This window comes from Bacillus sp. GZB, assembly GCF_001975995.1.
Classification (GTDB): Bacteria; Bacillota; Bacilli; order Bacillales; family Bacillaceae; genus Bacillus; species Bacillus velezensis.
Genome location: NZ_MTQG01000018.1, coordinates 343,363 through 398,091, shown reverse-complemented (window position 1 = coordinate 398,091; position 54,729 = coordinate 343,363). Strand labels below are relative to the sequence as shown.

The following is a 54,729-nucleotide window of genomic DNA, read 5'->3' as shown; positions in this document are numbered from 1 at the left end:
ACTCTCAATGGTTTGGTGGCGATAGCGAAGAGGTCACACCCGTTCCCATGCCGAACACGGAAGTTAAGCTCTTCAGCGCCGATGGTAGTCGGGGGTTTCCCCCTGTGAGAGTAGGACGCCGCCAAGCTATCTTAACCCAGTTCATCATGAACTGGGTTTTTTATATGAAAGATCACATAGATATATAAAGCTAATGCCTTTCAAAGGCATTAGCTTTTTTGTTTACATTGATTTTGCTTTGCTGTTGTGATGTTGAAGATTGTTTGATTTTATTGTCTCGAGCATTCTTAAACTGAACACAATCAGCAGCATAAGGAGCATCAGTGCAGTAAACAGCCAGAACGCAGTTTGTGCGGGATATTCATCTAAGCTCCAGCCGACGGCGATCGGAAGGAGTGAACCTCCTAATCCGTTTGAAGCGAGCAGAATACTGGTAGTCGTTTCTGTCTTTCCGGGATAAAAATGATTCGTGATGATTAGGGCTATTGCAAACATGCCTGCCATGAACAGTCCTAAAAAGAAGCAAAGGGCAAAACCGAACCATACGTTTTTGCTTAATGCTAATATGGTAAGTGCAGCCAGACCGCCAATGCTTATGAGACGGAGGTAACGGTGATATGTCAGCTTTTCTGATACTGGGCCTGTTAATAACCTACCGATGATCATCCCCGTCCAATACACTGTAACTGTTATCGTTGCCAAAGAGTTGGGGATATCCCATTTCTCAGCGAAGATGGAGGGGATAAAATGTACAATGGAAACTTCACTGCCGCCGTAAAAGAAGAAGTAAGCACCCGCCAAGGAAATAAACAGCAATCCGTGTGACCGATAACCGGTGCTTTCTTTTTTAGTGTCATCGGAAGAGACCTCTTTGCGGATGAGAAGCTGATCAATACTGCCGAAACTCATCTGCTTCCATGCAATTAATAGTGCAAAACTGGATAACCCTAATACTAAAAAAGCAATTGTCCACATGTGGTTGTTGATAAGAAAGCCTGAGAGCAGAGGCATGAAAAGCGCACCTAATCCGTAAGCCACCTCCATCTTGCTCATGGCCACAGCCTGTCTTTCTTTAATAGCGGTGAGGATGATCGTGCCTACACAGGATTCCACCAATCCGGCGCCAAGCCCCGCGGTGCTGACGAGAAGAAATAGCAGCGGCCAGGGCGGCAGGAAGGTGATGAACATTTCACAGCTGATGAGTGCCAGGCCAAAGATAACGACGTTTTTGCGCCCAAGCTTTTTCACCATGTAAGGCATTCCGATGACACCGATGAGAAAGCCCATGAACTGAGAGAATACCAATACACCGCCATTACTGTAGCTTTGTGAATAATGTGTGAGTAACTCAGGCAGTACGGCTCCCAGAATAACAAGTGTAAAAGCAATCGATCCATAAGAAAAACAGCTTATCCACAGCAGACGAGTTTTCATCATTTTATCTCCTTATTGGTAAAATCATATTTCTCTCTACTCGTATGACATGATGTTTTTACAAAAAATCCAATTATTGTTACTATATCACATAACTTTTGCTCGTACATCCCTTATGGTAACGTTAACAAATTGTTAACATTTTTTACAAGAAAGATCGTTGACATTATTTTCAATAATTTATACGATAAAAAGCGAAATTCTAATAATTTCATAGGGGTGGTATTTGTGGGAACGAAGGAAATCACGAATCCAGACAGCTTGTATTACAGTGTTGACGATGTAGTAATGGAGCGCGGAGAAGGGATTTACCTGTACGATCAAGAGGGAAATGAGTACATTGATTGCGCCTCTGCCACGTTTAACTTGAATTTAGGATACGGTAACAAAGAGGTCATTGATACGGTTAAAGAACAAGCCGATAAACTGATCCATGTAACATCATCTTTTCAAACAGACGCCGTAAATAAACTGGCAGAAAAACTAGCAGAAATCGCCCCCGATAATCTCACAAAAGTACACCCTAAAGTCAGCAGCGGTTCCGGTGCAAATGAAGGAGCTATTAAAATGGCTCAGTATTACTCCGGAAAAACCGATGTCATCTCCTTATTTCGAAGCCACCTCGGACAAACGTATATGACTTCCGCTTTGTCCGGCAACTCATTCAGAAAAGAACCTTTCCCGCCACAAATTTCTTTTGGCCTGCAAGTCCCCGATCCCTATTGCAGCCGCTGTTTTTATAATCAGAAACCTGATTCATGCGGTATGCTGTGCGTAGAAAGAATTAATGATTTTATTGAGTATGCGAGCAATGGAAAAATTGCCGCAATGATTATTGAACCGATATCCGGAAACGGTGGAAACGTCGTTCCGCCTAAAGAGTATTTTAAACAGCTGAGAAAGCTTTGTGATGAACATGATATCGCTCTGATTTTTGATGAAATTCAGACCGGATTCGGACGTACTGGCAAAATGTTTGCCGCGGACCACTTCGATGTGAAACCTAATATGATGACGGTAGCAAAAGGGCTCGGGGGCACAGGCTTCCAAGTCGCCGCCACTCTGACGGAGGACAAGTATACCGGGCTTCCGGGGTATACGCACTCCTTCACGTACGGCTCAAATGTGATGGCCGCCGCTGCCGCGTGTAAAACCATAGATATTATGCAGCGCCCGGGATTTTTGGAAAATGTAACGACGGTCGGTCATTATATTATGGATCGCTTAGAAACGATGAAAGAGGATTTCGCTTTTATTTCTGAGGTAAGAGGCGTCGGTCTTATGATCGGTGTGGAGATTGTTAAAGAGAACAATGAACCGGATGTGGAGCTGACCAATTATATTGCTAAACGGGCAATGGATTACGGGCTGATTCTCCGGACATCCCGTTACGGATTCGGAAATGTATTTAAGATCCGTCCGCCTTTAACCATAACACTTAGTGAAGCCGAAGTGCTCTGCTACAGACTTCGTAAGCTATTGGAGGAAATCAAGTGAGAGACTATATCATTGGGCTTGGACAATTTGTTTATCAAAAGGTGAAAAATCAAAAAGGCACACTGAAAAACCGGCTCGTAAACGGCTATTCCCCGGGAGGCGACGCCCAATTTAACATAGACGCCGCTGCTGAGGAGGCGGTGCTGGATTATATTCAAGAAAAGGGCCATCCGGTTGCTTTTTACACGGAGGATGGCGGCCTGAAGCTGATTGGAGAAGATCCGCAATATATTTTAATTGTAGATCCGATAGACGGAACGCGCCCGGCCGCCGCGGGACTTGAAATGTCGTGTATTTCGATTGCGCTTGCTTCGTATAAGCCAAACGCAAAGATTAAGGATATCGAATTTGCTTTTTTACTTGAATTGAAATCAGGCGCTTTTATGTACGGTGATATATACAGCGATGCCATTCATTTTGAAGGGTATCATGGAGAATTGCCGAATTTGAGCGGAGTGCGGGATATTAAAAATATGTTTTGGAGCCTTGAATTTAACGGGCATCCGGCGCAGCTGATGACGGACGCATACGGCCATCTGATTGACCAGTCGGCCAATAATGGCGGGGTTTTTGTGTTCAACAGCGCTTCTTATTCGATTTCACGAATTATTACGGGGCAGATGGATGCTTATGTGGATATCGGCAATCGTCTGCTGAAAGATGATCCGAAGCTGCTTTCAGATTTTCAGCAGGTCGGGAACGGGCAGGTGCTGCATTTGTTTCCTTATGATATTGCCGCAAGCGTCTTTTTGGCGAAGAAGGCGGGAGTGGTCATTACGGATGCATACGGCCGGTCTTTGGACGAAACACTTCTGACAGATTTAAGTTATCAGAATCAGCAATCATGTATTGCGGCATCAACGAAAGAGCTTCATCAAACATTATTAGACCAAATCCGTTGGGGCAGAAAGGAAGAGAAATATGAAGGCGTTGGTCTGGACTCCTAATGATAAGCTTGAATATCAAGAGGTGGACGAGCCTCAAATTCGGAAATCCAATGATGTGAAAGTGAAAATTTTCGGCACCGGTATCTGCGGAACGGACTTAAATGTGCTGAAAGGAAAAATGAATGCAACCCATCATATGATTATGGGGCATGAATCGGTGGGAGCGGTCGTGGAAATCGGACCGGACGTGACAAATGTAAAAGTCGGAGACCGCGTCGTGATAGATCCTACGCAGTTTTGCGGGAAATGTCATTATTGCCGGAGAGGGCTGACGTGTTATTGCGAAACCTTCGAGGATTGGCAGCTCGGAATCGGAGCGCACGGAACGTTTGCGGAATATTACGTGGGGGAAGACAGGTTCATGTACAGAATTCCGGATTCAATGGAATGGGAGCGGGCCACATTGGTTGAGCCTCTCTCCTGTGTACTGAATGTTGTGGACAAGGCTTCGATTCAGCCGGAGGACTCGGTCTTGGTTTTGGGGTCCGGACCGATCGGACTGCTTGTGCAAATGATGGTGAAAAAACTGGCGCGATTGACGGTTGCGACTGAAATAGGCAGTTTCCGAAGCGAGGCGGCGAGCCGGATATCGGATTATGTCTACCACCCTGAAGCATTAACCGTGGATGAAGTGAAACGGATTAATCAAGGAAGAAAATTTGATGTGATTTTTGACGCGATCGGCAACCAGCTTGATTGGGCTTATCCTTTCATTGAAAAGGGAGGCAGAATCGTGCCGATGGGCTTTGATGATACGTATGAGATGACGGTCAGGCCGTACCAGCTGCTGTCAAACGGCGTAACGATTGTGGGCACAGGTGAAGCCCGCCAGATCATGGAGGCTGCGTTAGCATGCGCGTCCGACCTTCCACAGCTCTATGATCTTATTACGGAAAAGACGGAACTGAAGAATTATGAAGAAGCCATTGATCATCTCATGGGCATCGACCCGGTGACAAAAGAAAGAAAGGATATCAGCGCAATAAAAACGATTCTTGTGTCTGATCCGGAACTTTTATAAAAGCGGAAACGGCTCCAGTGAGAGTCGTTTTCTTTTCTTATTTATACGGTCTTGCACATTTCTTTAAAGTTTAATATGATACTCTTTGTTAACAATTCCTTTCCTCAACGACATTATACTCTGAGCGTGTCCTCTTTTTCCCCGTAAGCTTGCCTCATATTCCACAGATGAAAATCAATGTTTCCAACTGATAGGGTGCGGATTTTTATAGTGAAAAGGAGTCGTTATCATTTGAAAGATTATACGTTACAGCAGCAATGGTTCGGGAATGTCCGTAAAGACATTCTGGCCGGTATTCTGGTTGCTCTCGCTCTGATCCCTGAGGCGATCGGATTTTCAATTATTGCAGGTGTCGATCCGATGGTCGGCCTTTATGCATCATTTTGTATCGCGATTATTATTTCTATCTTCGGCGGCAGACCGGGAATGATTTCAGCCGCTACGGGTTCAATGGCGGTTGTCATGGTGACATTGGTGGCTGATTACGGGCTGCAGTATTTGTTTGCGGCAACCATTCTGACAGGTATTATTCAATTTATTCTTGGTGTCAGTAAAATAGCGAAATTGATGAAATTTATTCCGCGTTCGGTCATGATCGGATTTGTGAATGCTTTGGCGATCTTGATTTTTTCTGCGCAGCTGCCGCAGTTCAAAGGAGCTTCATGGGTCATGTACGCCATGCTTGCCGGATCACTGGTTATCATATATCTATTGCCGAAGGTTACGACGGCTGTGCCGTCTCCGCTGGTGGCGATTATTGTCATGACGATCATTGCGGTGGTCTGCCATGCGGATGTCCGCACGGTCGGTGATATGGGCGGGATTACAAGTTCACTTCCGCATTTCTTGATACCGGATGTTCCGTGGACGTTTGAGACATTGCGGATTATTTTCCCATATTCTCTGGCCCTTGCATTCGTCGGATTGCTTGAGTCGCTGCTGACGGCCCAGATCATTGATGAAATGACGGATACGGATAGTGATAAGAACAAAGAAAGCCGCGGACAAGGCATCGCCAATATTGTGAACGGATTTTTCGGAGGCATGGCCGGATGCGCAATGATCGGCCAGTCTGTCATTAATACGAAAGCCGGCGGACGCGGCCGGTTATCGGCTTTTACGGCCGGCGCGTTTTTAATGTTTTTAATTGCCGTATTAAGCGGTATCGTCGTGAAAATTCCGATGGCTGCGCTGGTGGCCGTGATGGTTATGGTGTCCATCGGCACGTTCGACTGGTCATCGATTAAAGGTTTGCGGAAAGCGCCCCTTACTGATTCGGTCGTTATGGTTATTACCGTCGTGACGGTCGTCCTGACAAATGATTTATCAAAGGGTGTCTTCGCGGGTGTGCTGCTAAGCGCGATCTTTTTTACGGCGAAAATTTCTAAGCTGAAGATTGTGTCACATTCCGAACAGAAAGATGTCAGAACTTATAAGGTAACGGGACAGATCTTTTTTGCTTCCGTGTCTGAGCTCATGAATGCCATCGTTTATGATGAAGACGTGGAGCGGATTGTCATTGATTTGACCGATGCCCATGTGTGGGATGATTCGGGAGCGGCGGCTCTTGAGAAAATTGTCGCCAAATGTAAAGAATACGGAATTGAGGCTGAATTAAAGGGATTAAATCAGAAAAGCCGAGATTTAATGAAACAAATGGCATAGAATTTGTGAAGTCCGGATGAATATATCCGGGCTTTTTTTCGGTTAAATTTGCCGGGGTGCATTGTTATAATGAATGAGACTTGAAAACCGTATATAGGAGACTTGCATATGATGTGGCTTCAGAAGTTGAACCAAGTGTTGGGGAGAATCATGCCGCTTTTGACTCCGTCAAGTGTGGCGGCGGGTGTGCTGTTATCTCAGCATATCAGCTGGATGGCCGGCGCTGTGCCGTGGATATTTGCATTTATTACATTTACGGGCAGTCTGAGTGCCAATTTTCAATCGCTGAAGCGCAGTATCGAGAAGCCGCTCCCGATGATCATGGCATTGTTTGTTCTGCATATTTTCATGCCTGTTTTTGCATGGGGAAGCGGCCATCTGATTTTCAGCGGTGACCCTTTAACTGTGACGGGGCTGATTATGGGTGTGGTGATTCCGACCGGAATTACGAGTTTGATTTGGGCTGCGATGTATAAGGGGAATGTCGGATTGACGCTGTCTATTATCCTGGTTGATACCGTACTTTCTCCTTTTATCGTACCGTTAAGCCTGTCTGTCCTGGCCGGGGCGAATGTTCAGATGGATTTGTGGGGGATGATGAAAGGGCTGGCGGAGATGGTGGTGATTCCATCCATCGCAGGGATGATAGTCAACCAGTTTTCCCCGCCGGTAAGGACTCAGGCGATAAGCCGGTCGCTGTCTCCTTTTTCAAAAATCTGTCTGATGATTGTCATTGCCATTAACAGTTCGGAAATCGCGCCGTATGTCACGCACGTGGATATCAAATTTGCGGGCATCGCAGGCATGGTATTTTTTATTGCCATGACGGGTTATGCCGTGGCTTGGCTGATCGGAAGACTGATGAAGCGGAGCCAGGATGAAATCGTGTCTCTGATTTATACGGGGGGCATGCGCAATATCAGCGCCGGAGCCGTTCTCGCCGTGTCTTTCTTTCCGTCTCAAGTGGCGGTTCCGGTCGTCATCGGGATGCTTTTTCAGCAAATCCTTGCCGCTTTGTTCGGCTATTTGCTGAGACGCTTTGAACTTAAGCCGGTCGTGATGAAGTATGAAAAAAACCGCTCAGCTACGTGAGCGGTTTTTTCCGTACAGCCAGCTTAGTGCTGCATTGAATTGTCGTTTGAATGCTTCTTGATGGTGCACGGTGCCTTCTTCAACAGTGAAAGAGAGCTGAGATTGAGAAAAGCCTTTTTGCCTCAGGCTTTCATGCACGTCTTTATTTTGTCGGATCATGGTGTTTTGGATGTTGTTTTTATGCTCAGCTTCGCGGCTGCCGACAGACATATAGATACGCCGCCGTGCAGGACGCAAAGATGCGGAGCGGACATACTCTGCTGATTTTTCATACCAGAAGGAACCGGAAATACAGCCGATTCTGCCGAATATTTCAGGCTTCTGTAACATCGCGTACACCGAAAACAGTCCGCCTAATGACGCGCCGATCAGGCCTCTCGTTTCCGGATGTGCAGAAATGTGATGCATATCTTCAACAGTGGGAATGATGACATTTGTCAGCTCCTCGAGAAAGAGCCTCCCTTTGCCGCCGAAATCATGAAACGCAGGGCTCAGGGAAGGCGCGGGCCACGGCGTGTACTCATCGAGCCTGTCAGCCGGTTTGATGCCGATGAAAATCAATTCGGGAAGTGTTCCGTTCGCAAATTGGGATTCAAGCTTATCCATCTGTTCTAAAAACAAAGAACCCCCGTCCAGTACGTACACACAGGGTAAAGCCCCTGTTTGAACCGAATAGGAGGGAGGAAGATACACAGTGCATTCCTTTCCGTTTATCCGGTGTTCTGTAAGGGTGCCTCTCATGCATCCAGCCCCTTCTTCTGCTTAAACAGAAGAAAAAAGAAATAAGGAACGCCGAGAATCGCAAGAATAATTCCCGCCGGCACTTCTGAAGGCTGAAAGAACAATTTGCCCGCAAAGTCGGCGGATATGACGAGGAGCATACCGACCAATCCGCTGACCGGTAATGAGTATCTGTGCTCAATCCCGGCGAGCCTGCGGGAAATATGGGGCGCGATCAGTCCGACAAATGCCATGCTGCCCGCTGCGGTTACACATGCGCTGATCAAAGCGATGCAGGCAATGAGTAAAATCGTTTTTTCTTTATTGGTTGAAACACCGAGGCTTTTCACCGTGTCCTCATCGAAACGAATGGTATCCAGCAATGACGTTTTCGCCATAAGAAGAGGAATGAACAAGATCAGCCACGGAAGGATCGCCGTAATGGTCATCCAGTTTGCCGACCAGATGCTGCCGTTTTTCCAAACCATCGCCATCTCATAATCCTGCGGGTCCATTTTTAATGAAAGAAATAAAGACAGCGCGCTGAATCCGGAATTCATGGCGATCCCGACGAGAATAATTCTGCCCGATTCCAGATGCCCCCGGTGCCAGGCGAAAATATAGATCAGCACGGCCGCCATCAATCCTCCGATGAGGCCGAAGACAGGCATACCCATCGCAGAGGCAAGTGCCGTCGCTTCAGATTGTCCCTGAAACAGAAGCATAAACGTGACGATTCCGGCTCCGGCTCCTGCATTAATGCCCAAAATACCGGGATCGGCAAGACCGTTTTTGGTAATGGCCTGAATAACGGCTCCGGCTATCCCCAACCCGAGTCCGATGGCAGCAGCCATGACAATGCGCGGCAGCCTCAGCTGAAACAGCAAAATGTCATATTGCGGATTCGGATGGATGCGGAAAAGCGTACTGAGCAGTTCACCCGGCTTTGCGGAAAAAGAACCGCTTGTCATGCTGAAATAGCTTACGAGCAATATGAGAGCAATCAGAATGATATAAATTCCGGCCATTTTACGCACCACGCTGATCCCCTCCTTTTCTTTTAATCAAATAAAGAAAGAAAGGAACACCGATGATAGAAGTGACAACTTCAATAGGCGTCTCAAACGGATAATTGATGAATCGGCTGGCAAGGTCGCAAAGGGTCAGGAAGACGCCGCCGATGATGCACGCGCATGGGATCAGCCTGCTGTAGTCCGATCCGACGAGAAAACGTGTGATGTGCGGAACGACCAAACCGACAAAGGCAATTTTTCCGGCGAGTGCCACCGAGCTTCCGGTCAATATGACAACGGCTGCCATCGCCATGAGTTTGATGGTTCTTTTCTGCTGTCCCAGACTTTTTGAAATGTCGTCTCCTAATGATACGGCAGTGACCTTTTTGCTGAGAATCATGGCCGTGATGATTCCGATCGCAAAAAACGGGACGGCCAGTTTCAAAAAATCAGGGTTCATTTGATGCAGTCTCGCACTGTACCAAAAACTGAGATCCTGCGAAATTTGAAAATAAATCGAAAGCGCAGCCGACAGACTGCTGAGAAGCATACTGGTCACCGTTCCGATAATGGCAAGCTGCACCGGGGTAAAACCGCCGGGAAGAATGGAGGCCAGCCCGAAAACAAGAGCGGCGCCGAATGCGGAACCGAAAAACGAGTATATGATCATTTCAATGGATGTCGATTGAGGGAGCAATACCATGCAAAGGGTGATGATAAAAGCGGAGCCGTCCGACACACCCATGATCGAAGGCGAGGCCAGATAGTTCCGTGTGATTCCCTGCATGAGCGCTCCGGAAACAGCAAGGGCGGCGCCGATGAACATAGCGCCGGCAGCCCTCGGGATTCTTGAATGCCATATGATCTGATGGTCGGTATTCTCCGGATTAAAGTGCAGCAATGCGGAGAACACGGTATGGAAGTCAAGCTGCTTTGCGCCGTATAAAACGGAAAGCAGCAGTGACAGAACAATGGCAATCGGTGAAGCAATGATAATAATGTGTGTCCGCCGTTTTGCATACATGTGAAAAACCTACTCTTTATTAGTCTTGAGTCAATTTGTCAGCCGCAACCTGTAAGAAGCGGATTTTACTCCAAGCGGTTCCGCCTTGGGCTAATGGATCGATCGTATTGACGTATACATGGTCTTTTTTGACTGCCGTCAGGCTCTTCCAAATCGGATTTTTCTCTAAGTCTTTCAAAGCGTCCGGCTTATCTGCGTTTTCGTCATCAGAGAATTGTACAAAGATGTGGTCAGGGTTCATTTCGCTTAATTTTTCAAGAGAAATCAGTTCCTGCGCTTTCGCCGCTTTAACTTCGTCCGGCGCCTTCAGGCCTAAATCACCGTAAAGCGTGGAGTTGAAATATACTTGTTCAGGATAAATATAAATATTGCCTTGTCTGATTCTGATGACCAGCGCGTTTGACTGTTTCGCTTTGCTGTTTATCTTTGTTTTTGTCTTTTTCAGGTCCTGTTCGTAATCTGCGATGATTTTTTTCGCTTTTTTCTCTTTATCTGTAAGCTGGGCGAGCAGCATCATGTTTTCTTTCCAGTTTGATGAGATATGAGAGACAGGGATCGTTTCAGCGGTGCCGCTCAATTTTTTCAACGTTTTTTCCGGGAATTTGGTTGATGCCAGAATGACGTCCGGCTGCAGCTCAAGAATTTTTTCCATATTCGGCTGCATTTTTTCCCCCGTTGATACGGATTTATCTGTAATATCTTTAAACAGTTCCGGGAATTTGCCGGAGAAAGAAATTGCTCCTGCCGGATGAACGTCAAGCAATTTGGCGTCTTCCATTGATTCTACGCTGCCTGTAATGGCGATTTTGTCAGTCGGCGCTTTGACTTCATATGTTTTTCCGAGATATTCGATTTTCTTTTTATCTGAAGAAGCGTCCTTTCCTTTACTTGCTGTATCAGATGTTTCTGAGCTTCCGCAAGCCGCGGCCGTGAAAGCCAAAAGCAAAATCATGAAAGCGAATGCCAATTTCTTCATCTATTGTTCCTCCTGTTCAATTGATAACTATTATCAATTGGAATTATAGAGAAGGAACAGGGATAAGACCATGGATAATTTCCGGTATTACCATGGACGATCTTCGGATAAAATCGAAATGCTTTGCTCGATCATCCGCTGATGTCCGCTTGGAGAATATTCAATCCACGGGTCAGATGATATGGGAAACACGCGTTTATTGCTGACGGCTCTAAGGTTCTGCCATATTCCGGTCTGCTGAATCCGCTGAAAATAACGAAGTGTTTCCGGTTCTTTACAAGTGAAAAGCATGATGCAGTCAGCCTGGCAATCCGCCAGCATTTCCAAGGAAATCTTTTCGTCAGGAGCAAAAGATTCCGGTTTTGCGGAGGCAAAGCCTAAATCACCGAAGAAGACATCCTCAATACTGTTGTTATGGGCGATGTACATATTTTCTTTATATACACGGATAAATAAGAACCGCTGATGCCGCACGTGTTTAAGAGCATCTTTCGCTGAATGGGCGAGACTTTGATAAGCTTTAAGCCAGTGCCGCGCTTCCTGCTCTTCATTCAAATATGCGGCTGTGCGAAGAAACTGGTCTCTCCAATTCTCTTGAGCGGGAAGGTAAAAAACTTCAGTGATGTCATTCAGGCGCTGTTTTTCTTCTTCACTGACAGAATCAAGACTGAAAATGATGTCCGGGGCAGCTTGGGACAGCGTGTGCAAGTTCTCTTCCCAATTTGCATTATAACGGTAAGCACTCAGGTGAACCGGAATATCGGAAGAGAATTGTTTGTAATAATAGGCCGTCCATTTCGGGTGCAGCGCCGCGGCGTAAGGCACGTGATGCAGAGGAATCAGATGCCCCATCGTTTCTTTTCCGTAAGCGGCCATTTTTGTGCGCCTTTTTTTCATATAGCTTGTAGGTGAGCTGCCGGTATGTTTTTTAAAGATGCGGCTGAAATAAAATTCGTCCTGGTAGCCGATTTGATGAGCGATTTCCCGCAGTTTGCAGTTTGCCTTGGCCATCAGTTTTTTCGCATTGGTTATGCGGATGTCTGTGATATATTCGGTTACGCTCTGCCCGTATAGTTTTTTAAAGGTTTCACTGTAATGCTTGGGACTGATTCCCGCCATATGAGCGAGCTGGGTGAGCGTGATTTTTGTGTCGGACTGAGCATGTATGAATTGTTTTGTCTGTTCGATCGCCGCTTTCGTATTATTTTGATGGCATACTTTTGCGGCATAAAGGTCGTACATCAGCTGCTGAAAGTCGGCTGTGTATTTCATTTTCTGCAATGCATCCGCCGATCGCACGTTTTCAGAAAGTGACTGAAGCCGGCTTGTCAAATGATCCACCGTTTGTAAATTCATTTGCTGAAGTCCGTGGAAGATGTCTTCCCCATTATCCGGAAGCATCGCTTCATCATCTGATGAATAGGAGAAAACACGGAGTCTGACGATATACAAATGGATGCCGCCTGACGATATAGGGGCAATATTGAATGTCTCATCACAAGGACAGATGTAGAGCGTTTCCTTCTGCAGCGGAAAGCTGTCTGTTCCGATATCAATTTGTCCCTCGCCTTTCACATGAAAGATCAATACGGGAGAATCAGTGAGCTGATGCTCTGACAGAAGGTCGGCTGTTTTTTTTACGGAGATGATATCAATTGGCTGAAAGAATAATGTGTTTTTCATGAGAAACCACCTTTTAGGAAACATTCATTTAAATGATAACTGTTATCATTTAAATTGTACCAAATAAATGAATGTTTTCCTATAAAAAGCGGAAATGTGAAATGCGTCAAAATGTTACACGTGTAACACGAATGTTGTCAGTATATGAGGTATTGTTTTCTTAGAGTTTTGAATTGGTCCAGCCGGCGTTGATATGTGCCGGTGATGTCTTCAATGGAAGCGCCTTTTTCTATTTTTTTGCGTACCCAGCCGTTACCGATCAGCTTGTCAAAAGAGCCTGTCGGCAAGAAGGAAAAGTCATTTGGATATAAGTCATGCATGGTTTTCAGAATGGAAAGCCCTGTTTTTGCCGCTTCAAATGTGTTTCTGTTTGTTACGTAGACTTGAACGCCGTGGCACAGCTTGCCCTGGTGCTTGGAGAAGCTGGGGATAAATGATGCGGCTCTGAAGGCGACGCCCGGAAGCTTGAGACTGTTCAGGCGTTCTTCGAGCTCGGTGCTTTTCATATAAGGCGCGCCGATAAGTTCAAACGGCTTTGTCGTGCCCCTTCCTTCGGATACGTTTGTGCCTTCGATTAGTCCTGTCGCCGAATATGCGAATATGCTGTCCGGGGTCGGGATATTAGGCGAAGGGAGGACGAACGGCAGACCGGTATCTTCAATTGTCATCGTCCGCTTCCAGCGCTTCATTTTTACGACGGTGAGGTCGGCGCCAATATGAAACTCTTTATTGAATAAAAGAGCAAGCTCACCGATCGTCATGCCGTGCTTCAGCGGGATCGGATATAGTCCGACAAATGAAGCGTAATCCGGTTCAAGAACCGGGCCGTCCGGATTTCGTCCGCCTTGCGGATTCGGCCGGTCCAAGACATAAAAAGGAATGCCTTTTTCTTTGGCCGCTTTCATGGCATAGGCCATTGTATAAATGTAGGTGTAGTATCGTGTTCCGACATCCTGAATATCGAAAATCAGCACATCTGTATCTTTCAGCATGTCAGGCGTCGGTTTCCTCGTTTCCCCGTACAGGCTGTAGACGGGAAGCCCTGTTTTTTCGTCTATATAGGATGTGACTTTGTCTCCGGCCTGGGCATCGCCGCGGACACCGTGCTCCGGTCCGAATAATGCCGTTAAATGGATGTCTGGTGCCTCATACAGCACGTCAACGCTGCTTTTCAATGAATTGTTCACACCGGTCGGGTTGGTGATCAGCCCGACCCTTTTTCCCTTCAGTTCCTGTTTATAATCTTTCAGCAGGCGGTCGATGCCTGTTTGGATGCTTGGTTTCTTGGTGGTATGAAGGTTTCTGTCAGAAGCCGCCGAGACTGCCGTCATAGCACTGATGACGACTAATCCGGCAAGAAGCGCAGCCGTTTGTGTTTTCATGATCTGTCCTCCTGTTTAAAGCGGTTTTCCGGTCTTCAGATTGATACCGAAACCATAAGGATAGAGTGTCGTTCCCGGATGAGTGACGGAAGGAATGTCAGCGGGCAGCCTGCCTTGCGGTTTTGTCTGTCCGAATATCGCTTCAACGCCTGCCGGAATGTTTGGCTGGAGAAATTGTCCGTCTGTATATCCTTTAAAGCCGTAGACTGCGATAAGGGCTTTAGCTTCTACAAAGTTCGCAGCGTCATATGGATTACGCAGGCTCATCAGCACAAAGGGTTTTTGGTTCGATTGTGCGGCTTTCATGACGGCCCGCGGAAATGCAGTCGTCCACTTGCCGGGATCTGTGACGGAATCGTCAATGACGCCGTCGTTTACGACAGGATCATTTTTTACGACATATGAGCCTGTAATCACGTAATCAGCGTCAGATATCTGCTTTTTGTGTTCATCATGAAATGTGCGCTCGGCAAAGTTCATTTTACTGATGGTTACCGGCCGGATTTTTTTCTTCTTGATGAGCTGCCGAATGGTTTGTTCCATTGACGCTGTTTGATCTTCATAAGGAGCGGCAATGAGAACGCGGCTGTTCTTTTCCGGTTTGAATGGGAGCGTGCGGTTTTTGTTTTGTAAGACGGTGACGGATCTTTCCGCGATTTGTTTTTCAGCTTTCAGGTGATTTTTGCTGCCGACGGTTTTCTTTGCTTTTGCAATCTTCTTTTTCAGATTTGTCTCTTTCGGGGCGGGATATATCCCTCGTTTTATTTTCAGGGAAATGATGCGTTCCGCCGATTTGTTAATTTGCTGCAGCGGAATTTCCCCTTTTTGTACCGCCTTTTTTAAAGCGGAATGAACCCGGGCAAAGCGGTTTTCCGTTTGCAGCGATGTCACTTGGGCCGGCATCAGGGCAATATCGACTCCTGCTTTTACTGCCATGACGACCGCCTCTTCCTGGCCGAAATGATCGGCAATGGCTTTCATATTTAATGCATCCGTAACGATGACACCGTTAAATCCCATTTCCTCACGGAGAAGATGAGTCATCACTTTTTTCGAGAGTGTGGCGGGTACGAGGATGTCTGAACCGTCCAGCTTGCTTTTATAGGTTGTATCGTCAAAAGCGGGAAATTGCACATGGGCTGTCATGATCATATCAGCTCCGGCCTGAATGGCCTTCCGGAACGGATAAAGTTCAATCTGACGCAGTCTTTCTTGATTGTGGGTGACAAGCGGAAGGCCGTAGTGGCTGTCGACATCCGTGTCGCCGTGTCCCGGGAAATGTTTGACGGCGGCAGCGACATCCTGCTTTTGCTGAGCCTTCATTGAGGCAAGGCCGAGTGAAGCTGTCAGATCACGGTCTGAACTGAACGACCTGACGCCGATGACAGGGTTTCCGGGATTATTATTGATATCGAGAACGGGAGCGAAATTCGTATTAATGCCCAGTGCTTTCAGTTCTTTGCCGATAATGGCGCCGGTCTGGGACGCGTAGGCTGTTTTTCTCGCGGCTCCGAGCGCCATATTGCCTGGGAAATGAGTACCTTCACCAAGTCTGGTTACGATGCCGCCCTCCTGATCAATACCTAATAATAGCGGAATGTCAGGGCTCGCCTTTTGAAAGGCATTTGTCAGGCGTACCGTTTGCTCAGTGTTTTTTACATTTTCTGCAAATAAGATAACGCCGCCGAACCGGTACTTTTGAATAAGCCCTGCGACTTCGTCATTCATTTGGGTAAGAGCCTCAGGTGATGACTGCCCCTTTTTTTGCCAATTGCGAAAATCAGGCATGAGCATCTGTCCTAATTTTTCATCTAATGTCATACGGGATACCGCTTGTTCCGCCTGTGACGGAATGTCCGGTTTTGTCGATGCATGATGCGTGCCGAAAACAATGAACAACAGTAATACAGCTGAGATGACAAGTTTCATGATGGTGCCCTCCTGCCGTCATAGTTTGGACCAAAGACATGGGTTGTCATTCAATGGCTTCATAAATCGTTTTTATGACGCTGCCGTAGCTTCCGGTCGGGAAAAGATCCCCTTCAAAAACATTAGGGTTTTCACCGGGACTGACGACGGGGGAATGCTTTTTATTGGTCAAAAGTGCGATCCCCAGCTTATAAGCGGGATCAATAATCGTGACGGTGCCGGTCCATCCCGTATGGCCGTATGCCTGCCTGCTTGCATATGGGCCGAACATCCACTCCATATCCGGGCTGCCGTTTTTCCGCCAGCCGAGAGCGAAAGTCGGATCAGAGGATGCCGCCGTTGTGAACAAATCGGCCGTTCTTTTATTGAAGAGAGAAGCGTGTTTATAACTGCCTCCGTTCAGCATGACTTGAAGAAGGACGGCCATATCATCAGCTCTGGAAAACAGCCCGGCGTGACCGGACACCCCTCCCATGGAGTAAAATGCTTTTTCATCGTGAACTTCCCCCTGCAGCGTATACGTCCTGATGTGAGGGAAATGGATGACTCCGTCACGTGTGTTGCCTAAACGTTCAGTAGCTGCGAATGCTTTTTCTTTAAAGCCTTTTTGCAGCGGGTTGAACAGTGTGTGCGTCAGTTTCAGCGGTTTGTACAGTTCTTGTTCCGCATAGGCATCAAGGGTTTTTCCGGTTATGTTTTCAATGATGCAGCCGAGAAGCATGTAACCGATATCGCTGTATACGTGTTTTGTTCCCGGTTTGTATTCAAGCGGGATTTGGGTGAGAAAACGGATCGTTTTCTCCCGTTCTTGTGAATATAAAGGGCCTGCGGTGTCCGGCTGATAGAAATAAAAGCTTGCCGGCAGACCGGATTGATGCTGGAGCACATCGATTACGCGAATGCGGTCTTTTTCTTGAATCGTATCGCTTTTTCTGTCTTTGAAATCAGGAAGGTAAGCCGAGACTTTTTGATACACATCAAGCTTTCCCTGACTGACGAGTCGCTGCAATGCAAAATTCGCCGCGTACATTTTTGTATTTGAAGCTAAATCAAACATGGTAGAAGTTTTCATTTTTTTCGGACGGGATAAAAGGGCGTTCCCGTCATATTTTTTGCTGTAGCCGTATGCTTTCTTTTTGATCACCCGTCCGTCCTTTACGACGACGAGGACGGCTCCGGGGAATCCTGCTGCGATGTCTTTTTCAATCATTTGATCAACCTTTCTGAGCTTTGCTGCGCCGTATAATTTGGATTGGGCTTCGGCTTTGTGCTGCGGCAGGAAAGAGAGGCTGATGACCATTGTGAGTATGGCGGCTGTCAGTGTTTTCATATTCTGATCCCTCCCGGTTTATTCAAATTCAGCAGCCATATCATCCTTAAATCCGAACGCATAAGTGAAGACAAAGCCCGCCGCGTAAGAGATGAAGAGACCGATGATATACAAAACGATTTGAGCCGGCTGTACGAGAAACGAGAGCGGAAGGCCGGAGACACCGATTGAAAAAGTAGCCACCTGAAAATGGGCTTGAAAGGCGCCGCCGATTCCCGCCCCTAAACACGCCGTCAAAAACGGCCGGCCGAGCGGGAGCGTGACGCCGAAGATGAGCGGCTCTCCGATTCCGAGCAGACCGGATGGAAGTCCGCCGCCGATCGCTCTTTTCAACGAGGCTCTTTTTGTTTTCATAAAGATGGCGAAGGCCGCCCCTACTTGACCCGCGCCTCCCATCGCGAGAATCGGAAGAAGCGGGTCATCTCCGATTGACCGGATTAATTCCAAATGTACGGGAGTCAAGCCCTGATGCAGGCCGGTGACGACAAGCGGCAGGAAGGCGGCTCCCAGCACAAACCCTGAGAGCACTCCCCCGACATTCAGCAGCGACAATAAACCAGATGTAATCAGATCAGAAATAAAACCGCCTGCAGGGATAAAAACGACATATGTCACCAGCCCGGTAATAAGTAAAGACAATGTAGGCGTGACGATAATGTCGATGGATTGATGGACGTACTTTCTGATAAACCGTTCGGTATAAGCGATAAAAACCGCAGCGAAAAGAACGCCGATTAATCCTCCCCTGCCAGGGAGCAGATTCTCTCCGAACAAACTGATATTGGCGATTTCAGGGTTAAGGATCAATATGCCCGCAAGGCCGCCCATCGCAGGTGTCCCGCCGAATTCCTTCGCCGCATTGATGCCGACAAGGACGCCGAGGTATGCGAATAAGCCTGAACCGATAACCGTTAAAATAAGTGCGATTTGGGATTCTTTCGGGAGCCAGCCGGCCTGAATGACGGCTTTCGTAATACCGGTGATTAAACCTGATGCAATGAGTGCGGGTATAAGGGGAATGAAGATGCTTGATATTTTTCTCAGAAAGAGTGTGATGGGTGTGGTGTTTTTTCTGTTGAGATCGGCTTTTTTCCGTGAGGCGGCTTCTTTTAAATCAATGTTTTTTCCGGATGGCATAAGTTTTGCGAAAGCGTCGGCGACATGATTGACGACACCCGTGCCAAGGATGATCTGCAGTGTTTCGGCTTCGACGACGCCTATTACCCCGTCGAGCCGTTTCAGCGTTTCAATATCCGTTTTGCCCTGATCTAAAGGTGTAATCCTCAGGCGTGTCATACAGTGGGTAAAGCCTGAGATATTCGATGAACCGCCGCAATTGTCCAGAATATCTTTGGCCAGTGACTGATAAAATGCCTCTTTGCTCATGGAGATCCTCCTTTTTCCGTACGATTTTTCCCGGGGAGCTGTGCCTGAAACGCGTCCTGAAAGCGCCTGCGCCGATCATGAAAACGGCGCGGGCTCGTAAAAGCACATTATTTTTCACCAAAGAACGATCAGCGTTCTTTTTCTTTTGAAAGGTGCTGTTCAATGGCTTTATCAATGAAGCCGTCTGATTCTTTGAGCAGTGCCTTCGCGTGTGTTTCGTCCGAATTCGTCTTCAGCATGACGATTGCCGTTTTGACATGGCTGCCTGCGGCCTCAAGCGTTTCTTTTGCCTTGTCGTACGGAACGCCCGTGATGCTTTGGATAATGCCGATTGCGCGTTCTTTCAATTTTTCGTTGCTGACATGAACGTCCACCATTAAATTTTCGTACACTTTGCCGCTTTTGATCATCACGGCCGTGGAAATCATGTTCAGAATCATTTTATGTGCCGTCGCCGCTTTCATTCGTGTTGACCCTGTAATCACTTCGGGTCCGACGACGACTTCAATGCTGTGATCGGCATAAGTGCTGATCAATGAGTGTTTATTGCATGTGAGCGCGACGGTTTTGGCGCCGATTGTTTTTGCGTATTTCAGCGCACCGGCCGCATACGGCGTGCGCCCGCTTGCCGCGATGGCGATCACAGTGTCTTCTGCGGTAAGCCCGATCGTTTTGAGATCGAGAGCGCCGGTTTCCTCGCTGTCTTCTATACCTTCAGCCGCTTGCAAAAAGGCGTCTGCTCCTCCGGCCATCAGACCGATGACGGTGTCGGGACTTACGCTGTATGTAGGCGGGCATTCAACCGCATCCAGTACACCGAGCCTGCCGCTTGTGCCCGCTCCCGCATAAATCAGCCTGCCGTTTCGCTGTAAGGACTGATGGGCGAATTGAACGGCAATCTGAATATCGGGCAGCACCTGCTGAACGGCTTCAGCCACTTTGAAATCCTCTTGGTTAATGATGCGGAGAATTTCCATCGTGTCTGCTTGATGGATTGAAGCGGTCTGCGGATTTCTGGTTTCTGTGGTCAATCTGTGAATGTTAAGCCGGTCTGTCATGATTGTACCCTCCCAAGTCGTTAATACTTGAAGTATATGGGCTTCTGAATAGATGTTTCAAGAAAAATCGGCAGGGATGAGATGAATAATCAAGCGCTTTCACAAAAAATGATGCAGAATGTGCTGTTCGCCGATGGGGCCGATCGTGCGACGACCTTTATCAATAAAACCGGAAGACCGGTACAGGTTCTTTGCACGATGATTTCGATGGTTTACAGCAAGCACGATTTCATCACACCAAGGAAAGTAATTTGCGACAAAAGCGGGGAGCTGCAGCATCGCTTGTTTGGCATAACCTTTTCCCTGATGCGGCGCATGTAAGGACAGCGCACTCAGCAAAATGGCAGACACATTGTTCGAATACGGGGCAATGGTTTCTTTTGAGGTATGTAAAATGAAAAAACCGACGGGGCGGTCTTCTTTTAAAATGATTGTCGGGTAGCGATCCCGGATGACGAGAGCCTGCGGCAGGACATCTATCGGCAGAGCTGTGAACTTTTTATCTTCTTCACTCAGCACAAACCCGTTCAGCCCGTCTGCATGCTCCGGTTTATAAAAGGACAGGGCTACATCCATGATATCTACTCTCCTTTTTTATAATTGATCCAATTCATCTTCTGATAGAACACGGCAGCCTGCCCGTTTTAAAAGAGCGGAAGTGATGCCGTCTCCAAGTATTTTTTTTCCTGAGAAAGTGCCGTCATAGATAAAGCTGCTGCCGCAGGACGGACTGTTTTCTTTAAGGATGACCGTTGCGGCGCCTATTTCTTTTGCGTATGCTAACGTTTTTTCCGCGCCGTCCATATATAAAGCCGTAACGTCTTCGCCTGGTGCCGTTACGATTCTTGCTGTTCCGTTCAGCACGTCTTCGCCCGTACCGCCGATGATTTCCGCCGGTTCGCGGGGAGTGGTGAAGCCGCCCAAAAGTTCGGGGCAGACCATAACAGCTTTCTTTTCTTCTACGAGTCTGCGGATTTTTTCCGAAGCGGCGTGAGAGCCGTTATACCTGCATTCGATACCGCCGAGACAAGAGCTGACTAAGATCATCTGTGTCCATTCCCTTCAATATTTTGATACTTTCATCATAAATGAAATAAGAGAGGAGGGATGAGTTTTTCAGTTAAAAAACGGGTAAAAAAGTTTGAAAATAAAAAAAATAATTTTTCTCTTTACAAATGGGGTACAACCTGTATATAATAACTTTTGTCAGCTCGACGCGGACACAACGGCCCGTTGGTCAAGCGGTTAAGACACCGCCCTTTCACGGCGGTAACACGGGTTCGAATCCCGTACGGGTCATATGGAGGATTAGCTCAGCTGGGAGAGCATCTGCCTTACAAGCAGAGGGTCGGCGGTTCGAGCCCGTCATCCTCCACCATATTTGCCGGCCTAGCTCAATTGGTAGAGCAACTGACTTGTAATCAGTAGGTTGGGGGTTCAAGTCCTCTGGCCGGCACTGTTTTCCAAAAAAATACGGAGGGGTAGCGAAGTGGCTAAACGCGGCGGACTGTAAATCCGCTCCCTCAGGGTTCGGCAGTTCGAATCTGCCCCCCTCCACCATTTTTGGGCTATAGCCAAGCGGTAAGGCAACGGACTTTGACTCCGTCATGCGTTGGTTCGAATCCAGCTAGCCCAGTCTCAGACACCTTTTGCATAAAGGTGTCTTTTTTTATCAGCATTTTGTTTCGATTTCTGATTGTTCATCAGATATACTATTTTTAAGCTGCTGTTAAGGCAGTATATTCTGTATTTTCCATCTACACCCTGCCTGAAATTTGGTAAAATAAATGTAATAAAAAAATGAAACCTTTTAAAACAATCAACGTATAGATACAGACCGGTGAAGGGCAGAGGTAAGATAAAACATGGAAAACCTGATTAAAAAAAGAATCAAGCAAGTCAAAAAAGGCGATCAAAATGCGTTTGCAGAAATCGTTGACCTTTATAAAGATAAGATTTACCAGCTTTGCTACCGCATGCTCGGCAATGTTCACGAAGCGGAAGATATTGCGCAGGAAGCTTTTATCAGAGCGTACGTCAATATCGACAGTTTCGATATCAACAGAAAGTTTTCAACGTGGCTTTACAGAATTGCGACCAACCTGACCATTGACCGCATCCGCAAGAAAAAGCCTGATTACTATCTGGACGCAGAAGTAGCGGGAGCAGAAGGGCTGACGATGTATTCGCAGATCGCCGCGGACGGGGTTCTCCCTGAAGACGCCGTATTGTCATTGGAGCTGTCGGACACAATTCAGAAAAAGATTTTAAAGCTGCCTGACAAGTACAGAACGGTTATTGTATTAAAGTATATTGACGAACTCTCTTTAATTGAAATCGGGGAGATTCTGAATATCCCTGTCGGCACCGTCAAGACAAGGATACACAGAGGCAGAGAGGCTCTTAGAAAACAATTGAGGGATCTTTAAGTGGGGTGATGAAATGAGCTGTCCTGAACAGATTGTGCAGCTTATGCATAAGCATCTTGATGGAGATATCCTTCCTGAAGATGAAAACGTATTAAAACAACATTTGCAGTCATGCGGGAATTGCAAACGGCATTTTCATGAAATGGAGAAATCCGTAGCACTCGTCCGAAGCACATCGCATGTCACGGCCCCTGCTGATTTTACTGCCAAAGTTATGGCGAATCTTCCAAAAGAGAAAAAACGCGCTTCTGTAAAACGATGGATCAAAACTCATCCGATGATTGCAGCCGCAGCGGTTTTTGTGATTTTAATGGGCGGCGGTTTTTTCAACAGCTGGCATAATGACCACAATTTCAGTGTGTCCAAACAGCCGAACCTTGTCGTGCAGAATCACACGGTCACCGTCCCTGAAGGCGAGACCGTAAAGGGCGATGTCACAGTAAAAAACGGCAAGCTGTTCATTGAAGGAAAAGTCGACGGCAATGTGACTGTCGTCAACGGAGAAAAATACATGGCCTCAGCCGGACAAGTCACCGGGCAGATTGAAGAGATTAACCAATTGTTTGACTGGGTCTGGTACGAACTGAAATCGGCGGGCCAGGGCGTCGTGAGCGCTTTGGACCCGAATGAAGATGAGTAAAGCGTATAATCGCTTTACTCTTTTTTTTGTGCATCGCCGCTCTGGCTCATTTCACTTGAGAAATCAAAATGTGGTATAATGAGCACGCTATATGATGTACATATTGCTCATGCAGCACAATTCATAACGGAAAAAACGAAATGACTGAATTCTTGGAGGACGAGGAAATGGCTTTTGAGGACATCCCATTTTTGCAATACCTCGGCAATGCCGTTGATATTCTCCTTGTTTGGTATGTGATATATAAATTAATCATGGTCATACGCGGGACGAAGGCGGTTCAGCTTTTAAAAGGAATCGTCGTCATCGTATTGGTCCGGATGGCCAGTTCATATTTGGGACTCAGCACGCTTCAGTGGCTGATGGACCAAGCGATAACATGGGGATTTTTAGCGATCATCATTATATTCCAGCCTGAGCTGAGACGGGCGCTTGAACAGCTCGGACGGGGCCGGTTCTTTTCCAGGAGCGGAACCCCCGTGGAAGAAGCGCAGCATAAGACAATTGAAGCGATTACAAAATCGATCAGCTACATGGCGAAACGCCGCATCGGCGCACTCATCGCCATTGAGCGCGATACGGGAATGGGCGATTATATTGAGACGGGCATCCCGCTTAATGCGCAGGTCAGCTCGGAGCTTTTGATTAATATCTTCATCCCGAATACACCGCTGCATGATGGAGCGGTCATTATGAAAAATAACGAGATTGCGGCGGCAGCCTGTTATCTGCCGCTTTCTGAAAGCCCGTTTATTTCAAAGGAGCTGGGGACGCGTCACAGAGCGGCTGTCGGCATCAGTGAAGTGACGGACAGCTTAACCATTATTGTATCTGAAGAGACGGGCGCCATCAGTGTGGCCAAAAACGGAGACCTTCACAGAGAATTGACGGAAGAAGCACTGAAAGAAATGCTTGAAGCCGAGTTTAAGAAGAACGCCAGAGATACTTCTTCTAACCGCTGGTACTGGAGGGGCAAGAAAAATGGATAAATTCTTAAACAACCGCTGGGCTGTAAAGATCATTGCATTGCTCTTTGCGCTGCTGCTTTACGTTGCGGTTAATAACAACCAGGCGCCGACTCCGAAAAAGCCGGGGGAATCCTTTTTTCCGACATCAACGACTGACGAGGCTACGCTTACTGATATTCCTGTAAAAGCATACTATGATGAAGCGAACTATGTCGTCACCGGCGTGCCCCAGACCGTAAATGTCACGATTAAAGGCTCGACAAGCGCGGTGAAAAAGGCGAGACAGACGAAGAATTTTGAGATATACGCCGATATGAATAAGCTGAAGACCGGGACTCATAAGGTCGAATTGAAGGCGAAAAACGTATCGGACGGACTGACGGTCTCCATTAACCCGTCAGTCACGACGGTTACGATTCAGGAAAAAACGGCTGAGAGTTTTCCCGTGGAAGTTGAATACTACAATAAAAGCAAAATGAAAAAGGGATATACCCCTCAGCAGCCGATTATCAGCCCGAAAAACGTGCAGATTACAGGTTCGAAAAATGTGATTGATAACATTTCACTTGTCAAAGCATCCGTGAACCTTGAAAATGCAAATGAGACCATTGAAAAGGAAGTGAAAGTGACCGTCTATGACAAAGACGGCAACGCACTTCCTGTTGATGTTGAACCGTCAGTCATTAAAGTGACGGTTCCCGTAGCCAGTCCGAGCAAAAAGCTTCCTTTCAAAATCGAAAGGAAGGGAAGTCTTCCGGACGGGGTGAGCGTTGCGAGCATTGACTCGAATCCGAGTGAGGTGACGGTTTACGGCCCGCAGGATGTGCTGGATTCACTTGAATTTATTGACGGCGTATCTCTTGATTTAGGCAAAATTGATAAAGATACCGATATCAATGCCGATATCCCGCTTCCTAAGGGTGTCACTAAGGTATCACCGGAAAAAATCACGCTTCATGTTAAAGTGGACAGTGAAGACAAAAAGGATTTTGACAATGTCGGAATCAAGACGGTCGGACTGGGAGGCTCACAGCAGATTGAGTTTCTCGATCCTGAATCGCAGGCGATAAATATTACGGCCAAAGGCTCTCCCGCCAACATTAAGGCGCTGAAAAAGTCGGACATTGAACTGTATGCCAATGTCTCGGACCTGGATGACGGAGAGCACTCTGTAAAGCTTGAAGTAAACGGCCCGCAAAACGTCACATGGTCCCTGTCAAAAGACACGGTTAAGATCAAGCTGACTTCTAAGAAAAACACAAGTTCAAATAAAAATAACGGCGGTTCCGCTGATTCCGGCAATAAGAACGGCACAAGCGGAGACGCAGACAAAGACAAGAACAAGAACCGGGAAGACGACACTGACAGCGATCAGAATAAAAGTCAAAACCAGGATCAAAATCAAGATCAGGATGAAGACGGATCAAGCGCTGATTCTTCTTCAACAGAATGAAAAAGGAGCGATACAAAATGGGCAAGTATTTTGGAACAGATGGTGTAAGAGGTGTTGCCAACAGCGAGCTTACGCCAGAGCTGGCCTTTAAAGTTGGGCGTTTTGGCGGTTATGTCCTGACCAAAGATAAGCAGCGCCCGAAAGTGCTGATCGGCCGTGATACACGTATCTCCGGACATATGCTGGAGGGAGCCCTTGTCGCCGGACTTTTATCGATCGGAGCTGAGGTGATGCGCCTCGGCGTTATTTCTACGCCGGGGGTATCCTATTTAACGAAAGCCATGGATGCTGAGGCGGGCGTCATGATCTCCGCTTCTCACAACCCCGTACAGGATAACGGAATTAAATTTTTCGGAGGGGACGGCTTTAAGCTTTCTGATGAGCAGGAGGCCGAGATTGAACGTCTCATGGATGAACCGGAAGATAAGCTGCCGAGACCGACAGGCGCGGACCTCGGGCTTGTAAACGATTATTTTGAAGGCGTTCAAAAGTATCTGCAATTTTTAAAGCAGACGGCGGACGAAGATTTCACAGGCATTCATGTAGCGCTTGACTGCGCCCATGGTGCGACATCTTCCATTGCGACGCACCTTTTTGCCGATCTCGATGCTGACGTGTCTACAATGGGGACGTCTCCGAACGGATTAAACATTAATGATGGCGTCGGTTCTACACACCCGGAAGCGCTGAGTGCTTTCGTCAAAGAAAAAAACGCCGATATCGGCCTTGCGTTTGACGGAGACGGCGACCGCCTCATTGCCGTTGATGAAAAAGGAAACATCGTCGACGGCGACCAGATCATGTACATATGCGCGAAGTATTTGAAATCAGAAGGCCGTCTGAAGGATGATACTGTCGTATCGACCGTGATGAGCAACCTCGGTTTCTACAAAGCGCTTGAAAAAGAAGAAATCAAAAGCGTTCAAACGGCAGTCGGCGACCGCTATGTCGTAGAAGCGATGAAAAAAGACGGCTATAATGTCGGCGGCGAGCAGTCAGGGCACCTTATTTTCCTTGATTACAACACTACCGGCGACGGTCTTTTGTCCGCGATCATGCTTGTGAATACGCTGAAGGCGTCCGGCAAAACCCTTTCAGAACTTGCGGATGAAATGAAAAAATTCCCGCAGCTCTTAGTGAATGTGAAAGTGACGGATAAATATAAGGTAGAAGAAAACGCTAAGGTGAAGGCCGTTATTTCTGAAGTGGAAAAAGAAATGAACGGAGACGGCCGGATTTTAGTGCGCCCGTCAGGCACCGAACCGCTCGTCCGCGTGATGGCCGAAGCGAGAACAAAAGAGCTTTGTGACGAATATGTCACAAAAATCGTGGATGTCGTGCGGACAGAAATGGGAGCGGAGTAGCGAAGTTTATAAGCAGAGAGCGAACAAGACAAGTGCGATCAGCATAATATGATAGTAAACATGATGCCGGGGCGGCAAAAAATAATTGACCGTCCTTGGCACATGCTGTAAAATCAAGCTTGTTCAGCCTTTGTTTTTCACTTGCAGGAAAGGCGGGATTGTTTGCATCTTTTATAATTACAGCGCCCGAACTAAGCGCCCGAAAAACGGCTTAGTTGACGAGGATGGAGGTTATCGAATTTTCGGCGGATGCCTCCCGGCTGATTCATTTAGATCACAGCCGTAAGGATTTCTTCAAACCGGAGGGGCGACTCTCCGAACAAAGAGAAATCACATGATCTTCCAAAAAAACATGTGGGAGGGGACGATTGAAAGTCCCCTTGTAATTTGACTTTCTTCGTCTCCTTTTGCACCTTTAGGAGGAAGAAAATATGTGTGGAATTGTAGGTTATATCGGTCAGCTTGATGCGAAAGAGATTTTGTTAAAAGGATTAGAGAAGCTTGAGTACCGCGGTTATGACTCTGCAGGTATCGCTGTGGCGAATGAGCAGGGCGTGCATGTGTACAAAGAAAAAGGCCGCATCGCCGACCTTCGTGAAGTGGTGGATCACACGGTTGAATCTCAAGCGGGAATCGGCCATACACGCTGGGCGACTCACGGCGAACCAAGCTTCCTGAATGCTCACCCGCATCAAAGCACACTCGGCCGCTTTACACTTGTTCACAACGGTGTGATCGAGAACTATGTTCAGCTGAAGCGCGAATATCTTGAAAACGTTGAACTGAAAAGCGACACGGACACTGAAGTAGTCGTTCAAATGATCGAGCAATTTGTGGCGGGAGGACTTAGCACAGAAGAAGCGTTCCGCAAAACACTGACTCTGTTAAAAGGTTCTTACGCAATTGCATTATTTGACGGTGAAAACACAGACACCATTTACGTTGCAAAAAACAAAAGCCCTCTGTTAATCGGCCTTGGAGATACGTTTAACGTCGTGGCGTCTGACGCGATGGCTATGCTTCAAGTAACGAATGAATACGTTGAGCTTTTGGACAAAGAAATGGTGATCGTGACAAAAGACGAAGCCGTGATTAAAAACCTAGACGGTGAAGTCATGACACGTGCGTCTTATATCGCTGAGCTTGACGCCAGTGATATCGAAAAAGGCACATACCCTCACTACATGTTAAAAGAAACGGATGAGCAGCCGCTTGTTATGCGCAAAATCATCCAAACGTATCAGGACGAAAACGGCAGACTGGCCGTGGCCGGCGATGTCGCTGACGCCGTGGCGGAAGCGGACCGCATTTATATCGTGGCTTGCGGAACGAGCTACCATGCCGGTCTTGTCGGGAAACAATATATTGAAATGTGGGCAAACGTACCGGTTGAAGTGCATGTAGCGAGTGAATTCTCTTACAACATGCCGCTTCTGTCTAAGAAGCCGCTCTTTATCTTCCTTTCTCAAAGCGGAGAAACAGCGGACAGCCGCGCTGTGCTTGTTCAAGTCAAAGCGCTGGGTCACAAAGCGCTGACGATTACAAACGTTCCGGGATCAACGCTTTCCCGTGAAGCGGATTACACATTGCTTCTGCACGCAGGTCCTGAGATCGCGGTTGCATCAACAAAAGCGTATACGGCTCAGATTGCCGTGCTTGCGATCGTTGCGTCCGTTGCAGCAGAACGCAACGGCGTTGATATCGGTTTTGATTTGGTCAAAGAATTAGGTATTGCGGCAAACGCCATGGAAGCCCTCTGCGACCAGAAGGACGAAATGGAAATGATCGCACGTGAGTACCTGACTGTTTCAAGAAACGCTTTCTTCATCGGCCGCGGCCTTGACTACTTCGTGTGTGTCGAAGGCGCCCTGAAGCTGAAAGAGATTTCTTACATCCAGGCGGAAGGCTTCGCCGGCGGCGAGCTGAAGCATGGAACAATCGCTCTGATTGAAGAAGGAACACCGGTCTTTGCGCTTGCGACACAAGAACACGTCAACCTGAGCATCCGCGGAAACGTGAAGGAAGTCGCGGCCCGCGGCGCCAACACTTGCATCATCTCGCTGAAAGGCTTAGAAGACGCAGACGACAGATTCATCCTGCCGGAAGTCAACCCTGCGCTTGCTCCGCTGGTTTCTGTTGTGCCATTGCAGCTGATCGCTTACTACGCTGCACTGCACCGCGGCTGTGACGTTGATAAACCGCGCAACCTTGCGAAGAGTGTGACTGTGGAATAATATATTTAACCCCTTTGGTTATCAGCCAGAGGGGTTTTTTAATGCGGAAATTTAGAAATACATACTCTTTGCGATTGTAAAGAAATCCCCTTTTATATATTGAAAAGGATTAACACCTGCTTTATAATACGAGATGCATTCCGGTTAAAATCCATAAATGTAATCATTAGTAAATCGTTTTGTGCATGCCTCATCGGAAAGTAATCACCTCCAGTATTTTCATCATGAATATCCATTATATAAATGTAATCAATCGATTACACATCCACATTATGCTTAAGACTTTAAAATCCCTGTTGTATTTACCGGCTCCTGATCCATTATGAATTCCTCAACTAGATATAAAAATAACAACATTTTTGCAATAATCCGGTTCAATTCTCAAAAAAAGTCCTGACAGCAATGATAGGAGTGGAATGATGTCAAACCTTTTAGAAATCAGAAACATCAGCAAATCTTTTGGTCATAAAGCTGTTTTAAAGGATGTTACATTCAATGTGCCTGCCGGATCAATTGTCGGTTTTATCGGTGATAACGGCGCAGGCAAGTCAACAACATTTAAAACGATATTAGGATTAATCTCTCAGGATAGAGGTAAAGTGAAAATCTTTGGTAAAGAGAATCTGGAAAAACATATAAAGTTCAAAGAAGATATTGGGGTCGTATTTGATGCGATGAATCTTCCTGCGCACCTTACGATAAAGCAGCTGAATCATGTATTTAAGAAACTATTCGGTGCTTGGGACCAAGATCATTTTTACCGGTTGGTTCATTCTTTCTCTTTACCTATGGACAAAAAAGTGAATACATTCTCGCGCGGCATGTCAATGAAGTTATCCGTAGCTGTTGCTTTGTCGCATAATGCAAAATTATTACTCCTGGATGAAGCAACGGGAGGGCTTGATCCCTCTTCAAGAGATGATCTGTTAAATGAATTAAAAAGCTTTGTGAGTAAAAGCAACGGCGGTATTTTACTTTCATCGCACATTATGACTGATGTCGAGAAGATAGCCAGCCATATCATTATTATGAAAGATGGCGAAATTTTATTAAATGAAGAGAAAGATAAGGTTCTTGAAAGCTATACTGTTATAGACGTTGATGAAGGCCGATTGGCTGAGCTTGACGAAGATATCGTTCTAGCAAAAAGGAATCATGGATCTTATTGGAGTGTGCTTGTATCGGATCAACAGAAATTGCCGAATGGCGTAACGGCCAACACCCTTTCCATAGAAGAAATCAGCGTCTTTTTAACGAGGAGTGAAAACATTGAGAGGTCTGTTACTGACTAACTATTACTTGGTTTATCGAAGTTTCTTTGCATACACGGGGTTGGCCATATTGGTATCAGCAGTCATTTTTTATTTTGGGGATGCTTCAATGCATCGTTTTGTTGCAATGCTGATTATTTTGTTTGTCGTTATGCCCGCACTTGAGGTTATAAAGTATGAGAGCAAGTCTGGCTATGACAGGTATGTCCTGACTTTACCGGTCAGCAGAGCAAATATTGTTCAAAGTCACTATGTCTTTTATCTTTTGATTGTTGTGATCGGAGCTGTAATATCTTATGGTATTTTCCTTGTATACAGCCTGGGTTCTGATGAACCAATTGACGGCATATTGAATATTGTCTCTTTTGGAACGTTCATCGTTCTCTTTGCCGGTGCAATCGTTTATCCTCTTCTCTACATGATAGGCCCGGAAAAGTCTGATGCTATCGTGATTGGAGGAGCAATGGGGGGACTTTTTGCTACCTTTGGATTGCAAAGTGTCGTTGGGTATGCAGCAGAACAAGTACCGCTGTCATTTTTGCACATAAATCCTTCTTTATATGTCCCGATTATATATCTCATGATCGGCGTTATCTTATATATCATTTCATTTTTCATTGCCGCAGCTATATATCATAAAAAAGAATTTTAGCAACGTGTTTAATGATTTTATGCTGTGACAACAGGATAAGGCATGGCACGGGCTCATAAATTCACTTTAACTTCAAGCAGAGCCGCCCGCCCAATAGGCGGCTGTTCTTCTAATTAAAACTGCGTTGTCACATCGTACTCATAATCAATCTTTAATTTCACATTTTTCATAGTCGATTTTGCTGTTGCGAGTGCTCGGTGCCACACTTTATTCTCTTCTGACATTATGCAGTGTCTTGTGTTTCCTTGGCTTGGTGTTTGAGTCGCGGCGGTATTGATTCTTTTCACTTTGGCGTCTTTTGGAATGCTTGTTTGTTTGGTTAAGTCGAGCCTGAGAACGGTTGAATCTGATCCATTCGGACTGAGGCTTGTATTTCCTTTATTTTCAGCCGTGCCGGCGCCGATAAATTACAGCTACTGAACAAGAAGCAAGATAGAAATCTTTTTGCCTTTCCACCAGTCGGCGGGATTGGAATAGTGTACAGTGATTTGGCAAAGTTAATCCAAACTCATTCCTTTTATGCACTTGATTTTATTGAAGAAAATAAGAGAATTGAACAATATGTAGAGTTAATTTTAAACACACAGGCTGAAGGGCCATATCTATTATTAGGATACTCTAGAAAAAAGATAATGATTAATTCCTTTTATATAATTGGGAAGACTTTACTGAGAGAGCAGTGCATTATTATAATGGATTCGGGGAACATGGTGAAATGCTTTCAAAGGATTATTTATCAGGAAATACGGCATTAATTACTGATATATTAAAAAAACAGAAGAACATTCATTACCTTATAAAGGAATGTAACATTTAACACAGGAGGGAATTGATTTTTTCTTCCTTCCTGTTTTATTTTTAAATAATCCTTGAGAGCATGGTGAGCTATTTTTATAAGAAGGTGAGAAATTGGATAATATATATAAATTGCTGATTATAGAAGACGATAAGGATATGGCTAAGGCGTTACAGAATTTACTTGTTAAATGGAATTTTGAAACTGTTATATGCGGAGATTTTGATAATATTTTGTCAATATATGAAAAAGAAGAGCCTCACATCATATTATTGGACATCAATATTCCTTCATTTGATGGTTTTTATTGGTGTAAGAAAATAAGAGAAGTTTCAAGTGTCCCAATTATTTTTTGCTCGTCTAGAAACAGTAATATGGATATTGTCATGGCTATTAACAATGGCGGGGATGATTATATTCAAAAACCATTTGACAGCCATGTATTGGTGGCGAAATTACAAGCAATTATAAGGAGAACTTATGAGTACATAACAGCAGAATCTCATCTAATCGAATCTAATAATGTGATATTAAACCTTAACGATGCAAAAATATACTTCCAAGATCAGAGTTTAGAGCTTACAAAGAATGAATTTAAAATTCTAAAAACGTTAATGGAAAACAAAGGGAAAGTTGTTTCGCGGGATAATTTAATGAGACAGCTTTGGAATGATGATATTTACGTAAACGAAAATACGTTAACAGTAAATATAAATAGATTAAGGAATAGATTAGAGGGAATTAATGTTAATGACTTCATTTTAACAAAAAAAGGAATGGGATATATAATTCAATGAAATTAATTGATTATGTGAAAAATCATATATTATGGATTTTATGCAGTGCACTTATTCTGGTTGTAATCAATGGGATTTTGTTTGCGAGTACCTCTATTCATCAAAGTTATATAGACATTTTTTATATGGATTTGTTGATTGTCTTTATTCTACTGATCAACATTTTCTATGGATACATCAAGGCAAAAAAGAAATACGAAGTTGTGTTTAATAGTTCTATCGAAACTTTAGAAAAAAACAAAGTTAGAAATGATTATTTTATAGATATGCTTATAAAAGTCTCCAAAAAGCAACAAAATAAATTTTTGAAAGCAGAAGAAGATTATAAAAACGGTATTAACGAAATTCAAGACTATACTACTCAATGGGTTCATGACATAAAAGTTAATATAGCTGTGTGTGAACTGCTACTGGATGAGATTAACTTAGAAAGCAGCAGAGAGCTGCGTAATCAAATTGAACAAATTAAATTTAGGATTAATCACATTTTACATGTGACAAGAGCTAATCACTACGATCAAGACATTTTAGCGGGAGTAGTAGATGTATGTCATATTTTAAGAAGTGCAATAAAAGAAAATGCTCTTTTTTTTATTAATAAAAACATTGAGATTGAGACTAATTTAAAACCATTTAGTGTTATCAGTGATGAACGTTGGATCTATTATATTTTTGGTCAAATTCTTAATAATAGCAGTAAATATACACCCGAGGGGGGAACGCTGACTATTACAACTAAAGAAGAGAAACAAGCCTATTATATAATGATTAAAGATAATGGAATTGGTATTTCAAAAGAGGGTTTATCTAGGATATTCGATAAAGGCTTTACAGGTAAAAATGGTAAGGTAGGAACGAAATCTACAGGGATGGGTTTATATTATGCTAAAAAAATGGCTGATAAACTAAGTATAGGAATTGAGGTAGACAGCGTAGAGGGTGAATATACTGAATTTCACATTATATTTTATAAACTATCCGATTATTATAAAGTAGCAAATGAAGCAATAAGTAATTAGTTAAAAACAGGGGGTAATCTAATGAGAAGAAAGGCTAAAATATTTTATATTCCATTTGCAGTGGGTCATCGATAGTTTATTCTAAGTGGAAAAAATTCATGGATCCACTTGTTGAGGTAAATGAAGTAGAGTTGGCTGGCAGAGGAAGAAGATTGAAAGACCCTCAATAGACAATATGGAAGAAATGGTTGAGGATATATATAATTCTATTAAGAATAATATAACTGAACCTTTTGCCTATTTTCGAACATAGTATGGGTGAACTGCTTACATATGAGCTTTGTCACAAATTTCGAAATGAAGGAAATCCTACCCTCGTGCCTATTTGTCTCCGTAGAAAAGCTCCTCAGAAGATATTTTCTTGCCGATTTTGAGAACTGAGTTTAAGTCAATAGAAACCCATGAATTTAAACCGAAAAACAATTTACCGAATTCTTTTTTATGGAGTGGACGATAAGACTGTTGATTTTGAAGAATTATCTTTTTGGAGAAAAGTAACTCGAAAGAGATGTTAAATTTTCGCCTTAATAAGATGATATTTCTTATAAATGAATATACCGAACAAGTAGTAAAAAATCAATGAGACGTTAAATACATTAAAAATAATGCATCAGAAAGTAACAGTGTTTAGTTATTACGAGTTGATTAAAAAAGGTTTATGACCTATGGGTTCCTCTAATTTATTTAACCTTGGAAACATAGTTCATGTTTACTTTGGAAATGATTAAAGTCCTCAATTCGTTGGGTATAATTCTGTCTGCGTTTTTATCAGTATATTTTGAAAATGAGAACAAACAGACTAATCACTTAGTAAGTAAATCCAATTGGTAATACAAGGTGAAAATCAATCCGCCTTGTTATATAAGGAGCGGTGCCGCTCCTTATATCTGCTGAAAAACCTCACATGCTGATTATCCTTGGTTTTGTACAAAAGTCCTCTAACCCATCACCCCAACCTAACATGAATGTCACATTCATTTTTAGAAATGTAACCTAAATCGATAGTAGCGTTTTGTGCCCTAAATTATAATACAACTATAAGAATCAATGTCCTACACATGATCAGATTTTATGGGGGTTTATAGATGAATAAGATCGTAGAGGTATCAAATGTAATAAAGGAGTATGGTGAAATTGGCAGTACCTTTCGAGCGCTTAAAGAGGTAAGCTTAAATATCAACAAAGGTGAATTTGTTGGGATAATGGGCCCTTCAGGCTCAGGTAAGACAACATTGTTAAATATTATGTCCACTATTGACAAAGCTACTTTAGGAGAAGTTTTAATCGATGGTAAAAGAATAGATTATTACAAGGATGAGGACCTTGCAAAATTCAGGAGAGACACAATCGGATTTGTCTTCCAAGCTTTTAATTTATTAGACAATATGACAATTAGAGATAACATTGCTCTGCCTCTTGCACTAAACAATGTAAAACACAAAATCATCCTAAAAAAAATTGATGAACTAACTGAGCTCTTAGGAATTTCAAATCAGTTAGATAAGTATCCATATGAATTGTCAGGCGGTCAAAAGCAAAGAGTAGCTATTTGTCGTGCGTTAATTACCTCTCCAAAGGTTATTTTTGCAGACGAACCAACAGGGGCCCTTGACTCTAAGTCATCCTCAGAGGTTCTAGAATGTTTTAAAAATATTAACAAAACCATAGGAACAACCATCATCATGGTAACCCATGATGCAAACGCAGCAAGTTATTGTAATAGGGTTATGTTCTTAAAGGACGGTAAATTACACGGAAGACTAGACAGCAGCGGAGATAAAAAGGAATTATTTAAGAAAGTGTTAAACATGCTTGCCGTAATGGGAGGATCGGAAAATGAACTCCTTTAAAATTGCGTTTAAGCTTTTGAAGAACAATTTAAAAATATATGGATTATATTTTGTGGTTTTAGTTGTAACTGTGGCAACTTACTACAATTTTACTGCTATACAGTACAATGAAGTGTTTGTCCAATTAACTGAAAGATTTCAATCAGCTGTAGTGGCAAGTGCAACATCTGGCTTTGTTCTAATTTGCACAGTGGTCTTTTTTATGTGGCATGCCAATGGATTCTTTTTAAAGCAACGTCAAAAAGAAACCGGGTTATACATGCTAATGGGAATAAGTACGTCTAAAATTGGAAGAGTATTCGCAATTGAAAGTATTCTAATAGGCAGTTTGTCTCTATTAATGGGTTTATTGATCGGGATATTATTCTCGAAATTGTTCTTAATGTTATTAAGTAAGTCCATGACACTGGGTGGTGAAATTCCTTTTAGTATATCTGCACAAGCCATCATTCAGCTTATTATTGTGTTCGGGATCATCTTTGTAATGCTGGGAATGAAAAACTATAGAGTTGTGAAAAAAACACAACTAATTAATATGTTGAATGCTTCGAAAGCAAAGCCCTCACCTCCAAAATATAATTATACAAAGGGTTTTACAGGTTTAGTATTAATTGCTGCAGGCTATATAGTTGCACTAAACTTTAAGCAATGGGATTTGGATTTATTGCTTTCTGCGATGGGAATCTTGATCTTGGTCAGCACGGGGACTTATCTGTTTTTTGGAAGTTCTCTGACTATAATTTTAGGGAAGTTAACAAATTCAAAAAAAATTATTTATAAAGATGTAAGGTTAGTCAGTATAAGCAATACTTTCTTTAGACAAAAAGTTAATTATAGAAGTTTAGCGATGACGGCTATTTTAACAGCAGCTACCGTAACTGCATTCAATGTAAGCATTTCGTTCAAACAGTTTGAAGCAAATTATGACATCACAGCCTCCCCATACAGTTTAAGTTTTGAAAGCAATTCTGAAGATGTCAAAGATAAAGTCAAAGAAGTGATTCGAGAGTCAAAGCATGACTTAATCGGAATCAATAAGATTCACTTTTTTATTGGTAATGTCCAATACGACGATAATAAGCAAAATATTGATCCGAATAACAAAGCTATTATCACTAGTTACTCACAAATAAAGAAAACATTAATATTTTTGGATTATAGTAATAAAGCAAGTATTTTGAATCAAATTAAACCAGAAATTCATGAAATTTCTTTTATTCTAAATGCTGATTCGATAGCTTCACCTATTTATGTTGATGGTAATAAAGTGAGCATTAATAATAATAATTTCCTAGTTTCTAAACATACACAGCTCCCTTTTACAGGGAAAATTAAAAAATATGGTGACAAAAACATTTATGTTTTAAATGACAATGATTATAAAGAATTAAGAAAGAAAAACCAAGAGATTGTATTAAATGGTGTGCGAATTACAGATGAAAAAGAAAGTAGGGAAGTGGTTAATAGAATCAAGGAAGTTGTACCAGGTGGAGATTTGAATGTAAATGGAAAGAATCAAAGCTTTACATGGGAGTATTATGCTTTAGGTCAATTTTTCTTTTTAGGCCTGATTATGTCCCTAGTATTCATACTAGCGACCTTTAGTACAATTTACTTTAAAATTTTAAGTGATGCATTCACTGATAGGGAACAATATTCAATGTTGAAAAAAATTGGTATGAGTAAAAAGGAAGTGCAGAGGTCTGTCTATCTGCAAGTTGGAATTGCATTTTTACTGCCTGTGATTGTGGGGGCCCTTCATAGCATTGTAGCAATGAATATGCTGGAACAGATTATGAATGTAAAATTCACCATTCCAATTCTATGCGGCATCGGATTATTTGTTCTTATAATGGTTGCTTTTTATATAGGACTCTGTAAAAACTATACCAAATTGGTTTATGAAGAGCAGTAAAAAAATAGAAGGATTGTCCAGTAAATTTATAAAGAGAGAGGAGATTTCATATGTCATGGTTAACTAAATGGTCCTTTGCTAATAAAGCTGCTATTACGTTAACATCCATTATTATAATAGCCTGGGGAGTAGTCAGTTATCTTCGTATATTAGTGAAGAAATCAGAGTCGGTCAATCTTGTTTCACAAAGCTTAGCAGTTGTTGTGATTGGCGGTTTGGCAGTAGCAACCATGCTTACCTTAATAGTGATACCATGCGTATATGAAATATTTAATTTTAAAAAATCAAAAATGCAAAGGCGTGAAAAAACATTGAAAGATGATATAACAATTTAAATAAATTTATTGATGTTTTTGGAACAGGGATCAGAACACTTTTCGAAGTCAGCTGTCGGTGATATGACCGGCGGCTGGTTATTTAGTTAGACGTCTATAAGGAAGCGCTGCAGCACGATCCTTTGCTGAAACATACGGCGGCAGAAGCGGCTGCCCATTACGGACAGGCGCTCACGAAGCTTGCGAGAACGGGTTATGATGCCATTCCTGATTTGGTGCTGTCCATTGAGTATAAAAACGGCTCTCTGCGTGATGTCGGCCAAAGCAGGCAATACGGATCTGGGGATACAGATTGGCTTTCTGAATGGAAACGGGAGCTGGGTGTGCGTATATAAATTGAGAAAAAAGCTGACGAATGATGACGTCAGCTTTCTTTATGTCTTTTCTTAAAACTCCTCATACTCCGCCGGGTCTTGGCCGTTTATGCGTCCGTCGGGGCGGGTAAGCGAATCGATGATGCTCATGTCGTTTTCATCAAGGGAGAAATCAAAAACAGAGATGTTTTCAAGCTGGCGCTCGGGCGATGCTGATTTTGGAATCGGGATGGCGCCCAGCTGGATATGCCAGCGTAAAATGACTTGAGAAATGGTTTTGCCGTATTTGTCCGCAATCCGTCCGAGTTTTTGATCGTTCAATACTTCACCGGCGCGGGATAACGGACTCCATGATTCTGTCACGATGCCCTGTTCTTCGTGCCATTGGCGCTGCTGCTGCTGATTAAAAGCGGGATGCAGTTCTATTTGGTTGATGCCTGGCTTTACGCCGGTTTCACGTTCGAGCCGTTCGATATGCTCAGGCAGGAAATTGCAGACGCCGATGGATCGGATCAGACCCCATTTTTTCGCATCAATCAGTGCCTGCCATGCTTCCGTGTAGCGGTCTTGTTTCGGGTTCGGCCAATGGACGAGATACAGGTCATAGTAGTCCAGACCGGCGCGGTATAAAGATTCTTGGATGGTTTGTACAGCTTTGTCGTAGTCATGGTAGCGCCCAGGCAGCTTGGACGTCACGTATAGCTGTTCTCTCGGAACAGAGCTTCTGCGGATGGCTTCTCCGACCGTCCCTTCATTTTCATAGTTATAAGCGGTGTCAATCAGACGGTAGCCGATATCAATGGCGCTGGTAATGGCGTGAACGCCGTTGTTTCCATTAAGAGCGTATGTACCGAAGCCGATCGCGGGAATGCTTGTCCCATCCAGCAGTTTCTTTTGCGGAATTGTCCCAGTCATCATTAAATCCCTCCTTGTTTTCTACTTTACCATTATTCTTACAAATGAAACGTAATAATGGAAGGAAATGAGATGATCCGCACATGAAAAAAGCTGACGGAGAACCGCCAGCTTTAAATTTGAAACATCCATGCTACAACGGGGCCGAAGACCGACCCTAACACGGCGCAGAGCGTCATGGAAACAGAACTCATGGAGACCGTTAATTCTCCGTACTCCATTGCTTTTGAGGTGCCGAGCGCATGGGAAGCGCTCCCGAATGCAATTCCTTTCCCGAGTGAGCTGCGGATGCGGATCCACTTGAGAAGCAGCGGTCCTAAGATAACGCCGGAAAACCCTGCGATCATGACGAACACGACTGTCATGGAAGGGACACCGCCGATACCGGACGCAATCTGTATGGCGACAGGCGTCGTAATTGATTTTGGGATAATTGACAAAATCAAACTCCGGCTGATGCCGAACAGCTCTGCAAATAGCAGGCCGCTGACCATTCCGGAGAATAAACCGGCCAACACGCCGCCGATGATCGGAAACATATACTTGATTAACACCCGGCGCTGCTTATAAAGCGGGTATGCCAAAGCCACCACGGCGGGGCCGAGCAGTGAATTGATCCATTGTCCGCCGATCATATAGTCTTTATACGAAATATGAAAAACAAGCAGCACGGCGATAATGAAAATCGTAGTCGTCAAAACCGGTATGAGAAAGGGATATGGAAAGCGCACATATAATTTCACCATAGCCAGATAGGCGGCGGCCGTGAACAAAATTATAAGGATTGCGATACATGCTTGCTGCACTTCTTTTTCTCCTTTCTCTGATTGGCTTTGTGCTCTAACAGCTGGCTGGCGTACCCTGCGGCAATCATTGTGACGATGGTGCTCAGCACGATGATCAGAAACAGAGCAGCCCCGCTGGCGGAAAACAGTGACGGGTAATTGATGACGCCCGTCATGGCCGGAATGAATAACAGCGGAAGAAAAGACAGCAAAAATCCGGCTCCGTCTTCAATCATTTTGACGGGAATGATCTTAACCGATAAACATATGATCAGCAGGATCAAACCGATGATACTTCCGGGAATGGGCAGGTGAAAGAACTGCTGAACGGCTCCCCCGATAAAGGAAAATGCGAATAAAATAATGATTTGCAAGATGATGCGTATGACTTTCACGACAATGCTGTTCTTTGGAGAAGAGCAGCTTCCCCCTTTCTTGATGCTTCGATATGTTTCTTTACTTTTTGCGCATATATTTGTACTATACAAATATATGTATGCAAAATCTTTCTATATGTTTTCTGAGTAAATGTGCATATGTTTGTATTATACAACTAATATTGCTGTTGTCAATTGTAAGGAGTGAGGCTGTTGTCAAAACAAGATCCGATTGAATTAATTGAATATGAGCTCACCACTTTTATTAGGAGAGCTGTTTATCTTGATAACTCCGACCGTAAAATCGGACATCTGGAAAGGGCTGCGTATTTGTTATTACGGCAGCTGGATGAATTCGGACCGGCGCGTGTAAAGGAATTAGCCGAATCTTTTAAGCTGGATATTTCCACATTGTCACGCCAGGCAGCGGCCTTGGAGTCGAAAGAGCTGATCCAGCGTTTTTCCGATCCTTCTGACGGGCGGGTCAGTCTGTTTGCGATTACGAAGCTTGGCAAACAGAGGTTAAAAGCTGATAAAAAGATGCGTCTTGAGCGGTATCATCGTATGCTTGACGATTGGTCAGGCGATGAAAAAGAAATGTTCGGCCGGCTTTTGCTGCGGCTGAATGAGGCGTTTATCGATTAATGCATGATTTTTGCCGGGTTAAGCAGGATTATGGCGTATACAAGGGAGAATGGAAGAGAGTAAGACTTTACGCCATTCTGCTTAGCAAAAATAATATTGAGTAGGGGGCGGAACATGTTTCTCCAGGGACATCCTGTTTCTCGGAGGCTGTGGCATTTATTATCTCAATATTCATAATTCAATAAAAATGAAAGCGCTTTATTTTCAGTCTGTTGGTTTAGGGTGCAAGGTGTTTACCTGAAAAAAACAATTGTATTTTCCACAGAAATTTATTATGATGGAATAAGGAAATTGGAGATTATATAACAATAGAAAGATAGAATATTTCTAATATTGCGGGAAATGAAGAGTGAGTTAGGTTCAACAGGTGCACCTTCTGCTTCATTATTTCACATATATCAGAGCTGTTAAGAGGAGGAAGCGAAGTGGCAAACAAAGAATTAAAGAGAGGCTTAAGCGCGCGTCATATACAGATGATTGCGCTGGGCGGCACGATCGGTGTCGGTTTATTCATGGGGTCATCCAGCACGATCGGATGGACCGGGCCGTCTGTCCTGCTGGCTTATGCGATCTCAGGTATCTTTATCTTTTTCATCATGCGTGCGATGGGCGAAATGCTCTATGTAGAGCCGAGTACAGGGTCGTTTGCGACATTCGGCCATAAGTATATACATCCGTTAGCCGGCTATATGACGGCGTGGAGCAACTGGTTTCAATGGGTGATCGTCGGGATGTCTGAAATTATCGCCGTCGGTTCGTATATGAAATATTGGTTTCCTGATCTGCCGGCATGGATTCCCGGCATTATCGCTATGGCCATTCTCGGTGCGGCGAATTTAATTTCGGTAAAATCTTTCGGTGAGTTTGAATTTTGGTTTGCCATGATCAAAATCGTCACCATTATTCTGATGATCGTGGCCGGAATCGGGATTATTTTCTTCGGTTTCGGTAACGGAGGGCATGCGATCGGATTATCTAATTTATGGTCGCACGGCGGTTTCTTTACGAATGGTTTTTCAGGATTTTTCTTTGCCTTGTCTTTGGTTGTTGCGGCCTATCAAGGGGTCGAACTGATCGGGATTACGGCAGGAGAAGCGAAGGACCCGCAAAAAACGCTGCGAAGCGCGATTCAGAGTATTATTTGGCGGATTTTAATTTTCTACATCGGTGCGATTTTCGTCATCGTTACCGTATATCCGTGGAATGAGCTTCACTCACTCGGCAGTCCGTTTGTTTCGACATTTGCGAAAGTCGGGATTACGGCGGCGGCCGGTTTGATTAACTTTGTTGTGATTACCGCTGCGATGTCCGGATGCAACAGCGGGATATTCAGTGCGGGACGCATGCTTTATACATTGGGCGTGAACGGACAGGCCCCGAAATTCTTTAAGAAAGTTTCTTCGAGCGGTGTGCCGATATTCGGTACGCTTGCGGTATTAATCGGACTTGTGATCGGTGTCGTGCTGAACTACATCGCGCCTCCGAAAATTTTTGTCTATGTGTACAGCGCGAGTGTGCTGCCGGGAATGATTCCGTGGTTCGTCATTTTAATCAGCCATCTCGGTTTCAGAAGAGCGAAGGGCGCTGAGCTTGATAAGCATCCGTTTAAGATGCCTTTTGCGCCGTTTACAAACTATTTGACGATCGCTTTCTTACTCATGGTATTGATCGGCATGTGGTTTAACAAAGATACGCGGATTTCTTTGGTTGTCGGGGTGATTTTCCTGGCGATTGTGACGGTCAGCTATTATGCGTTCGGTATCGGCAAGCGCATGCCTGGTGAAAAATCGAAAATAGAAGACGCTGTATAATTCAAAAAGACACCTCTCTTACAGGGGTGTCTTTTTCGGCTTGTCCGCGAGTGGTATACTGGTTAAAAAAAGCAGAACCGGAGGAAACATCGATGAGTCATTACCGTACGTTATTATTTGATATAGACAATACGCTGCTGGATTTTACCGCTTCAGAAACCGATGCTCTTCAAAGATTGTTTCAAGGTTCAAAGCTGGAGCTGACGGCAGAGGTAAAAGCCCGTTATAAAGCGTTAAATCAGGGGCTGTGGAAAGCGTTTGAAGAGGGGGAAATGACCCGCGATGAAGTGGTGAATACACGGTTTGCCCTTTTGTTTAAAGAATACGGCATCGAAGCCGACGGCGTGCTGATGAATCAGGCGTACCGCCAATACTTAGAAGAAGGGCACCAGATGATAGACGGAGCTTATGAGCTGATTGAACGGCTGAGTCCTTTATTTGATTTATACATCGTGACGAACGGCGTCTCAAGATCACAATATAAGCGGCTGGGCGACTCCGGTCTGTATCCGTTCTTTAAAGATGTGTTTGTATCTGAGGATACGGGTTTTCAAAAGCCGATGAAGGAATACTTTGATTACGTGTTTGCGAGAATTCCCGGTTTTTCTGCCGAGGGCGGACTTATTATCGGCGATTCACTGAGCGCGGACATAAAAGGCGGCCAGATGGCGGGAATGGATACGTGCTGGTTTAATCCCGGAAAGAAAGCAAATGAGTCCGGAATCATCCCGACATACGAGATTCATTCGCTTGATGAGCTGTATGATGTGCTGAACGTGGAGCGGAAAGCCGCCGCTCATTTGTAAGGAGAATACGATGAAGATTGCACATACGAAGTTACTGATCAGGGGTTTTGCATTACTATCAATCTTTCATGCGATTCTTCAGCTTCCTCCCGGCCGGGGGGAGCTGAAGGTTTTTTTGTCTGTGCTCGTGATTATGCTGACGGCTAATGACTGCCTGCGGCCGCTGTATATGAAGAGAAGGCCGGCTGTATATCAAGGCTCTTTTCTCCTGAGCAGCGTTATCGCGGGAGTACTTTTGTACAATGTCTATAGTGTGGGGGCACAGGCCGTAATGGTGCTTTTATTGGCGGAGGTGCTTATTACTGATAAGGAGATTTCGGCTGTTTTGTTAACGATGAATGCCGCCGCATTTGCCGCAGCTTTATACGCCGGCGGAGCGGGTGTCAGTGATATCGTGCCGCCATACTTCATCATGTTTGCGGTGATTTATTTATATCGGAAAAACCTGCAGGAGAAGTCGAAGGTTGAATTGCTGAACCGAGAGCTGAAGATCGCTAATGACACACTGAAGGAATATTCAGACCGGATTGAGGAACTGGCCGTTACGAAAGAAAGAACTAGAATTGCGCAGGAGCTGCATGATTCTCTCGGTCATTATCTGGCTGCTCTGAAAATGAATTTGGAATTTGCCGGGAAGACAGCCGGGCATCAGCCGGACAAAGTGAAGCAGATCATTCATAAGGCGCATGATCTTACGAAAGAATCTATTTTAAAGCTTCGCCAGGCCGTTATGCTGCTGCAGGGCTCTTTGCCGGGGCGGGGATTTGAGCAAGAGCTCCGTGACATTTTCAGCCATTTTCAAGAGGCGGGAGGCATACGCTTCGAGCTGGAGATGGACGCGGCCATAGAAGCGGAACAGCCGGATGTGAAGCATTGTCTTTATCAATCCGTTCAGGAAACGATTACGAATGCGATAAAGCATGGACATGCTTCATATGTTTCTGTCCGGATTCAAAAAAACCGAAACATGATATTGGCGCATCTTCATAATAACGGCTCAGCCTGCGGAACGATCATAAAATCAAATGGTCTGAAAGGAATTGAGAAAAGAGCGGCCGCACTTGGCGGAGAGGCTGTTTTCTCGTCTGGGAAGGAAACGGGTTTTGACGTGAAAATAAGGATTCCATGCAAGGAGGAATAATCAAGTGAATGTCATGATTGCAGACGACCAGTCCATTGTGAGAGAAGGGCTGAAAATGATTCTGAGTCTTCACGAAGGAATTCAAATATCGGGAGAGGCTTCGTGCGGCGAAGAGGTTCTCTTGATGCTTTCTCAAACCGAAACTGATGTGATTTTGATGGATATCAGAATGCCCGGTATGGACGGAATCGAAACGACAAAAGCGGTAAAAGTGCGATATCCGTCCGTAAAAGTCATCATTCTGACAACGTTTGAGGATGATCACTATATTTTTGCCGGGCTGAAAAGCGGAGCCGACGGTTATCTCTTGAAGGATGCTGATTCAGATGAAATTATCGCCTCCCTTCAAGCCGTTTATGAAGGGAAGATGATGCTGAATCCCAAAATCACGGTTTCCGTCGTAAAAGCGCTGAACAATATGGAGATCCCTGCTGTGCAGGAAGAGCCGCAGTCAAAGCTGACGGAGATTCTCACGCCGAGAGAGCTTGATGTGGCGAGACACATTATGGAAGGCAAAAGCAATAAACGCATTGCCGCAGACTTATTTCTGACTGAAGGCACTGTGAAAAACTATGTATCCAGAATCCTCGATAAACTTGAAGTGACAAACAGGACTGAGCTTACATTATATTTGCAAAAAATGATATAGCCCCGCTTCACCCCCTCTCTCTTTTCATCACCAAACATATGACGAAAGTAATACCCATATCGAGTACGAAAGTGAATAGAAAACAAGGATTGCCGAGAGTAGAATAAGTGCAGACATGACACAAGGAGTGCTGCACGAATGCTCGAATTAACGGATTTGACAAAGAAGTACGGCGATTTTACCGCTGTCAATCATATATCACTGCGCGTCGAAAAAGGAGAGATATTCGGTCTCCTGGGACCAAACGGCGCCGGTAAATCAACAACGGTGTCGATGATCAGCACCGTGCTCCCGCCGACGGGCGGAACAATCTGCATTGACGGAGCCTCATTACAGGAGCAGCCTGCGGCCATAAAAAAAGTGATGGGAGTCGTCCCGCAGGAAATCGCTTTATATCAAGCGTTAAGCGCAAAGGATAATTTGGCTTTTTTCGGGAGTCTGTACGGACTTTCCGGTAAGGAACTTTGTAAACGGGTTGATGAAGTGCTGGACATCATCGAATTACAGGAACAGCGAAATCAAAGGATATCTGAGTTTTCAGGTGGCATGAAAAGACGGGTGAATATCGGGGCCGCGCTAATGAATGAACCGAAACTATTCATTTTAGATGAACCGACCGTCGGAATTGATCCGCAATCCAGACACCACATTCTTGAAACCGTGAAGACGTTAAATCAAGAAAAAGGGATGACCGTCATCTACACGAGTCATTACATGGAAGAGGTCGAATACCTCTGTGAAAAAGCGGCGATCATGGATCACGGCTCAATCATTGCCTGCGGGACGAAAGACGAATTGAAGCAGTCAGCCAAAGCCTCTGATACCCTGATCGTGAATGCAGAGGGGCTGAATGATGATGCCGTTAAAAAAATCCGCCGCATTCCCGGTGTTGCCGAGGCTGCTGTCAGCCAGCAGACCATTACGATGCTCGTCTCTGCGGCAGATCGCAATATCCTTGATATTGCGGATGATATCAGGAAAACCGGTATCACCATTAAGGGCATTCATTTCGAGGAAGCCAATCTGGAAAGCATTTTCCTCCGGGTCACCGGCAAAACGCTGCGGGATTCATAGGGGGGCGTCATGAAATTATTATTCAGGCTGATCTTATTAGATTTTCGGTTATTGGCCGGAGCAAAGTCTTTCTATATAAAACTGATTCTGTTTCCGGCACTGATGATTTTTATTTTAGGAACGGTTTTTCACGGCGATTCGAAAGTGAAGCCATTTCAGACCGCGTTTTATAATGCGGATCACGCGGAGAGTTCTTTGGGCGACGTATTAAAGAATGACGTGCTGAAACAAACTGATCTCATCCGTGTAAAAGACATAGGCAGTTACCAAGCAGGGAAACAGCTTGTCGAAAGCGGCAAAGTCTCCGTTTTTGTATACGTACCGAAAGGCTTTGCAAAAGCGGCAGAACACAATGAAAAAACAAGTATCAAAGTCATCTCGGACCAACAAGGCTCTGTAAACGGAGACATTGTGGAAATGATGGCCGATTCGTTTGTCACCAGAGTAAAAGCGGAGATCAGTGAAGAAAAAGCGGTGCTGAAGAAGTCGGGACATCTGTCAAAGGGAGATGTCAGCAAAATCATCAGCGGCCTTTCGGGTGAACGTGAACAGGCTGTCACCATTCCGAAACAGGCGGTCGGCAATCACGCGGCTCCGATTGATGCGATGCAGTATTATTCAATCGCAATGGTCGTCATGTTCTCCATTATGACCGCGTTTGCGCTCATTCACGGGATAGTGGAAGAGAGACAGCAGCACACGTTATTCAGAATCAAATCAATGCCTGTTTTACGTATCCAGTATGTGGCGGGTAAGCTTTTGGGAATCATGCTTGCCATCCTTATGCAAATGGCTGCCGTCATCATCGCAAGCAGCATCTTGTATCAGGTAAAATGGGGCAATTTGTTTGAAATATTGCTGGTTACGATTGTTTATTCATTTGCGATCGGCAGTATCGTGCTTCTTTGGGGGTTTACTGCAAAAAACCACGAGACCGTCTCAAGCATGGCGGCTCCCATTTTATACGGATTCAGTTTTTTAGGCGGAAGCTTTATCGCAAAAGACGGCTTGCCTGATAGTTTGAAAATCGTGCAGGAGCTGATACCGAACGGCAAAGCGATCAACAGCTATGTCAGTGTCACGCAGCATGCCGGTCTGAGCGGTATTGCGGCGGATTTGGCAGAGCTTGCCGCCATCGGAGCCGTGTTTTTATGTTTGACCATCTGGGTGTTTAAACGGAAGGAGGCTGTTTCATGACGCAGCTGTTATTCATGATCAGACATCAGCTGAAACTGATGCTGCAAAATCGGGCTGCCATCTTTGCGACGATTTCCGCCCCGCTCCTTCTCACATATTTCTTTTCCTTTTCTGCGGATGGCAGTCAGCAGAAGGAAGTATATGTAGCTGATGAGGATCAGAGCGCCTATTCAGCGCAATTTATGAAAATGATTCAGACAGCCGGCCATATAAAAGTCACGAAGGTCACGGAGGACGTATTAAAAACAAAGGTTAATCATCAGGATGTATCATTTGGATTGCTGATCGGCTCTCATTTTGAAGAGACATTATTTTCCGGAGATGAATTGAACGTTTCATTTATTCAGAATGAAGAAAAGGGTGATGCTGTTTTGACAGAGCAGCTGATTGCGCAGCAGGCGGGCGCGCTGAAAAAAATAGTCCGCGATGCAAAAGTGATATCCCGCACGCTGCACACCGACGGGAAGCAGGCGGCAGCTGATCTCTTGAAGGATATTCAGGGTCATTCCGCCGTCAATGTTGACCGCCATCACGTTTATGAAGAGGGACAGGCAGCCGACAGACTTATCGGATTTTTAGTGATGTTTATCTGGTTCGTTGCAGTCCAAAGCCTGCGATCATTTATAGATGAACAAGAAAATCATACATATGACAGATTGCTAAGCACGCCCGTTTCCTATACGGCATATGCAATCTCTAAGTTTGCGGCGGCGTATCTATTCGGACTTCTCCATATTATCGTGATCCTCGCTGCCGGAACATTCATGCTGCATATCCGTTTTGCTGATCATGTTTTTGCTGCGGGAGCGGTGCTTGCGGCCTGCTCGTTTGCGCTGACTGCTGTAACGATGGCTGTGATACCGTTCATGAAGAGCCAAAAGCAATTCACGTCGCTTGCTTCCGTTTTTATAGCTGTCACGGGTTTATTGGGAGGGGCTTTCTTCACATTAGACACGGCTCCGGAGTACATGCGGATGCTGTCGTTGTTTACCCCTGAAAAATGGGCGATCGGCGCATTTCAAAACAATGGCGGAGGCAGCATGCAGATCGTGCCGCTGAGCCTGTTTCTTGCTGCCGGTGCAGCGTCATTGGTCTTATCACTTTATATGATAAGCCGTCATATGAAAAAAAACGGTTAGAAGGGTGGCTGCTTTGTATATGGCAGAAATGATCGGAATCATAGAATTGTTCGCGGGAGCCGCAATGAACGTATGGATCGGGAGGCTCGGAAAAACCTTTTTCGGTAAAGATGACAGAAGTTCGAGAGTCGTGTTAAGAATCTGCGGCATCTTTCTCATGATCAACGGCGTTTCAAGAGCGTTTCATATCTAGTTCACAAAGTGTTCCGGACTCTTTTATAAAATGTAATCTTTTTCCTTGTAAATCGTGTAAAATAGTATAGGATTCTACGAAAAGAATAAGAGGGGGAAGAAACATGAAAAAGAGACTCGTTATGCTATTCGCGGCGGCCGCCGCTGTTTTGTTGCTTGTGAGCGGGTTGTGGGCTCCATCAGCGTCTGCGGCGCCGGCTCCTGCTTTAACACAAATCCGTATTATCGGTGTGACGTCTGACGGTCAGAGTTACCAATGGGAAAATATCGGGCCGAACCAAATCAGCGCATCAAAACCGATGAAGGGTACAACGGGTTATTTAGCCGTATATTTCCAAGGGTATCCGAACAATAACACGATCCAGGCGTTTAACAACGGAACGAATATTACAAATCTTACGTCAAAAGCGCTGGAAGATGAATATACGAAAAACGGCAATATCGTTACAGGCTATATTAAATATTACAGTGTTCCTCTTTCTTATGTCAGTTCAGGAACGTTCTCTTTCTCCGCAACGGGGCTGAACGGGCCGTACACGCCATTAAGCAGCGGGTTTTTCTCCATTCAGGTACAGAGTTAAAACAGCCGCCCGGTGCTTTCATGTATAGTTTTTCTCTCTTTCCGGGAAGCTATTCCTATAGAAAAGGGAGGGCTTACATGATGGACAGGACACTCGGATATTTGCGCGAGTCGCTTTCGAACCACTTGGAGCATGATGTGTGCCGAGGGATTTATAAAAAGCTTCAGGCGAAGCATTATGCAAATGAGGGCGAGTTCGTGAAAGATCTTAATGATCTGGAAATGGATGCGCTGAATCAGGTGCTTGAAAAGGAAATCAAATATGCTGAGAACGAGCAGGATGAGAAGCGCACGATGGAATTGAATGAAGTATATGAGCTCCTGTTTTAAAAAGCCTCCCGGCGGCCGGGAGGCTTTTTATTGTTTCGGAAACAGTTTACAGAATCATCCAAACCTTTGTATAATGGATAGTTGTGAAAAACACAGACGGAGGAGAAACATGAACGAAATAAAAAAACAGACGGTTCTTGAGTTATCATCGGTTGAAAAAGCTTTGGTTTTTCTGGTGCCGCCAATATTGGGGCTGGTCATCGGATGGTTTCTGCCGGTCATTGCGAAATGGGCCGTAACATTGGATTGGCTGCCTGTTATCGGGCCGCTGGAAATGATCGCTTCTTTTCACGGATGGAAGGCTGCGGCTGTCATCGCCGTTATCGGCTTAATCGGGGGAATGTGGCTGACGCGGGCAGCTTTTAAAGAAACTCTTGTGGCAGTCGTGACGGACAGCGAGGTGTCCTTAACCATATATAATGAAGAAAGCGTGTTTTCGAAAGACAGCATTTCCGGTGTGTTTACGGATGAGAAGTATCTTGTCTTATTAGGCACTGAAGGACAGGAGCTTTTTCGGGAGAAGCTTGAGCCGGCGGTTGAAAAAGCAGCTGATGCGTTTCGCGCGCATGGGTATGTCTGGCTGGGGACGGAAGATCCTTTTAAAGAAGAATACAAACGGTGGGTGCCGGACACGCCGGATTTGGAGCCTGGGGCAAATGCTCTTTTAAAAGCGAGAGAAAAGGCGCTGAAAGAGGAGGAAAAGGCTGATGCGAAAGAGCTGAAAGCGGAAATAACCAAGCTGGGCATTACCGTTCGGGAGAAAGGCTCGCGCCAATATTGGCGGTTCTATCAAACGCCGTCTGCATAAAAAAAGCTGCCGCCGTTTGATACGGCCGGGCAGCCCGGAAACAGATTATTTCTTCTTGTCATCATAATATTGAACCGGGTACATGGAGCCTTCGGATACCATTTTGTTATCTTCAATATCTTCGGGATGCGGGTTGCCTGCTTTGTTGACGGGGAATGATTCAATATCCTGCTTCCCGGAGAGCGATGTTTTCATATTGCGGATAAAGTTCATCACCTTTTGGCGGTTTGATTTATCTTTGAGCAGGTAGGAAGTCACTCCGACAGTCGACACGGCAAGTCCTGAAATGAGCAGTTTTTGTTTCACGATAAAAACTCCTTTCTATTTCTGGCTTGCAGTAGTTATTCCCGCTTAACGGCTGTTTAAACATCTGAAGGGTAATTTTGGCTTTCCGCTTTAATGCGATAAAGATTGACAAAACTATTTTCAGAATAATATTATAAATATATGATAGCGCTGGAGTCATATTTTAATTGAAAGGTGTTAACTTTATGAATCAATTACATCGCAGAATGGGAACGTTTGCACTCATGATGGTCGGACTTGGGTCGATGATTGGCTCCGGCTGGTTATTCGGAGCGTGGCGGGCGGCTCAGATTGCGGGACCTGCCGCAATTATTTCCTGGATTATCGGTATGATCGTTATTTTGTTTATCGCACTTTCTTATAGTGAATTGGGTTCAATGTTCCCGGAAGCCGGGGGAATGGTAAAATATACTCAATATTCTCATGGATCATTTATTGGATTTATCGCAGGATGGGCAAACTGGATTGCGATTGTTTCCGTTATTCCGGTGGAAGCGGTTGCGTCTGTTCAATATATGAGCTCATGGCCGTGGGAATGGGCAAAATGGACAAGCAATCTCGTTCACAACGGCACTCTTACGGGAGAGGGGCTCGGCTTCGCATCCGTATTACTGATTATTTACTTTTTACTGAATTATTGGACAGTTAACTTATTTTCAAAAGCGAATTCATTGATTACCATCTTTAAAATTATTATTCCGGGGCTGACAATCGGAGCGCTGCTGTTTACCGGTTTTCACGGCGGAAACTTCACATCCGGTTCAAGCATTGCGCCGAACGGCTGGGCGAGCGTGCTGACGGCGGTGGCCACATCAGGTATCGTATTTGCGTTTAACGGGTTTCAAAGCCCGATTAACATGGCCGGAGAAGCAAAAAATCCGGGCAAATCGATTCCGATTGCGGTTGTCGGTTCGCTGCTGGTCGCAACCGTCATTTACGTCCTATTGCAAATCGCATTTATCGGTGCGGTTGAACCTTCCATGATCGTTCACGGCTGGAGTCACCTGAACTTCAACTCTCCATTTGCCGATTTGGCGATCGCATTGAATATCAACTGGCTTGTCATTATCCTTTATGCGGATGCGTTCGTATCTCCGTCAGGAACGGGTATCACATATACCGCTACGACGTCACGCATGATTTACGGCATGGAAAAAAATAAATATATGCCGAGCATTTTCGGAAAGCTTCATCCGCTGTACGGCGTGCCGCGCCAAGCGATGATTTTCAACCTGATCGTATCGTTTATCTTTCTGTTTTTATTCAGAGGATGGGGCGTGCTTGCTGAAATCATTTCCGTTGCGACGCTGATTTCTTATATCACGGGTCCCGTGACGGTGATGACGCTGCGGCGGACGGCGGGGGATTTATACCGGCCTCTCCGTCTGAAAGGCCTCAGCGTGGTTGCACCGCTCGGCTTCGTGTTCGCGTCTCTCGTGCTGTATTGGGCGCGCTGGCCGTTAACAGGGCAGGTGCTGTTTATCATTTTGATCGGCCTTCCGATTTATTTCTACTACCAAGCGAAAGCGAAGTGGAAAGGATTCCGCAGAAACTTTAAAGGCGGCGTCTGGATGGTTTTCTATCTGCTCAGCATGATGGTCATTTCATGGCTCGGAAGTGAAAAATTCGGCGGTCTGAACATCATTCCGTACGGGTGGGATATGGGGCTGATCGCAATCGTTGCCCTTGCCTTCTATGCGTGGGCGCTGAAGAGCGGCTTCAAGACTGAGTATTTGAAAGACGCCAAAGCAATCAATGATCAATTAAAAGGCGGACAGGCGGAAGCCGCTGCCGGAAAAGAATAGTGATTGATAAAAACCTTGCGGTAACGTTCCCGCAAGGTTTTTTGAACGGGCAAAAAAACATGGGTTCGGCATCATCTCCGAACCCATGCTGGCTCGATACAGACGTGACGATGAATGAGCAAGCCTAACGACAGGCAACCAAGGCCAGTATTCTTTTTTTCTCATGATTTCTCCGCCTTATCAATAACTGTCTCCCATATTAAACAATGAATGTAAAAGATATGTTGGGCAACTATCAGCTATTAATCTTTTATATTTCTTTCTTCTCCGTAACTTTCTCCGTTTTCCTTTACTCCAAGTCAAAGTTTTTGAGACAAGACAAATAATTAACCGCAGAGAAAATACAGTACGTAAGTCGTGTTTACAATAAATGTATAATCAATTAAAATATAGGAGAATAAATAAATAGTTGGAGGTAATAAGTATGAAAATGCGAAAATTTTTTGCAACATTATGCATCGTTACTCCCTTAGTATTTGGAGGTTTTACGAGTGTTAAGGCTGTAGACTCGTATAATTCAGAAACAGTAAACTACATATTGAAAATGAATCCGAATCTGTCGAAAAAAGAATTAATTGAATCTGTTAATGATCTAGTTAAACAAGATAATAAAACATCTAATGAGATCTTAGAGGAAATTAAAACTGAATTAAAGAAGCAAGAAAAGCTAGATAAAGAAGAAGATAAAAGTAATAGAATGAGCACAATGGGCAAGAATAGCGGGCCGAAAATTATAGGATCAAGCTCTAAAGGTAATGTTTACTATACACCTGCATCTACTTTTGGGCTTCCGCATGGACATGTCGGTATGTACTATAAGGGAAATCAAATTGTCGAATCGGTCCCTAAAAAAGGTGTTCGTGCAATAGCTTCCTCGAAACGTAAGGTCGAAAAAAATGCTGTAATTCAAAATGTGAAAGTTTCTAGTTCTAAAAAAAATAATTCAGTAAATTGGGGTTACAGCAGGGTTGGGAAGGATGGTTATTCATATAATTTTGCAACAAATAGAAAATCGAGTCATTATGGTGATAAAAACTGTTCAAAACTATTATGGTCAGCTTTTAAGCTAAAGGCTGGTATAGATATGGATAAAGATAAAGGTCTGGGTGTCTATCCAAGAGACATCAGAGATTCCAATTATACAAAAACTATTAAAACATTTTGATGAATTATTTTCACTCCCTAAGTTTATTTAGGGAGTCATATTATTTTAAGGAGTGAGATTATATTTGAACAAGATTAAGTGGCTTATTATAATTGGGGTCATAGTATTTATTGGTATATTTATATGTATCGGAACATTTAAATATACTAATTCAGTTTCTGATGTTAAACAAACTGAAACAGAAAAAGAAAAGAATTTCTTGAATGATAAAATTGCAGCTATATATTATTCAGCAACAATAGATTACCCTAAAGATGGGAGTTACACTGTATATATTGATGAAAAAGGAGCAGCAACAGCTGTAAAAGGAGATGCTATTGAGGTTGGAACCATTGCACAAGATGAAAAAAACATAGTTAGACAGGACAAAAAAGAAGTATATATGATAGGCGATAGCTTTAAGAAATTCCCGATGCAACATCAAGTACATACAAGTTATGGGCAGTCATCGGGCCATTTAATAAAAGGAAATATCTTTTATTTTTTGAATAATCAAGAAGTTGGTAAAAACCATTATAATAGCTTAATCAGATGGGGTAACAGCAATGGATTTCATGAAAAAATTATTCCGGGTTTCTATACAAGTACCGGTAATGATGGTGAATATATTTACGTGATAAATGAAGATTCTTCAATCAAAACACCGACTTTCCAGGATGTTAAAATAGATAAAGATAAAGTTACAGTAGGGAAAGGAACAACAATTCCTATATTAAATGAAGAAAATTGGAGTGTTTATTCACAAATAATAGTTAAAAAAAGCTCAGCCTTTTTTATACTATATAACCAAACGGATAAATCAAACAGAGT

Annotated in this window: 52 protein-coding genes, 5 tRNA genes, 1 rRNA gene and 2 pseudogenes (1 of these 60 only partly in view); 41 read left to right on the top strand and 19 right to left on the bottom strand. The window is 44.5% G+C overall.

Annotated features, from left to right (window positions below; translation table 11 throughout):
• Window positions 1–11 precede the first annotated feature (11 nt).
• Window positions 12–127 (top strand): 5S ribosomal RNA (gene rrf, locus BXO87_RS18155).
• Window positions 128–222: 95 nt separating this feature from the next.
• Here rrf and BXO87_RS18150 read toward each other — a convergent pair.
• On the bottom strand, window positions 223–1,434 hold the full coding sequence (locus tag BXO87_RS18150) for an MFS transporter (RefSeq protein ID WP_193427912.1): 1,212 nt from the start codon (window positions 1,432–1,434) through the stop codon (window positions 223–225).
• A gap of 228 nt (window positions 1,435–1,662) precedes the next feature.
• Here BXO87_RS18150 and BXO87_RS18145 point away from each other — a divergent pair, with 228 nt between their 5' ends.
• The 5 genes from BXO87_RS18145 to BXO87_RS18125 all read left to right on the top strand — a co-directional run bounded on the left by BXO87_RS18145 (window position 1,663) and on the right by BXO87_RS18125 (window position 7,656).
• Window positions 1,663–2,931: an aspartate aminotransferase family protein gene (locus tag BXO87_RS18145; RefSeq protein WP_029326112.1), complete on the top strand. Its 1,269-nt coding sequence runs from the start codon at window positions 1,663–1,665 to the stop codon at window positions 2,929–2,931.
• A complete protein-coding gene (locus tag BXO87_RS18140) occupies window positions 2,928–3,878 on the top strand; it encodes an inositol monophosphatase family protein (protein WP_038456744.1) in 951 nt (316 codons plus the stop codon). The genes BXO87_RS18145 and BXO87_RS18140 overlap by 4 nt, the downstream gene beginning before the upstream one ends.
• Window positions 3,853–4,899, top strand: coding sequence for a zinc-dependent alcohol dehydrogenase (locus tag BXO87_RS18135; protein WP_038456747.1), 1,047 nt, complete (start codon window positions 3,853–3,855; stop codon window positions 4,897–4,899). The genes BXO87_RS18140 and BXO87_RS18135 overlap by 26 nt, the downstream gene beginning before the upstream one ends.
• A gap of 231 nt (window positions 4,900–5,130) precedes the next feature.
• Window positions 5,131–6,564, top strand: coding sequence for a SulP family inorganic anion transporter (locus BXO87_RS18130; RefSeq protein WP_038456749.1), 1,434 nt, complete (start codon window positions 5,131–5,133; stop codon window positions 6,562–6,564).
• Window positions 6,565–6,714: 150 nt separating this feature from the next.
• Entirely contained in the window at window positions 6,715–7,656 is a 942-nt protein-coding gene (locus tag BXO87_RS18125) for a bile acid:sodium symporter family protein (protein ID WP_108655015.1), read from the top strand.
• On the opposite strand, the gene BXO87_RS18120 is transcribed toward BXO87_RS18125, so the two are convergent.
• The 12 genes from BXO87_RS18120 to BXO87_RS18065 all read right to left on the bottom strand — a co-directional run bounded on the left by BXO87_RS18120 (window position 7,645) and on the right by BXO87_RS18065 (window position 21,204).
• Complete coding sequence (locus tag BXO87_RS18120; protein WP_038456750.1) at window positions 7,645–8,397, bottom strand: alpha/beta hydrolase; 753 nt, start codon at window positions 8,395–8,397, stop codon at window positions 7,645–7,647. The two genes, BXO87_RS18125 and BXO87_RS18120, sit on opposite strands and share 12 nt — an antisense overlap.
• Entirely contained in the window at window positions 8,394–9,404 is a 1,011-nt protein-coding gene (gene feuC, locus BXO87_RS18115; protein WP_032872817.1) for an iron ABC transporter permease FeuC, read from the bottom strand. Before feuC ends, BXO87_RS18120 begins: the two co-directional genes overlap by 4 nt.
• A 1-nt stretch (window position 9,405) precedes the next feature.
• On the bottom strand, window positions 9,406–10,413 hold the full coding sequence (locus BXO87_RS18110; protein ID WP_038456752.1) for a FecCD family ABC transporter permease: 1,008 nt from the start codon (window positions 10,411–10,413) through the stop codon (window positions 9,406–9,408).
• A gap of 19 nt (window positions 10,414–10,432) precedes the next feature.
• A complete protein-coding gene (locus BXO87_RS18105; protein WP_038456754.1) occupies window positions 10,433–11,389 on the bottom strand; it encodes an ABC transporter substrate-binding protein in 957 nt (318 codons plus the stop codon).
• 87 nt (window positions 11,390–11,476) lie between these two features.
• Window positions 11,477–13,072, bottom strand: coding sequence for a bacillibactin transport transcriptional regulator Btr (btr, locus tag BXO87_RS18100; protein ID WP_038456756.1), 1,596 nt, complete (start codon window positions 13,070–13,072; stop codon window positions 11,477–11,479).
• Window positions 13,073–13,209: 137 nt separating this feature from the next.
• The gene (locus BXO87_RS18095; RefSeq protein WP_038456758.1) at window positions 13,210–14,454 is read right to left on the bottom strand and encodes an exo-beta-N-acetylmuramidase NamZ family protein; all 1,245 of its coding nucleotides are present in this window, start codon (window positions 14,452–14,454) and stop codon (window positions 13,210–13,212) included.
• Window positions 14,455–14,469: 15 nt separating this feature from the next.
• On the bottom strand, window positions 14,470–16,383 hold the full coding sequence (locus BXO87_RS18090; protein ID WP_038456761.1) for a glycoside hydrolase family 3 protein: 1,914 nt from the start codon (window positions 16,381–16,383) through the stop codon (window positions 14,470–14,472).
• A gap of 46 nt (window positions 16,384–16,429) precedes the next feature.
• Window positions 16,430–17,713 (bottom strand): penicillin binding protein PBP4B, encoded by a 1,284-nt coding sequence (gene pbp4b / locus BXO87_RS18085; RefSeq protein WP_038456763.1) that lies wholly within the window; start codon window positions 17,711–17,713, stop codon window positions 16,430–16,432.
• 18 nt (window positions 17,714–17,731) lie between these two features.
• Complete coding sequence (locus BXO87_RS18080) at window positions 17,732–19,099, bottom strand: PTS transporter subunit EIIC (RefSeq protein WP_038456765.1); 1,368 nt, start codon at window positions 19,097–19,099, stop codon at window positions 17,732–17,734.
• A gap of 128 nt (window positions 19,100–19,227) precedes the next feature.
• On the bottom strand, window positions 19,228–20,157 hold the full coding sequence (gene murQ / locus BXO87_RS18075) for an N-acetylmuramic acid 6-phosphate etherase (protein ID WP_038456768.1): 930 nt from the start codon (window positions 20,155–20,157) through the stop codon (window positions 19,228–19,230).
• A gap of 99 nt (window positions 20,158–20,256) precedes the next feature.
• Window positions 20,257–20,733 (bottom strand): GNAT family N-acetyltransferase, encoded by a 477-nt coding sequence (locus tag BXO87_RS18070; protein WP_038456770.1) that lies wholly within the window; start codon window positions 20,731–20,733, stop codon window positions 20,257–20,259.
• Window positions 20,734–20,751: 18 nt separating this feature from the next.
• The gene (locus BXO87_RS18065; RefSeq protein WP_076851428.1) at window positions 20,752–21,204 is read right to left on the bottom strand and encodes a 2-thiouracil desulfurase family protein; all 453 of its coding nucleotides are present in this window, start codon (window positions 21,202–21,204) and stop codon (window positions 20,752–20,754) included.
• Window positions 21,205–21,384: 180 nt separating this feature from the next.
• Between BXO87_RS18065 and BXO87_RS18060 the strand changes: the two genes are divergently transcribed.
• From BXO87_RS18060 to BXO87_RS18000, 13 genes are all read left to right on the top strand, one after another.
• Window positions 21,385–21,456, top strand: a tRNA-Glu gene (locus BXO87_RS18060).
• A gap of 3 nt (window positions 21,457–21,459) precedes the next feature.
• Window positions 21,460–21,535 (top strand) — tRNA-Val (locus tag BXO87_RS18055).
• Between the two features lie 5 nt (window positions 21,536–21,540).
• Window positions 21,541–21,613 (top strand) — tRNA-Thr (locus tag BXO87_RS18050).
• 19 nt (window positions 21,614–21,632) lie between these two features.
• Window positions 21,633–21,717 (top strand) — tRNA-Tyr (locus tag BXO87_RS18045).
• Window positions 21,718–21,721: 4 nt separating this feature from the next.
• Window positions 21,722–21,793 (top strand) — tRNA-Gln (locus BXO87_RS18040).
• 229 nt (window positions 21,794–22,022) lie between these two features.
• Window positions 22,023–22,586 (top strand): RNA polymerase sigma factor SigW, encoded by a 564-nt coding sequence (gene sigW / locus BXO87_RS18035; protein ID WP_003156766.1) that lies wholly within the window; start codon window positions 22,023–22,025, stop codon window positions 22,584–22,586.
• A gap of 13 nt (window positions 22,587–22,599) precedes the next feature.
• Complete coding sequence (gene rsiW, locus BXO87_RS18030) at window positions 22,600–23,226, top strand: anti-sigma-W factor RsiW (protein WP_003156765.1); 627 nt, start codon at window positions 22,600–22,602, stop codon at window positions 23,224–23,226.
• 167 nt (window positions 23,227–23,393) lie between these two features.
• The gene (gene cdaA, locus BXO87_RS18025) at window positions 23,394–24,215 is read left to right on the top strand and encodes a diadenylate cyclase CdaA (RefSeq protein WP_003156763.1); all 822 of its coding nucleotides are present in this window, start codon (window positions 23,394–23,396) and stop codon (window positions 24,213–24,215) included.
• Complete coding sequence (locus BXO87_RS18020) at window positions 24,208–25,647, top strand: CdaR family protein (protein ID WP_038456773.1); 1,440 nt, start codon at window positions 24,208–24,210, stop codon at window positions 25,645–25,647. The genes cdaA and BXO87_RS18020 overlap by 8 nt, the downstream gene beginning before the upstream one ends.
• Window positions 25,648–25,664: 17 nt before the next feature.
• Window positions 25,665–27,011: a phosphoglucosamine mutase gene (glmM, locus tag BXO87_RS18015; protein WP_007408011.1), complete on the top strand. Its 1,347-nt coding sequence runs from the start codon at window positions 25,665–25,667 to the stop codon at window positions 27,009–27,011.
• Window positions 27,012–27,442: 431 nt separating this feature from the next.
• A complete protein-coding gene (gene glmS, locus BXO87_RS18010; protein WP_038456775.1) occupies window positions 27,443–29,245 on the top strand; it encodes a glutamine--fructose-6-phosphate transaminase (isomerizing) in 1,803 nt (600 codons plus the stop codon).
• A gap of 419 nt (window positions 29,246–29,664) precedes the next feature.
• Complete coding sequence (locus BXO87_RS18005) at window positions 29,665–30,537, top strand: ABC transporter ATP-binding protein (RefSeq protein ID WP_038456777.1); 873 nt, start codon at window positions 29,665–29,667, stop codon at window positions 30,535–30,537.
• On the top strand, window positions 30,515–31,168 hold the full coding sequence (locus tag BXO87_RS18000) for an ABC-2 transporter permease (RefSeq protein WP_038456779.1): 654 nt from the start codon (window positions 30,515–30,517) through the stop codon (window positions 31,166–31,168). Before BXO87_RS18005 ends, BXO87_RS18000 begins: the two co-directional genes overlap by 23 nt.
• Before the next feature lie 113 nt (window positions 31,169–31,281).
• Here BXO87_RS18000 and BXO87_RS21100 read toward each other — a convergent pair.
• Window positions 31,282–31,566 (bottom strand): annotated as a pseudogene (locus tag BXO87_RS21100) (hypothetical protein); the annotation flags it as partial.
• Here BXO87_RS21100 and BXO87_RS21310 point away from each other — a divergent pair.
• The 7 genes and pseudogenes from BXO87_RS21310 to BXO87_RS17960 all read left to right on the top strand — a co-directional run.
• On the top strand, window positions 31,522–31,923 hold the full coding sequence (locus BXO87_RS21310; RefSeq protein WP_079891852.1) for a thioesterase domain-containing protein: 402 nt from the start codon (window positions 31,522–31,524) through the stop codon (window positions 31,921–31,923). The pseudogene BXO87_RS21100 and the gene BXO87_RS21310 sit on opposite strands and share 45 nt — an antisense overlap.
• 154 nt (window positions 31,924–32,077) lie before the next feature.
• Window positions 32,078–32,761 (top strand): response regulator transcription factor, encoded by a 684-nt coding sequence (locus tag BXO87_RS17985; protein WP_193427911.1) that lies wholly within the window; start codon window positions 32,078–32,080, stop codon window positions 32,759–32,761.
• Entirely contained in the window at window positions 32,758–33,780 is a 1,023-nt protein-coding gene (locus BXO87_RS17980) for a sensor histidine kinase (RefSeq protein ID WP_038456786.1), read from the top strand. The genes BXO87_RS17985 and BXO87_RS17980 overlap by 4 nt, the downstream gene beginning before the upstream one ends.
• 1,085 nt (window positions 33,781–34,865) lie before the next feature.
• Complete coding sequence (locus BXO87_RS17975; protein ID WP_007408973.1) at window positions 34,866–35,630, top strand: ABC transporter ATP-binding protein; 765 nt, start codon at window positions 34,866–34,868, stop codon at window positions 35,628–35,630.
• Window positions 35,617–37,545, top strand: coding sequence for an FtsX-like permease family protein (locus tag BXO87_RS17970; RefSeq protein WP_038456790.1), 1,929 nt, complete (start codon window positions 35,617–35,619; stop codon window positions 37,543–37,545). Before BXO87_RS17975 ends, BXO87_RS17970 begins: the two co-directional genes overlap by 14 nt.
• Before the next feature lie 50 nt (window positions 37,546–37,595).
• On the top strand, window positions 37,596–37,880 hold the full coding sequence (locus BXO87_RS17965) for a hypothetical protein (protein ID WP_032872656.1): 285 nt from the start codon (window positions 37,596–37,598) through the stop codon (window positions 37,878–37,880).
• Between the two features lie 86 nt (window positions 37,881–37,966).
• Window positions 37,967–38,215 (top strand): annotated as a pseudogene (locus tag BXO87_RS17960) (DUF4885 family protein); the annotation flags it as partial.
• 51 nt (window positions 38,216–38,266) lie between these two features.
• Here BXO87_RS17960 and BXO87_RS17955 read toward each other — a convergent pair.
• The 3 genes from BXO87_RS17955 to BXO87_RS17945 form a co-directional block, all read right to left on the bottom strand.
• Window positions 38,267–39,112, bottom strand: a complete 846-nt coding sequence (locus BXO87_RS17955) for an aldo/keto reductase (protein ID WP_079978468.1) — start codon at window positions 39,110–39,112, stop codon at window positions 38,267–38,269.
• Between the two features lie 110 nt (window positions 39,113–39,222).
• Window positions 39,223–39,915, bottom strand: coding sequence for an LrgB family protein (locus tag BXO87_RS17950; RefSeq protein WP_007408978.1), 693 nt, complete (start codon window positions 39,913–39,915; stop codon window positions 39,223–39,225).
• On the bottom strand, window positions 39,885–40,289 hold the full coding sequence (locus BXO87_RS17945; RefSeq protein WP_003156751.1) for a CidA/LrgA family holin-like protein: 405 nt from the start codon (window positions 40,287–40,289) through the stop codon (window positions 39,885–39,887). Before BXO87_RS17945 ends, BXO87_RS17950 begins: the two co-directional genes overlap by 31 nt.
• A gap of 195 nt (window positions 40,290–40,484) precedes the next feature.
• On the opposite strand from BXO87_RS17945, the gene BXO87_RS17940 reads away from it, so the two are divergent.
• The 12 genes from BXO87_RS17940 to BXO87_RS17885 all read left to right on the top strand — a co-directional run bounded on the left by BXO87_RS17940 (window position 40,485) and on the right by BXO87_RS17885 (window position 50,643).
• Window positions 40,485–40,916, top strand: a complete 432-nt coding sequence (locus tag BXO87_RS17940; RefSeq protein WP_003156749.1) for a MarR family winged helix-turn-helix transcriptional regulator — start codon at window positions 40,485–40,487, stop codon at window positions 40,914–40,916.
• 425 nt (window positions 40,917–41,341) lie between these two features.
• Window positions 41,342–42,727, top strand: coding sequence for an amino acid permease (locus tag BXO87_RS17935; RefSeq protein WP_038456801.1), 1,386 nt, complete (start codon window positions 41,342–41,344; stop codon window positions 42,725–42,727).
• A gap of 92 nt (window positions 42,728–42,819) precedes the next feature.
• The gene (locus BXO87_RS17930) at window positions 42,820–43,533 is read left to right on the top strand and encodes a YjjG family noncanonical pyrimidine nucleotidase (RefSeq protein WP_038456803.1); all 714 of its coding nucleotides are present in this window, start codon (window positions 42,820–42,822) and stop codon (window positions 43,531–43,533) included.
• Window positions 43,534–43,543: 10 nt separating this feature from the next.
• Window positions 43,544–44,674, top strand: a complete 1,131-nt coding sequence (locus tag BXO87_RS17925) for a sensor histidine kinase (protein ID WP_038456806.1) — start codon at window positions 43,544–43,546, stop codon at window positions 44,672–44,674.
• A gap of 4 nt (window positions 44,675–44,678) precedes the next feature.
• Window positions 44,679–45,323: a response regulator gene (locus BXO87_RS17920; protein WP_038456807.1), complete on the top strand. Its 645-nt coding sequence runs from the start codon at window positions 44,679–44,681 to the stop codon at window positions 45,321–45,323.
• A 138-nt stretch (window positions 45,324–45,461) separates the two neighbouring features.
• Window positions 45,462–46,397, top strand: coding sequence for an ABC transporter ATP-binding protein (locus BXO87_RS17915; protein ID WP_038456809.1), 936 nt, complete (start codon window positions 45,462–45,464; stop codon window positions 46,395–46,397).
• Between the two features lie 9 nt (window positions 46,398–46,406).
• On the top strand, window positions 46,407–47,594 hold the full coding sequence (locus BXO87_RS17910; protein ID WP_038456811.1) for an ABC transporter permease: 1,188 nt from the start codon (window positions 46,407–46,409) through the stop codon (window positions 47,592–47,594).
• The gene (locus BXO87_RS17905; RefSeq protein WP_038456813.1) at window positions 47,591–48,733 is read left to right on the top strand and encodes an ABC transporter permease; all 1,143 of its coding nucleotides are present in this window, start codon (window positions 47,591–47,593) and stop codon (window positions 48,731–48,733) included. The genes BXO87_RS17910 and BXO87_RS17905 overlap by 4 nt, the downstream gene beginning before the upstream one ends.
• 13 nt (window positions 48,734–48,746) lie before the next feature.
• Window positions 48,747–48,926: a hypothetical protein gene (locus BXO87_RS17900; RefSeq protein WP_038456816.1), complete on the top strand. Its 180-nt coding sequence runs from the start codon at window positions 48,747–48,749 to the stop codon at window positions 48,924–48,926.
• A gap of 103 nt (window positions 48,927–49,029) precedes the next feature.
• Window positions 49,030–49,506 carry a DUF4879 domain-containing protein gene (locus BXO87_RS17895; protein ID WP_007408988.1) on the top strand — a complete coding sequence of 159 codons (477 nt, stop codon included), beginning with the start codon at window positions 49,030–49,032 and terminating at the stop codon, window positions 49,504–49,506.
• Between the two features lie 80 nt (window positions 49,507–49,586).
• Entirely contained in the window at window positions 49,587–49,835 is a 249-nt protein-coding gene (locus BXO87_RS17890; protein ID WP_038460644.1) for a sigma-G-dependent sporulation-specific acid-soluble spore protein CsgA, read from the top strand.
• 109 nt (window positions 49,836–49,944) lie between these two features.
• Complete coding sequence (locus BXO87_RS17885; protein ID WP_038456818.1) at window positions 49,945–50,643, top strand: YqeB family protein; 699 nt, start codon at window positions 49,945–49,947, stop codon at window positions 50,641–50,643.
• Window positions 50,644–50,688: 45 nt separating this feature from the next.
• Here the strand turns inward: BXO87_RS17885 and BXO87_RS17880 are convergent, their stop codons facing one another.
• A complete protein-coding gene (locus tag BXO87_RS17880; protein ID WP_003156732.1) occupies window positions 50,689–50,949 on the bottom strand; it encodes a hypothetical protein in 261 nt (86 codons plus the stop codon).
• Between the two features lie 185 nt (window positions 50,950–51,134).
• Between BXO87_RS17880 and BXO87_RS17875 the strand changes: the two genes are divergently transcribed.
• Window positions 51,135–52,754, top strand: a complete 1,620-nt coding sequence (locus tag BXO87_RS17875) for an APC family permease (RefSeq protein ID WP_007609126.1) — start codon at window positions 51,135–51,137, stop codon at window positions 52,752–52,754.
• Here the strand turns inward: BXO87_RS17875 and BXO87_RS20645 are convergent.
• Window positions 52,713–52,919: a hypothetical protein gene (locus BXO87_RS20645; RefSeq protein WP_139337733.1), complete on the bottom strand. Its 207-nt coding sequence runs from the start codon at window positions 52,917–52,919 to the stop codon at window positions 52,713–52,715. The genes BXO87_RS17875 and BXO87_RS20645 overlap by 42 nt on opposite strands.
• Window positions 52,920–53,178: 259 nt before the next feature.
• Between BXO87_RS20645 and BXO87_RS17870 the strand changes: the two genes are divergently transcribed.
• Window positions 53,179–53,919 (top strand): hypothetical protein, encoded by a 741-nt coding sequence (locus BXO87_RS17870; RefSeq protein ID WP_038456822.1) that lies wholly within the window; start codon window positions 53,179–53,181, stop codon window positions 53,917–53,919.
• A 64-nt stretch (window positions 53,920–53,983) separates the two neighbouring features.
• Window positions 53,984–54,729, top strand: partial view of a hypothetical protein gene (locus BXO87_RS17865; protein WP_038456824.1) — the 5' portion only. It continues 457 nt past the right edge of the window; only the first 746 of its 1,203 coding nucleotides appear in the window; the start codon lies at window positions 53,984–53,986; the stop codon falls past the right edge of the window.

Coding starts and splice junctions, on each gene's coding strand:
- BXO87_RS17890 (WP_038460644.1), top strand. CDS start 49,587: ATGGACAGGACACTCGGATATTTGCGCGAGTCGCTTTCGAACCACTTG.
- cdaA (WP_003156763.1), top strand. CDS start 23,394: ATGGCTTTTGAGGACATCCCATTTTTGCAATACCTCGGCAATGCCGTT.
- BXO87_RS17885 (WP_038456818.1), top strand. CDS start 49,945: ATGAACGAAATAAAAAAACAGACGGTTCTTGAGTTATCATCGGTTGAA.
- BXO87_RS17955 (WP_079978468.1), bottom strand. CDS start 39,112: ATGATGACTGGGACAATTCCGCAAAAGAAACTGCTGGATGGGACAAGC.
- pbp4b (WP_038456763.1), bottom strand. CDS start 17,713: ATGAAAACACTGACAGCCGCCATACTCACAATGGTCATCAGCCTCTCT.
- BXO87_RS17895 (WP_007408988.1), top strand. CDS start 49,030: ATGAAAAAGAGACTCGTTATGCTATTCGCGGCGGCCGCCGCTGTTTTG.
- BXO87_RS17970 (WP_038456790.1), top strand. CDS start 35,617: ATGAACTCCTTTAAAATTGCGTTTAAGCTTTTGAAGAACAATTTAAAA.
- murQ (WP_038456768.1), bottom strand. CDS start 20,157: ATGACAGACCGGCTTAACATTCACAGATTGACCACAGAAACCAGAAAT.
- BXO87_RS17975 (WP_007408973.1), top strand. CDS start 34,866: ATGAATAAGATCGTAGAGGTATCAAATGTAATAAAGGAGTATGGTGAA.
- BXO87_RS18095 (WP_038456758.1), bottom strand. CDS start 14,454: ATGAAAACACAAACGGCTGCGCTTCTTGCCGGATTAGTCGTCATCAGT.
- rsiW (WP_003156765.1), top strand. CDS start 22,600: ATGAGCTGTCCTGAACAGATTGTGCAGCTTATGCATAAGCATCTTGAT.
- feuC (WP_032872817.1), bottom strand. CDS start 9,404: ATGGCCGGAATTTATATCATTCTGATTGCTCTCATATTGCTCGTAAGC.
- BXO87_RS18020 (WP_038456773.1), top strand. CDS start 24,208: ATGGATAAATTCTTAAACAACCGCTGGGCTGTAAAGATCATTGCATTG.
- BXO87_RS18080 (WP_038456765.1), bottom strand. CDS start 19,099: ATGAGCAAAGAGGCATTTTATCAGTCACTGGCCAAAGATATTCTGGAC.
- BXO87_RS18070 (WP_038456770.1), bottom strand. CDS start 20,733: ATGGATGTAGCCCTGTCCTTTTATAAACCGGAGCATGCAGACGGGCTG.
- BXO87_RS17930 (WP_038456803.1), top strand. CDS start 42,820: ATGAGTCATTACCGTACGTTATTATTTGATATAGACAATACGCTGCTG.
- BXO87_RS17905 (WP_038456813.1), top strand. CDS start 47,591: ATGACGCAGCTGTTATTCATGATCAGACATCAGCTGAAACTGATGCTG.
- BXO87_RS18065 (WP_076851428.1), bottom strand. CDS start 21,204: ATGATCTTAGTCAGCTCTTGTCTCGGCGGTATCGAATGCAGGTATAAC.
- BXO87_RS18120 (WP_038456750.1), bottom strand. CDS start 8,397: ATGAGAGGCACCCTTACAGAACACCGGATAAACGGAAAGGAATGCACT.
- BXO87_RS17965 (WP_032872656.1), top strand. CDS start 37,596: ATGTCATGGTTAACTAAATGGTCCTTTGCTAATAAAGCTGCTATTACG.
- BXO87_RS18105 (WP_038456754.1), bottom strand. CDS start 11,389: ATGAAGAAATTGGCATTCGCTTTCATGATTTTGCTTTTGGCTTTCACG.
- BXO87_RS17925 (WP_038456806.1), top strand. CDS start 43,544: ATGAAGATTGCACATACGAAGTTACTGATCAGGGGTTTTGCATTACTA.
- BXO87_RS18005 (WP_038456777.1), top strand. CDS start 29,665: ATGTCAAACCTTTTAGAAATCAGAAACATCAGCAAATCTTTTGGTCAT.
- BXO87_RS18150 (WP_193427912.1), bottom strand. CDS start 1,434: ATGAAAACTCGTCTGCTGTGGATAAGCTGTTTTTCTTATGGATCGATT.
- BXO87_RS20645 (WP_139337733.1), bottom strand. CDS start 52,919: ATGAGAAAAAAAGAATACTGGCCTTGGTTGCCTGTCGTTAGGCTTGCT.
- BXO87_RS17980 (WP_038456786.1), top strand. CDS start 32,758: ATGAAATTAATTGATTATGTGAAAAATCATATATTATGGATTTTATGC.
- BXO87_RS18125 (WP_108655015.1), top strand. CDS start 6,715: ATGCCGCTTTTGACTCCGTCAAGTGTGGCGGCGGGTGTGCTGTTATCT.
- sigW (WP_003156766.1), top strand. CDS start 22,023: ATGGAAAACCTGATTAAAAAAAGAATCAAGCAAGTCAAAAAAGGCGAT.
- btr (WP_038456756.1), bottom strand. CDS start 13,072: ATGAAAAACACATTATTCTTTCAGCCAATTGATATCATCTCCGTAAAA.
- BXO87_RS18135 (WP_038456747.1), top strand. CDS start 3,853: ATGAAGGCGTTGGTCTGGACTCCTAATGATAAGCTTGAATATCAAGAG.
- BXO87_RS17915 (WP_038456809.1), top strand. CDS start 45,462: ATGCTCGAATTAACGGATTTGACAAAGAAGTACGGCGATTTTACCGCT.
- BXO87_RS17875 (WP_007609126.1), top strand. CDS start 51,135: ATGAATCAATTACATCGCAGAATGGGAACGTTTGCACTCATGATGGTC.
- glmM (WP_007408011.1), top strand. CDS start 25,665: ATGGGCAAGTATTTTGGAACAGATGGTGTAAGAGGTGTTGCCAACAGC.
- BXO87_RS17870 (WP_038456822.1), top strand. CDS start 53,179: ATGAAAATGCGAAAATTTTTTGCAACATTATGCATCGTTACTCCCTTA.
- BXO87_RS17910 (WP_038456811.1), top strand. CDS start 46,407: ATGAAATTATTATTCAGGCTGATCTTATTAGATTTTCGGTTATTGGCC.
- BXO87_RS18090 (WP_038456761.1), bottom strand. CDS start 16,383: ATGAAACTTGTCATCTCAGCTGTATTACTGTTGTTCATTGTTTTCGGC.
- BXO87_RS18110 (WP_038456752.1), bottom strand. CDS start 10,413: ATGTATGCAAAACGGCGGACACACATTATTATCATTGCTTCACCGATT.
- glmS (WP_038456775.1), top strand. CDS start 27,443: ATGTGTGGAATTGTAGGTTATATCGGTCAGCTTGATGCGAAAGAGATT.